This window comes from Corynebacterium rouxii (assembly GCF_902702935.1).
Lineage (GTDB): Bacteria > Actinomycetota > Actinomycetes > Mycobacteriales > Mycobacteriaceae > Corynebacterium > Corynebacterium rouxii.
The window spans coordinates 169241-225767 of sequence record NZ_LR738855.1 but is presented as its reverse complement, the minus strand read 5'-3'; the positions used below and the strand labels follow the sequence as shown (position 1 = coordinate 225767).

General features: G+C 52.3%; 61 protein-coding genes, 5 tRNA genes and 1 pseudogene (2 of these 67 cut by a window edge). 17 read left to right on the top strand and 50 right to left on the bottom strand.

Annotated features, from left to right (window positions below; all coding sequences use genetic code 11):
* Positions 1 to 98: the end of an amino acid permease gene (locus CIP100161_RS01270; protein ID WP_155871287.1), read on the top strand. Its footprint begins 1135 nt before the window's first position; only the last 98 of its 1233 coding nucleotides appear in the window; the start codon falls outside the window, past its left edge; its stop codon occupies positions 96 to 98.
* A gap of 285 nt (positions 99 to 383) precedes the next feature.
* Here CIP100161_RS01270 and CIP100161_RS12410 read toward each other — a convergent pair.
* The 4 genes and pseudogenes from CIP100161_RS12410 to CIP100161_RS01240 form a co-directional block, all read right to left on the bottom strand.
* A pseudogene (locus tag CIP100161_RS12410) lies at positions 384 to 553 on the bottom strand (helix-turn-helix domain-containing protein); the annotation flags it as partial.
* Between the two features lie 185 nt (positions 554 to 738).
* Positions 739 to 829, bottom strand: a tRNA-Ser gene (locus CIP100161_RS01250).
* Positions 830 to 903: 74 nt separating this feature from the next.
* Positions 904 to 1389: a nucleoside deaminase gene (locus CIP100161_RS01245; protein WP_155871285.1), complete on the bottom strand. Its 486-nt coding sequence runs from the start codon at positions 1387 to 1389 to the stop codon at positions 904 to 906.
* A complete protein-coding gene (locus CIP100161_RS01240) occupies positions 1386 to 1838 on the bottom strand; it encodes a tRNA adenosine deaminase-associated protein (RefSeq protein WP_155871283.1) in 453 nt (150 codons plus the stop codon). The genes CIP100161_RS01245 and CIP100161_RS01240 overlap by 4 nt, the downstream gene beginning before the upstream one ends.
* Positions 1839 to 1875: 37 nt before the next feature.
* On the opposite strand from CIP100161_RS01240, the gene CIP100161_RS01235 reads away from it, so the two are divergent.
* The 3 genes from CIP100161_RS01235 to CIP100161_RS01225 all read left to right on the top strand — a co-directional run bounded on the left by CIP100161_RS01235 (position 1876) and on the right by CIP100161_RS01225 (position 3847).
* Positions 1876 to 2886, top strand: a complete 1011-nt coding sequence (locus tag CIP100161_RS01235) for a prephenate dehydrogenase (protein WP_155871281.1) — start codon at positions 1876 to 1878, stop codon at positions 2884 to 2886.
* Between the two features lie 231 nt (positions 2887 to 3117).
* A complete protein-coding gene (locus CIP100161_RS01230) occupies positions 3118 to 3282 on the top strand; it encodes a hypothetical protein (RefSeq protein ID WP_155871279.1) in 165 nt (54 codons plus the stop codon).
* Positions 3283 to 3616: 334 nt separating this feature from the next.
* Positions 3617 to 3847 (top strand): transposase, encoded by a 231-nt coding sequence (locus CIP100161_RS01225; RefSeq protein WP_232053039.1) that lies wholly within the window; start codon positions 3617 to 3619, stop codon positions 3845 to 3847.
* Positions 3848 to 4145: 298 nt separating this feature from the next.
* Here the strand turns inward: CIP100161_RS01225 and CIP100161_RS01220 are convergent, their stop codons facing one another.
* The 4 genes from CIP100161_RS01220 to CIP100161_RS01205 form a co-directional block, all read right to left on the bottom strand.
* Positions 4146 to 7286, bottom strand: coding sequence for a SpaA isopeptide-forming pilin-related protein (locus CIP100161_RS01220; protein WP_232053175.1), 3141 nt, complete (start codon positions 7284 to 7286; stop codon positions 4146 to 4148).
* Between the two features lie 77 nt (positions 7287 to 7363).
* The gene (locus CIP100161_RS01215) at positions 7364 to 8188 is read right to left on the bottom strand and encodes a prealbumin-like fold domain-containing protein (protein ID WP_155871274.1); all 825 of its coding nucleotides are present in this window, start codon (positions 8186 to 8188) and stop codon (positions 7364 to 7366) included.
* The gene (locus CIP100161_RS01210) at positions 8188 to 9126 is read right to left on the bottom strand and encodes a class C sortase (protein WP_166443134.1); all 939 of its coding nucleotides are present in this window, start codon (positions 9124 to 9126) and stop codon (positions 8188 to 8190) included. The genes CIP100161_RS01215 and CIP100161_RS01210 overlap by 1 nt, the downstream gene beginning before the upstream one ends.
* Positions 9127 to 9278: 152 nt before the next feature.
* Positions 9279 to 10817 carry a SpaH/EbpB family LPXTG-anchored major pilin gene (locus CIP100161_RS01205; RefSeq protein ID WP_155871272.1) on the bottom strand — a complete coding sequence of 513 codons (1539 nt, stop codon included), beginning with the start codon at positions 10815 to 10817 and terminating at the stop codon, positions 9279 to 9281.
* Positions 10818 to 11564: 747 nt separating this feature from the next.
* On the opposite strand from CIP100161_RS01205, the gene CIP100161_RS01200 reads away from it, so the two are divergent.
* The 3 genes from CIP100161_RS01200 (at position 11565) to CIP100161_RS01190 (ending at position 13442) form a co-directional block, all read left to right on the top strand.
* Positions 11565 to 12500 (top strand): class C sortase, encoded by a 936-nt coding sequence (locus CIP100161_RS01200; protein WP_155871269.1) that lies wholly within the window; start codon positions 11565 to 11567, stop codon positions 12498 to 12500.
* A 230-nt stretch (positions 12501 to 12730) separates the two neighbouring features.
* The gene (locus CIP100161_RS01195) at positions 12731 to 13030 is read left to right on the top strand and encodes a hypothetical protein (RefSeq protein ID WP_155871267.1); all 300 of its coding nucleotides are present in this window, start codon (positions 12731 to 12733) and stop codon (positions 13028 to 13030) included.
* Positions 13031 to 13073: 43 nt separating this feature from the next.
* Positions 13074 to 13442 carry a hypothetical protein gene (locus CIP100161_RS01190; protein WP_155871265.1) on the top strand — a complete coding sequence of 123 codons (369 nt, stop codon included), beginning with the start codon at positions 13074 to 13076 and terminating at the stop codon, positions 13440 to 13442.
* Between the two features lie 207 nt (positions 13443 to 13649).
* Here CIP100161_RS01190 and pdxT read toward each other — a convergent pair whose 3' ends face one another.
* Positions 13650 to 14222, bottom strand: a complete 573-nt coding sequence (gene pdxT, locus CIP100161_RS01185) for a pyridoxal 5'-phosphate synthase glutaminase subunit PdxT (RefSeq protein ID WP_155871263.1) — start codon at positions 14220 to 14222, stop codon at positions 13650 to 13652.
* On the bottom strand, positions 14216 to 15109 hold the full coding sequence (pdxS, locus tag CIP100161_RS01180) for a pyridoxal 5'-phosphate synthase lyase subunit PdxS (RefSeq protein ID WP_003850286.1): 894 nt from the start codon (positions 15107 to 15109) through the stop codon (positions 14216 to 14218). Before pdxS ends, pdxT begins: the two co-directional genes overlap by 7 nt.
* Positions 15110 to 15199: 90 nt before the next feature.
* On the opposite strand from pdxS, the gene pdxR reads away from it, so the two are divergent.
* Positions 15200 to 16579, top strand: coding sequence for a MocR-like pyridoxine biosynthesis transcription factor PdxR (gene pdxR, locus CIP100161_RS01175; RefSeq protein ID WP_155871261.1), 1380 nt, complete (start codon positions 15200 to 15202; stop codon positions 16577 to 16579).
* Here pdxR and CIP100161_RS01170 read toward each other — a convergent pair.
* The 13 genes from CIP100161_RS01170 to CIP100161_RS01095 all read right to left on the bottom strand — a co-directional run bounded on the left by CIP100161_RS01170 (position 16567) and on the right by CIP100161_RS01095 (position 33907).
* On the bottom strand, positions 16567 to 17952 hold the full coding sequence (locus CIP100161_RS01170; RefSeq protein WP_155871260.1) for a polysaccharide deacetylase family protein: 1386 nt from the start codon (positions 17950 to 17952) through the stop codon (positions 16567 to 16569). The genes pdxR and CIP100161_RS01170 overlap by 13 nt on opposite strands.
* Positions 17953 to 18396: 444 nt before the next feature.
* Positions 18397 to 18469: transfer RNA gene (locus CIP100161_RS01160), tRNA-Arg, on the bottom strand.
* Positions 18470 to 18545: 76 nt separating this feature from the next.
* Positions 18546 to 20120, bottom strand: a complete 1575-nt coding sequence (locus tag CIP100161_RS01155) for an SLC13 family permease (RefSeq protein ID WP_155871259.1) — start codon at positions 20118 to 20120, stop codon at positions 18546 to 18548.
* A 483-nt stretch (positions 20121 to 20603) separates the two neighbouring features.
* A tRNA-Arg gene (locus CIP100161_RS01150) sits at positions 20604 to 20684 on the bottom strand.
* Positions 20685 to 20910: 226 nt separating this feature from the next.
* Positions 20911 to 21264 (bottom strand): hypothetical protein, encoded by a 354-nt coding sequence (locus CIP100161_RS01145; RefSeq protein WP_155871258.1) that lies wholly within the window; start codon positions 21262 to 21264, stop codon positions 20911 to 20913.
* Positions 21261 to 21725, bottom strand: a complete 465-nt coding sequence (locus CIP100161_RS01140) for a hypothetical protein (RefSeq protein ID WP_155871257.1) — start codon at positions 21723 to 21725, stop codon at positions 21261 to 21263. The genes CIP100161_RS01145 and CIP100161_RS01140 overlap by 4 nt, the downstream gene beginning before the upstream one ends.
* Before the next feature lie 5 nt (positions 21726 to 21730).
* A complete protein-coding gene (locus CIP100161_RS01135) occupies positions 21731 to 21970 on the bottom strand; it encodes a holin (RefSeq protein ID WP_155871256.1) in 240 nt (79 codons plus the stop codon).
* Positions 21963 to 22790: a peptidoglycan recognition protein family protein gene (locus CIP100161_RS01130; RefSeq protein WP_155871255.1), complete on the bottom strand. Its 828-nt coding sequence runs from the start codon at positions 22788 to 22790 to the stop codon at positions 21963 to 21965. Before CIP100161_RS01130 ends, CIP100161_RS01135 begins: the two co-directional genes overlap by 8 nt.
* Positions 22791 to 23906: 1116 nt before the next feature.
* On the bottom strand, positions 23907 to 25085 hold the full coding sequence (locus CIP100161_RS01115; RefSeq protein WP_155871252.1) for a hypothetical protein: 1179 nt from the start codon (positions 25083 to 25085) through the stop codon (positions 23907 to 23909).
* A complete protein-coding gene (locus CIP100161_RS01110; RefSeq protein ID WP_166443133.1) occupies positions 25085 to 26209 on the bottom strand; it encodes a hypothetical protein in 1125 nt (374 codons plus the stop codon). Before CIP100161_RS01110 ends, CIP100161_RS01115 begins: the two co-directional genes overlap by 1 nt.
* Positions 26202 to 27098, bottom strand: a complete 897-nt coding sequence (locus tag CIP100161_RS01105) for a hypothetical protein (protein ID WP_155871251.1) — start codon at positions 27096 to 27098, stop codon at positions 26202 to 26204. Before CIP100161_RS01105 ends, CIP100161_RS01110 begins: the two co-directional genes overlap by 8 nt.
* Positions 27099 to 27854 (bottom strand): hypothetical protein, encoded by a 756-nt coding sequence (locus tag CIP100161_RS01100; RefSeq protein WP_232053036.1) that lies wholly within the window; start codon positions 27852 to 27854, stop codon positions 27099 to 27101.
* A gap of 44 nt (positions 27855 to 27898) precedes the next feature.
* The gene (locus tag CIP100161_RS01095) at positions 27899 to 33907 is read right to left on the bottom strand and encodes a phage tail tape measure protein (RefSeq protein WP_155871249.1); all 6009 of its coding nucleotides are present in this window, start codon (positions 33905 to 33907) and stop codon (positions 27899 to 27901) included.
* A 202-nt stretch (positions 33908 to 34109) separates the two neighbouring features.
* On the opposite strand from CIP100161_RS01095, the gene CIP100161_RS01090 reads away from it, so the two are divergent.
* Positions 34110 to 34331 carry a hypothetical protein gene (locus tag CIP100161_RS01090; protein WP_155871248.1) on the top strand — a complete coding sequence of 74 codons (222 nt, stop codon included), beginning with the start codon at positions 34110 to 34112 and terminating at the stop codon, positions 34329 to 34331.
* Between the two features lie 35 nt (positions 34332 to 34366).
* Here the strand turns inward: CIP100161_RS01090 and CIP100161_RS01085 are convergent, their stop codons facing one another.
* The 23 genes from CIP100161_RS01085 to CIP100161_RS00975 all read right to left on the bottom strand — a co-directional run bounded on the left by CIP100161_RS01085 (position 34367) and on the right by CIP100161_RS00975 (position 50216).
* A complete protein-coding gene (locus tag CIP100161_RS01085; protein WP_155871247.1) occupies positions 34367 to 34720 on the bottom strand; it encodes a hypothetical protein in 354 nt (117 codons plus the stop codon).
* 97 nt (positions 34721 to 34817) lie between these two features.
* Positions 34818 to 35660 carry a hypothetical protein gene (locus tag CIP100161_RS01080; protein ID WP_155871246.1) on the bottom strand — a complete coding sequence of 281 codons (843 nt, stop codon included), beginning with the start codon at positions 35658 to 35660 and terminating at the stop codon, positions 34818 to 34820.
* Between the two features lie 9 nt (positions 35661 to 35669).
* Positions 35670 to 36113: a hypothetical protein gene (locus CIP100161_RS01075; RefSeq protein ID WP_232053035.1), complete on the bottom strand. Its 444-nt coding sequence runs from the start codon at positions 36111 to 36113 to the stop codon at positions 35670 to 35672.
* An 8-nt stretch (positions 36114 to 36121) separates the two neighbouring features.
* The gene (locus CIP100161_RS01070) at positions 36122 to 36442 is read right to left on the bottom strand and encodes a hypothetical protein (RefSeq protein WP_155871244.1); all 321 of its coding nucleotides are present in this window, start codon (positions 36440 to 36442) and stop codon (positions 36122 to 36124) included.
* Positions 36439 to 36762 carry a hypothetical protein gene (locus CIP100161_RS01065; RefSeq protein ID WP_232053034.1) on the bottom strand — a complete coding sequence of 108 codons (324 nt, stop codon included), beginning with the start codon at positions 36760 to 36762 and terminating at the stop codon, positions 36439 to 36441. The genes CIP100161_RS01070 and CIP100161_RS01065 overlap by 4 nt, the downstream gene beginning before the upstream one ends.
* 41 nt (positions 36763 to 36803) lie before the next feature.
* Positions 36804 to 37214 carry a hypothetical protein gene (locus CIP100161_RS01060; protein WP_155871242.1) on the bottom strand — a complete coding sequence of 137 codons (411 nt, stop codon included), beginning with the start codon at positions 37212 to 37214 and terminating at the stop codon, positions 36804 to 36806.
* 10 nt (positions 37215 to 37224) lie between these two features.
* Positions 37225 to 37524 carry a hypothetical protein gene (locus CIP100161_RS01055; RefSeq protein WP_155871241.1) on the bottom strand — a complete coding sequence of 100 codons (300 nt, stop codon included), beginning with the start codon at positions 37522 to 37524 and terminating at the stop codon, positions 37225 to 37227.
* 8 nt (positions 37525 to 37532) lie between these two features.
* The gene (locus CIP100161_RS01050) at positions 37533 to 38522 is read right to left on the bottom strand and encodes a major capsid protein (RefSeq protein WP_155871240.1); all 990 of its coding nucleotides are present in this window, start codon (positions 38520 to 38522) and stop codon (positions 37533 to 37535) included.
* An 11-nt stretch (positions 38523 to 38533) separates the two neighbouring features.
* A complete protein-coding gene (locus CIP100161_RS01045; protein ID WP_155871239.1) occupies positions 38534 to 39154 on the bottom strand; it encodes a hypothetical protein in 621 nt (206 codons plus the stop codon).
* A 76-nt stretch (positions 39155 to 39230) separates the two neighbouring features.
* The gene (locus CIP100161_RS01040) at positions 39231 to 39542 is read right to left on the bottom strand and encodes a hypothetical protein (protein ID WP_155871238.1); all 312 of its coding nucleotides are present in this window, start codon (positions 39540 to 39542) and stop codon (positions 39231 to 39233) included.
* A complete protein-coding gene (locus CIP100161_RS01035) occupies positions 39539 to 41245 on the bottom strand; it encodes a hypothetical protein (RefSeq protein WP_155871237.1) in 1707 nt (568 codons plus the stop codon). Before CIP100161_RS01035 ends, CIP100161_RS01040 begins: the two co-directional genes overlap by 4 nt.
* Positions 41246 to 41261: 16 nt before the next feature.
* A complete protein-coding gene (locus CIP100161_RS01030; protein ID WP_155871236.1) occupies positions 41262 to 42590 on the bottom strand; it encodes a phage portal protein in 1329 nt (442 codons plus the stop codon).
* Positions 42587 to 43003 (bottom strand): terminase TerL endonuclease subunit, encoded by a 417-nt coding sequence (locus CIP100161_RS01025; protein WP_232053033.1) that lies wholly within the window; start codon positions 43001 to 43003, stop codon positions 42587 to 42589. Before CIP100161_RS01025 ends, CIP100161_RS01030 begins: the two co-directional genes overlap by 4 nt.
* Positions 43004 to 43172: 169 nt before the next feature.
* On the bottom strand, positions 43173 to 44240 hold the full coding sequence (locus CIP100161_RS01020) for a terminase (RefSeq protein ID WP_155871234.1): 1068 nt from the start codon (positions 44238 to 44240) through the stop codon (positions 43173 to 43175).
* Positions 44224 to 44697: a hypothetical protein gene (locus CIP100161_RS01015; RefSeq protein ID WP_044055061.1), complete on the bottom strand. Its 474-nt coding sequence runs from the start codon at positions 44695 to 44697 to the stop codon at positions 44224 to 44226. The genes CIP100161_RS01020 and CIP100161_RS01015 overlap by 17 nt, the downstream gene beginning before the upstream one ends.
* Before the next feature lie 620 nt (positions 44698 to 45317).
* A complete protein-coding gene (locus CIP100161_RS12000) occupies positions 45318 to 45620 on the bottom strand; it encodes a hypothetical protein (RefSeq protein WP_232053032.1) in 303 nt (100 codons plus the stop codon).
* Between the two features lie 277 nt (positions 45621 to 45897).
* Entirely contained in the window at positions 45898 to 47106 is a 1209-nt protein-coding gene (locus tag CIP100161_RS01005; protein ID WP_155871232.1) for an HNH endonuclease, read from the bottom strand.
* A 435-nt stretch (positions 47107 to 47541) separates the two neighbouring features.
* On the bottom strand, positions 47542 to 48243 hold the full coding sequence (locus CIP100161_RS01000; RefSeq protein ID WP_155871231.1) for a hypothetical protein: 702 nt from the start codon (positions 48241 to 48243) through the stop codon (positions 47542 to 47544).
* Positions 48244 to 48381: 138 nt separating this feature from the next.
* Entirely contained in the window at positions 48382 to 48669 is a 288-nt protein-coding gene (locus tag CIP100161_RS00995) for a hypothetical protein (protein WP_155871230.1), read from the bottom strand.
* Positions 48659 to 48805, bottom strand: coding sequence for a hypothetical protein (locus CIP100161_RS00990; RefSeq protein ID WP_166443132.1), 147 nt, complete (start codon positions 48803 to 48805; stop codon positions 48659 to 48661). The genes CIP100161_RS00995 and CIP100161_RS00990 overlap by 11 nt, the downstream gene beginning before the upstream one ends.
* The gene (locus tag CIP100161_RS00985) at positions 48802 to 48990 is read right to left on the bottom strand and encodes a hypothetical protein (protein ID WP_230625206.1); all 189 of its coding nucleotides are present in this window, start codon (positions 48988 to 48990) and stop codon (positions 48802 to 48804) included. Before CIP100161_RS00985 ends, CIP100161_RS00990 begins: the two co-directional genes overlap by 4 nt.
* Positions 48991 to 49177: 187 nt before the next feature.
* Entirely contained in the window at positions 49178 to 49378 is a 201-nt protein-coding gene (locus tag CIP100161_RS00980; RefSeq protein ID WP_155871229.1) for a helix-turn-helix domain-containing protein, read from the bottom strand.
* A 19-nt stretch (positions 49379 to 49397) separates the two neighbouring features.
* Entirely contained in the window at positions 49398 to 50216 is an 819-nt protein-coding gene (locus tag CIP100161_RS00975; RefSeq protein ID WP_155871228.1) for a phage antirepressor, read from the bottom strand.
* Between the two features lie 82 nt (positions 50217 to 50298).
* Here CIP100161_RS00975 and CIP100161_RS00970 point away from each other — a divergent pair, with 82 nt between their 5' ends.
* The gene (locus tag CIP100161_RS00970; RefSeq protein ID WP_044055149.1) at positions 50299 to 50679 is read left to right on the top strand and encodes a hypothetical protein; all 381 of its coding nucleotides are present in this window, start codon (positions 50299 to 50301) and stop codon (positions 50677 to 50679) included.
* A 32-nt stretch (positions 50680 to 50711) separates the two neighbouring features.
* A complete protein-coding gene (locus tag CIP100161_RS00965; RefSeq protein WP_232053031.1) occupies positions 50712 to 51062 on the top strand; it encodes a hypothetical protein in 351 nt (116 codons plus the stop codon).
* 163 nt (positions 51063 to 51225) lie between these two features.
* Here the strand turns inward: CIP100161_RS00965 and CIP100161_RS00960 are convergent, their stop codons facing one another.
* The gene (locus CIP100161_RS00960) at positions 51226 to 51465 is read right to left on the bottom strand and encodes a helix-turn-helix transcriptional regulator (RefSeq protein ID WP_155871227.1); all 240 of its coding nucleotides are present in this window, start codon (positions 51463 to 51465) and stop codon (positions 51226 to 51228) included.
* A gap of 119 nt (positions 51466 to 51584) precedes the next feature.
* Here CIP100161_RS00960 and CIP100161_RS00955 point away from each other — a divergent pair, with 119 nt between their 5' ends.
* From CIP100161_RS00955 to CIP100161_RS00935, 5 genes are all read left to right on the top strand, one after another.
* Entirely contained in the window at positions 51585 to 52085 is a 501-nt protein-coding gene (locus CIP100161_RS00955) for a hypothetical protein (protein WP_155871226.1), read from the top strand.
* A gap of 8 nt (positions 52086 to 52093) precedes the next feature.
* Positions 52094 to 52516, top strand: coding sequence for an ImmA/IrrE family metallo-endopeptidase (locus CIP100161_RS00950; protein WP_155871225.1), 423 nt, complete (start codon positions 52094 to 52096; stop codon positions 52514 to 52516).
* 28 nt (positions 52517 to 52544) lie between these two features.
* Complete coding sequence (locus CIP100161_RS00945) at positions 52545 to 53027, top strand: hypothetical protein (RefSeq protein WP_155871224.1); 483 nt, start codon at positions 52545 to 52547, stop codon at positions 53025 to 53027.
* A gap of 33 nt (positions 53028 to 53060) precedes the next feature.
* Complete coding sequence (locus CIP100161_RS00940; RefSeq protein ID WP_155871223.1) at positions 53061 to 53336, top strand: hypothetical protein; 276 nt, start codon at positions 53061 to 53063, stop codon at positions 53334 to 53336.
* 158 nt (positions 53337 to 53494) lie between these two features.
* Positions 53495 to 54721, top strand: coding sequence for a tyrosine-type recombinase/integrase (locus tag CIP100161_RS00935; protein WP_155874490.1), 1227 nt, complete (start codon positions 53495 to 53497; stop codon positions 54719 to 54721).
* Between the two features lie 453 nt (positions 54722 to 55174).
* Here the strand turns inward: CIP100161_RS00935 and CIP100161_RS00930 are convergent, their stop codons facing one another.
* The 3 genes from CIP100161_RS00930 to CIP100161_RS00920 form a co-directional block, all read right to left on the bottom strand.
* Positions 55175 to 55789, bottom strand: a complete 615-nt coding sequence (locus tag CIP100161_RS00930; protein WP_085666432.1) for a DUF433 domain-containing protein — start codon at positions 55787 to 55789, stop codon at positions 55175 to 55177.
* A gap of 214 nt (positions 55790 to 56003) precedes the next feature.
* Positions 56004 to 56076 (bottom strand) — tRNA-Arg (locus tag CIP100161_RS00925).
* 47 nt (positions 56077 to 56123) lie between these two features.
* Positions 56124 to 56212: transfer RNA gene (locus tag CIP100161_RS00920), tRNA-Ser, on the bottom strand.
* 107 nt (positions 56213 to 56319) lie between these two features.
* Between CIP100161_RS00920 and hisC the strand changes: the two genes are divergently transcribed.
* On the top strand, positions 56320 to 56527 hold the 5' end (the start) of the coding sequence (hisC, locus tag CIP100161_RS00915; RefSeq protein WP_155871222.1) for a histidinol-phosphate transaminase. It continues 827 nt past the right edge of the window; the window shows 208 of its 1035 coding nt (coding positions 1-208); its start codon is at positions 56320 to 56322; its stop codon lies beyond the right edge, outside the window.

Here is a 56527-nt window from a genome sequence, read left to right as displayed (position 1 = left end):
TAGACGCACTCGCACAATTCCGAGGCCGGCCCACCAACTACTTCGTATCCATCATGGGACTCATCGTCCTCGGCGCCACGATCTGGGGGATGGTGTAGGCGTTTCGGGGCGTTTCGGCTGGACTCGGGGCGGAATGAGTAGTTCGTGCCAAATTAAACCGTTTCTAATATCTCCGACCTGCGGAAACGCCGAGGAAGCCAAAAAGTTTTGGCACGAACTACTCACTTGGTTGCTAAGCCCCACCGTAATGCTGGGAGCCACAGGCTACACCGCGCTCACACGAGGCATCTCAGTGGTCTACGCCTTGCCCGAAGGATAGGCAACCTCGGCAACCTATGGAATCGGCCTAGTCTTCTTCGGAACGCTGATCATGGTGGCACGATTACTTTGGTGGCCTCTAGTTTTCCATCCTCAATGAGTTTCACAACTGTTGAACGCGATACCCCTAATCACTCAGCCGCTTGTTGAGCAGTAACCAGTGGATAGTCACTGCTTTTCCGCTAGCGAGAGCTTCAACGGTTCGCACAAGAATCTCGTAGAGTTCCTTGGGTATTCGTTCTGGGCGGCATTTCTCGGTCAAGTGAGTAGTTCGTGCCAAATTAAACCGTTTCTAATATCTCCGACCTGCGGAAACGCCGCAGAGGCCAAAAAGTTTTGGCACGAACTACTCACTTGACCCATCGCCCGCCCCTAAGCGCAACAAAACCCCAGCTCAATCAAGAACCGGGGTTTTGCACTTGGCGGTAGCGGCGGGATTTGAACCCGCGGTTGGGGGTTACCCAACATTCGCTTTCGAGGCGAACACCTTCGGCCGCTCGGACACGCTACCGCGAATCAGAATAGCGAATATCGCAGCAGCAAAGCAAACCACGGTACAAACCAGCCTCATTAAACCAGCCTCGCTTACGCTTCGGTGCGCAGTTCTTCGAAGAAGTTTGTCATGAGTGCGGCACATTCGGTTTCGAGGATGCCGCCGCGGACTTGCACGGTGTGGAGGACGGCGGGGTCGCGGACTACGTCGAAGGCAGAGCCGCAGGCGCCGGTTTTGGGTTCGTAGGCTCCGAAGATGATGTGTCCGATTCGGGAGCCGACGAGGGCTCCGGCGCACATGGTGCAGGGTTCGAGGGTGACTGCGAGGGTGCAGTCGGTGAGGCGCCAGCCGTCGCCACGCTTGGTGCAGGCTTGGGTGATGGCCATGATTTCGGCGTGGCCGAGGGGGTTGTGGTCGGTTTCGCGGCGGTTGGTGCCGCGGCCGAGGATGGTGCCGTCGGGGCCGTAGATGATGGCTCCGACGGGGATGTCGGCAGGTGGTGTGGTGCGTGCGAGGGTGATGGCTTCGCGCATCATGGCTTCGGCGCGCACCACGTTGTGCTGCGGGGGCAGTGTCATAGGGCTTGTTCGAGTTCGTCGTCGAATCCGAGTTCTTCGGCGATGCGTTGGAGTTGTTCGGAGGCCCACCAGTCGGTTTCGTCGGTGATGATGCTCATGACTTGTTCGCTGAGGCCGAGGTCGGCGAGGATGTCGAAGTCTCCCTCCGCATAGGGGGTGTCTTCGGGGTCGGGTTGGTCGGCGTCGAGTTCGTCGAGGATTTCGGCGGCGAAGTCATCTTCGGTGGCGGCGGTGGCGTCGGAGATGAGTAGTTTCACACCTTGGGGTGTGGGGCGGACGAGGACGAAGTAGTCGTCTTCTATGCTGAGCATGGCAAATGCTGCGCCTTCGGTTCTGAGTGTTCGTACGGCGTTAATGGAGCGCTTCAATGAGGAGTAATCGTCCTTGAAGGTGCGCACTTGCCATGTGGCGTTGACGCGGGCAACCGTCACAGCGAAATCTGACTTCATACCGCATAACCGTAGTCGGGTATGTAAGACTTGTCAGGTGACCATCAATGAAGTTTCTCGTCCTGTCTGTGTCCTTGGCCTCGGTTTGATCGGGGGTTCGCTGTTACGTGCATTGCGGCAAAATAATGTTCCGGCGTTTGGTTTTAATCGTTCGCCTTCTGCTGCGCGCACTGCGGCGAAGGAGGGCTTTGATGTGAGTTCGGATCTTGTTCAGACTTTGGAGCGTGCTGAGGCGAATAATGCGTTGATTGTGTTGGCTACGCCGATGCCTGCGATTGCTTCGCTGTTGGATGCGTTGCAGGAGCATGCGCCGAATTGTGGGTTTACGGATGTGGTGAGTGTGAAGGGGGCGGTGTATGACCTTGTGAAGTCGCGGGGTTTGCAGTCGCGTTATGTGGGTGGTCATCCGATGGCGGGGACGGCAAATAGTGGTTGGGAGGCCTCGTACCCTGAGTTGTTTGTGCGCGCCCCGTGGGTGGTCACGTATGACTATGCCCCAGAGGCGGATGCCCAGTGGGTGAGTTTGTGGACTGATGTAGTGAATATGGCGGGCACGGTGGGCGCTGAGGTGATCCCCGCGCGTGTGGAGACCCATGATGCGGCGGTGGCCCGTATTTCACATTTGCCGCATGTGTTTTCGGAGGCTTTGGCGATTGTGGGCGATAATGGTGGCGCGTTGGCGCTTTCGTTGGCGGCGGGTAGTTTTCGCGATTCGACGAGGGTGGCGGGTTCTGCCCCGTCACTGGTGCGGGCTATGTGTGAGACGAACGCCCAGGCGTTGCTCGGGGCTCTTGATGAGGCACTCACCTTGCTTATCAACGCCCGCGCGCATCTCACCGAGGCACACCCCAACCTCGAAGAGCTTATCGACGCCGGCTACCGCTCCCGTGTGCGCTTCGAAGCGCGTTCTGGTGGTAATGCTTCTGAGTCTGTTGGTCCTACTAAGATTTCCAATCGACCCGTTTTCCGTTTCCATCCCGGTTCGGATGGTTGGATTGCCCAGCTTAAGCAGGCTGAGGGGTTGGGGGCGCGGATCGAAATATTCTAAATTTATGTGACCTCCATTACAAAATTGCAGGCTACATACAACCGCAACATCCAGCACTGCCTTACTGCCACAACGACAGCATTTGCCCTTTTCCCGTTTGCCATCGCCCCGCGAACGCACAACCTAGTGGTACTACAGCGGTAATCCGCTAGTCCGTAGGTATCGTTTGCGACGCATCGTTCGGAGTATGCCACGTTGCCCCAGCGAGGAAATGAGAGCCAATAACCTACTGTGGCACGAGATCTTTACATTTTTAATGATCTGCTCGCACTGATAGGAATTTTGGTGACCCCATATCACCGTGATGGTAGTTCTAATATTGTTGCCACCGCTGTTGTTCCGACATCACTGGCAACAGAAAACACGTACTCGATCCTGCGCGAATACCACACCTAATGTGGAGTACAAAAAGTTCATCAATGCGCATAATTTAATGTACATCTCCTATGAAAATGATGATGTTATTGTGACGGCAACATTTTTAAGATTTCCTGCTAACACTTCAGTGGTTGGTAGACTTTGATACTCAAATCACGCTGTTGAAAGATAGTGTTCCGACAGGAAAGCCGAGCTTAAAGGCGATAGTCTAAAACTTATTCAGGCACACTTTTCCGCGCTTTTGAAAGGAAAGTAGACCGCAATTCTAGAGGGCAATCTGCACACTACGAAGTGGTGGCGAGAAACCCTTGATCCGCGACATCACAAACGTACTTAGGCCTCAAACAAGGGGGTGATAGTCCGCTGCTTTTTATTCAAAAAAGAACATCTTTGTTCGCGTTGGGCTTCTACTGTTGCCACAAGTAAAGAGGTTGGCGTTTCACCTAATTCGATTTGGAATTGGTTTAAAAAGGGAGCCTTGGAAGCCGAAGAGGTGCATGAATTTGCTGTGACGTATTACAAGGAACAGATCGAGCGTTTAGAGGCAAAAGTGAAGCACTTAGAAAAGACGTTCAGCTTTTAAGAACGACTATTGCGATCATTTCTAGCGATATTTAATCAGAAAGATTTAAACATAAACGTCAGGTTAAATATACGTTGTGCACCCGCCCTTTACAGCTTTGTTTTCTGCCAGCAGTCGACTGCGGCTAACTCTTGCGACCGCAAAGGTTGGCTCGCTCATTAACTAACTCCAGAATTTAAAGCACTCGATAAATCTAATCACTGTGATCTACTCAAAGTAGATCGAAGCAGTGCTATACGGATGTACCCGCTGGTGATTCACCAGCGGGTACATCCGCACGCAATTTTAATTTGGTGCGCTAGTAATGCTTCTTTCTCCGGGCTAAAAGAATCCCGATGCAGATAAGGAGAGCTCCAAACGCTGCAAAGAGGCCTACACCAACGCCACCAGTCTTAGGAAGCTGCCCAAGGTGAACATCCGCAACCTTTATCATTGCTGTGTTACTCTCAGCAACAGTTACTTGGGGGTGGTTATGCTCGTTAAGTATGGTGATATGCGTCTTCCCAGATTGCAGCTCAACATGGAAAGGCACAGGCTGCGGCAGTAGCTCGTATTGTCCTTTTTCTCCCACTGGGGCTTTGGTTTCCACCAAGAGGTACGTACCCACTGGTATGGTTCCGGTTAATGCGCCTTCTGCTGAAGATTGAGGGCCCAAGGTAAGAACACTCTCACCGACTTGTGGTGTATCTACGGTTCCGCTGTTTCTAAAAATAGTAAACTCGGCGCCTTCTAGAACAACACTATTATCGTGGGAATCAACCTTGATTAGACTAATTTCTGCCCTTTGAATTTCTGGATCGACACACGCCTGATTATTAACTTGGGGATTTGGTGGTTCATGCTCTCCCTCTAATGTTACCGAGTTAAACATCGAGCGCGGGTTGTCAGGAGAGATTGGTCGGGGCGATTCGCACCATTGGTAATCACCGTTTTTCTCCTTAGCGATTTCGATCTGCGTGGGCTTGTCCACCTTGGCAGTAACACGAACCTCTACCGTCTTTGATTCGTTTCCTTTGAAGGTTCCAAAAAGTGCTGGTTTCATTTCATACGTCAACGGTGGGCGACCAGCAGTATTCTGTGCAGCAATGTAACTGGTATCATCGATTTTGCGATTTTCATAGTAAAAATCGACTTCCGTGACGCTCATTCCAGCAGGAAATGCAATTGTGTCAATTACTGGCGCGGATAGTTCACTACTGTTGATGGAATTGTTGGTCACTTTTACGTCGTAGTAAGCCACTACATTTCCCGAAGAATCTATTGGAGCACGTGACTGTTTTTCTTCTAAAGCTGGATTCTGGTCTTCGGCGAGAGTCTTTTCTACTTTGAATGTGGGCTTAAACTTATTTTGCACCACACAGCTCACTATTCGATCGGTGGATATATCCACGCGGAAACCTAGCTCGCCATCATCCTTATATTGCCCGGAGCTGAGGGGTACGCCATCAACAAAACACTTAGCGTTATGTCCGTCTTGCTGATGCAGAACAAACCCTTCCTGCTGTGTTTCTGTAATCCGAACGGAACCAGACTTATGTGGTGAAGCGGTTTTAAATCGATATTGAGTAATACCGTCAATGTCAGTCTTGCTTACTTGTTTCTCCACACGGGCTTCTTTATTGTCAGTTAACCAAACGGCATCAGTCTTAGATTGCACCTCATCAGCGGTAAACTCCCAGCCTTCTACAGCGCTTCGGGGGATTACCTCCCCTTTATCATCAACAATTTGTTTTTGAACAATAACCGCTCCTTCACAGCTTTCCACGGCCATTTTACGTAATTTACCTGGAAGATCTCCGTAGTTCTCTAACATTGTCACTGCGTCAGAGCCGCCAAGTTTATCGACGATATCCCTAGGTTTGGCCCACGAAGCATCAAACTTATTAAAGTAATAACGCTGAGGTGTACGTTGCCCCCGACCTTGATACCAATCATAGTTTCCACGTTCTAACCATTCCCAATAGCCACTTCGCTGGTACACAGAAATATACCTTTTAGGCGAAGGCGGGTAATATCCGTTTGTGCGAAGATCAATCGTCACATCATCATTAAGAACGGGAACGTTATATTCCCTTGGAAGATTAACGGCAAGAGTTTCGAGTCGCGCTCCTGTGCGTTTGACAGCATTTGCCGCGGTAATACCCCGAGTAATATCTACGTTGTGCGTGATGTTGCCAGCATCACCGACCCATCGCCCATCAAGTTCACCGTTGACATTCCGCGGCAGCAAATCTTCGTTCGTCGTAGGGACACCGTCAGTAATAAAGTAAACGATGTCGTACTTCGTGGTTGCTTCAGCCACACGCAGCAATGCCGCTTCCCAGTTCGTACCGCCGACGTCTCCACCTGTACGTAGAGTACCGATTTGTTCAATAGCTTGGCGATATCCAGATTCAGAGCTCAACTCCAAAGCTTCAACGTTAGCAATAGTGGGAGAGTGTCCATGTGTTCCAGGTGGCTGGAGCTCTCCTACGGGAGAACCAGTAGCAAAAGCATAAAGACCTAGCGTTGTTGGAGTTCCTCTTAAACTCTTGATTACTGCCTTAGCTGCGTTTTGACTGTTTCGCACACCATCCTGATAATTCAACGAGTTAGAAACATCGAATACGAGTGCAATATTTAGCCCACAACGTTTTGGCGCGGGAGGGTTAGGAATAGAAGTCTGGGTAGTCCACGATCCCTCATAGGGTCGATCAGGAATGTTTTCTGCCGAAGTCTCCGAAGCGCCATGCACGCTAACATTCATTGCACTATAAGGGCCTTCATAATAGGATCCGTTCCATACTGCCCCAGCTAACCGAATGTATATTCGGCCTTCTGGATTCACGGGCACACTAGCGAAATGCGCTGTCAACCGCCCATCTTCCACATCCCACTCCACATTGGGGACCTGCTGTTGGTTGATATAAAGCTTGAAATAACCCGCATAATTATTGAATGTTTGCTGGCTTAAGCGAAAATCACCAGAAAGACTAATTTGATTAGCTTTTCCTTTTTTATCTACCGAAACAGCGTACTCGTATAAATTAGGGTATTGATACGGGGATGGTTGGGAAGGCGTTACCACTTTTGAAACAAGTTGTTCTCCGCCAAGATTATTTGCACGGAATGCACGCGGGGCGATACCTTCAGTTGATATATCAGATAAATCACTTTTATCTGCATCAACTTCAGGTAACAGACTGTGGTTTTCTTCTTCTTTGGGTTTTTCCTGTTGTGATGGAGTAGCTTCTTCTTGAGTTTCGCGCTCCGAATCAGGAGCAGAGGTTGCTTCGATTTCAACCTCTTGTTTCCCATGGGGGACAGCAACAGCGCTTTGAGCACTACCGAGGGTGCTGCCGATCAAGAGTGAGGTACTAGCAGTAATTGCTAGCGCAAACCGAAATAATCGCGAGAAGTCGGATCGAATCAGTGCTGCATTGAGTGTATTTTTTGCCATCACTTTAGCTTAAGTTCCTTATAAAATGTTCTTGCTTATATGCGTATTAGGCGCTGTATGCCCAAGCGAGTCGGCTATTAGTCTTTTAAACTTTCACCTGTTTGTTTGCGTTTGCGAAAAGCAGCCATCAAGAGGGCGAAGCCTAAAGCGATAAGAACAGCTGCTAGTCCGACAATGCCAATCACTTGTACGCCAGTGACTGGTAGCGACTTAGGTTTTTTAGTTGGATTAGGAATCGACGGTGTTTCTGGCTGAGTTGGAGGAGGTGGTGTAATTGTTTTGGTTACTGTGGGAGGAGTAACTGGGGGTGCTGGTGGGGTAGTTGGTGTGTGTGGTTTAGGTTCAAATTTCACTGTCCGAGTGAAGTCATATTTCCACTGACCATCTTGACCAACAATTGGAATAACAATCACATCTGATTGTGGCTTGCTGCCGCCTGAGGTTGGTGGTTCTGCAGTCACCAAGTAAGCACCTGGTTTCAAACCATTGAATTCAGCTTGGCCTTCATCATCAGTGATTTTTTTGAATGTTTCTGATTTATTTACAAGCTTGCGCGCATCTAACACATTCAGTCGAGCTGCGCTTGTATAGCCTTGTGCTGTGTTTATGGGGTCAATATTTAAACGAGCAACTGTAACTGTGTATCCTGATGATCCTTTATTGGTAAGACCTGACTCCGAAGGAACTTTTACAACCATGCGTGCTAGATGATAAAGATCGATTGTTTCAGCAGGTGGAGCAGGAACATCAAATCCTGTGATTGCTGTTGCGTTCGCCTTTGCTACCATAATTTGGCTGGTTGTGATACTCGGTGCAGCTGTTAATGCGATAGCAAGTGCAATACCTACGGCTGTTGCAGTTTTTGTTGATGGACGCATTGACAATTTCATCTGTTTATTCATTACAGTTCGCCTTCGTTGTTATGGCGGGTTTCTTGATTAAGCTGTTGGTTCTTGGCACGTCGTGCTTGGCGGGCAAGCCACCATCCGAACAAGATCAGGCCGATAATGAATACTGCACTGAGGGCATACATCCACCATTGCCATATCACGCCTTGGATTTCACTCAGCATGGTCTTTTCTTCTTCGGTGATGGGCACTTGGTGGCCGCGCACGAGAAGTCGGTGGGTGTTGATGCCGTATGGGGTGCAGGTGACCAAGGTGATGAGGTCTTTGCCAGGCTCGGAGCGGAGAGATTCCACCTCGTCTGGGAGCACTACTCTGATTTGATCTACTTGGTATTTCAGCTTATGGCCGGCTATTTGGATGAAAAAAGAGTCGTTTTCTTTTACATCTTTGAGGTTGTCAAACAGTGTGGCGTTTGGCAGGCCAGTGTGTCCAGTAAGGACGGAATGCGTTCCCTCTCCGCCAACAGGGAGGTCGGAGCCAAAGAGGTGACCGACACCGCGTTGCAGAGTGTCTTCTTGGGTACCGTGGTAGATCGGCAAATCGACCTTCACACTAGGGATAATCAAGCGCCCCATCGCTTCGGTGGAGTTCAGAACTGCAAGGTAGTCTTGGTAGGCCTGATTATCAGGGGTGAAGCGGCTGATCCAAGGGTCGAGAATAGGGCCATGCACGCGCTCTTGATTGTAACGGTGGACATCTTCCCATTCTTTGTCACTAACTTTGGTGGGAACGCTTTTTTGAAGTTTTGCGTATTCCGCGGCTGCGCGGTTTTGTTGCCAGTTGTTCCACTGGGTGGACACAACGGGGTAAATAATAACGATTAGCCCAACAGCTACCAAAAGAGCCGGCAAAAGATTGCTCTTTTTTGCCCGCTTGCGGTGTTGTGGCTTTTCGACGATCTGCGTCGACGTTGGTGTCACTTTGTCTCCCATAAGACCAAGGTCTGGTGCGCAGACTCTTTGTGCGGAATACGTACAGATAAAAGAGGAATAACCGCGAGGTGAAGGAAGCCCACAAAACGAGCTTCCTTCACGCTTTCTCGCGGTGAGTTAGCCACCAAGGCGACTAACTAAGGGGTGCTGAATTAAGCTTCGGCGGAATTACGGCGTGCAAACCATGCACCAGCACCGATGATTGCTGCACCAATAGCTGCGAGAATACCAACACCAGCGCCACCGGTCATTGGGAGCTCTGGGGTGCGATCCTTGAGGTTCTCAATCTTACCAGTCGCGTTGATGTCAACGACTTGACCGTGCTTCTCTTTTAACACTTCAAACTTAACTGGCTCTGCCAACAGTTCGAAGCCCTTAGGGGATTTGGTTTCAACTAGGCAGTAAGAAGTGTAAAGATTCTTGACGCCTTCAGTTGCATTGGCATAATCATTAACGTGCAGACCATCAATTGTCACCAAACCAGTATTTGCTGCAGATTTGTAAGTCTTTGCTTCGCCATTGACCTTTACTTGATCGAGTTTATTCCCCTCAATGGAAGCTTTATCACAGGTCTGTTTATCTTTGACGCCGTAAACCTTAAACTCTGCATCCGCTAATTTATTCTCAGTTCCCGCCTCGACCTTAGTAAATTTTACACCACCGTAGTAAGTGTGAACCTCAGGAGTTTCCTTGGGCTTGTTTTCCTCGCCGATGTTTGGATTATTCTCAAAAACTTGGGCTTTGTTTTTAACATCACCATCACCCATTTCCTTCACAGCTGCAGGAATAGTGACATCGATCTTCTGACCATTCTGGATTTTCTTTAGACCAAGTTCAAGGAATTTAACAGTGACTTTCTGCCCCACAACTGTTACTTCATAATCTTTTCCGGCCTCAAAACCTTCAATTTTAACCTCGTTGACGCTCGGCGCTGTAAGCTTATCATCAAGGGTATCTTCAATACGCATCACGGTGCGCTTCTGGTTTGCAGCGATTCGCTGAGCGTACGCACTCACTGTATATTCAATCTTGTCGCCGACGTTCTTTCCGGAGTCAACGACCTTCTTCTCTGGTTTTTTCTCAGAATAGTTCTTTGGGTATGCATGAACATTATAGTTCCACTCAGTGCCACCCTGTTCCTTGTTGTTCTGTGTCATTGGAACATATGCAATGAATGGCGCTGCAGGGGTGTACCCATCCTTCGGACTAGTCTCTACAACAACGTAAGCACCTACTGCAAGATTTTGATGAACGATTTCACCTTTAGCATCAGTTTGTTTCTCTCCATCACCAATGAGCTCAACCTTATCCATGTTGGCTACACCATTCTTTAGATAATCTTCCACCTTTGCTGTGGCGGCAGCCGCCAACCCCTCATTGGTGGCCATATCGATGCCTTTAATCTTGTATATAGTAAATCCAACCCCCTGCAAATCAGCGCCTGGGGCAGTTGCATCGAAATTGCCAGTCGGTTCGGTAGTAACCTCAGGATCTGCCTTCTTATGAATAGTCAGAGCACCTTTTGCGTCCTTATTAACGAGTGGAGACTTGCCCGCAGCGTCGTTCACACTAGTTGTGAGAGGATTCTCAGACTTTTCTTGTGCAAACGCACCAGGAGCAGAAACACCAAGGGACAAACCGACAATTGCGGCGAAGGTGACGGAGCGAGCCGTACGAGAGAACTTGTTCACGTAAATTTCCTTAGATGAGTGAGGTTAAGCGCAGTTTAACTGCCCTTAAAACTTTGAATGCCCCAGTTCTCCTTACTCCCATTTAAAGCAAGAAGGCCCTCAGCACCCCCTTGACTGAAGGCGCAAACTTACGGAGGAGGCTCCGGACCACAGATGAAACTCTAGGCCGCAATTCCCAAATTATTCAACCGAAAACTCAGGTTTTGCACCGGTTTTCTAAGTATTCAAATTAACGCATGAAATGTTTGTGTATAAAATTTTCTACATCAACGCTGGTAGAACCATCTCTGTAGCCTCGGTTTTCTAAAAGGATTGGTGAAACATCACCTTTCTACCCGATTCATTGCAATACCACCATATGTTCAAAAATACCCCCCTTTAGGGGTGACATTCTTTTATCATGGCAGAGAAAAGACTTATTCAGTGAACGATCTACTTACATAAAGGCAAAATTATTAAAATTCACTATTATTAAATCGACATTTTTAACCTACCTGCCACCAATGGGGAACAAACACACCCAGGCAGCAAATCCAAAAAGCAAGATACCCATCTCTATGCCTTTTAGTCCTGTTCTTTTCTCATATTTGCGTAGATAGATGTCGCTTCAAGCTTGCGATACCATCTTCTTATTCACTACGCTTGCAGATTACCCGCACCACTCCATAACTCAAGTGGTAACGCAGTTAACACAAAAATTTCTAGCTTCGTCCTTTCGTCTCATTACGTGGAAAGTTCTTCAACTTTATGGCCCGCAATTGCGCGAATAGCGACACCCCCTCGCCAACTCACTCCAACTCCCAGACAATGAGTGCCCCACATAGGCAGAAGAAAAAGAAGGGAAATCCTCTTATAGCTGTGCTCATTATCTTGGTTGGCGTGGGTGTACTGCTCTATCCAGTGGTAGCAACCCAGTGGAATAACTTTGGCCAGCAGCGCGCTGCGGACGAGTACGCCAAACTAGAGAAGTCCGCGCCCCCAGAGGTTCTCGACACCGCATGGGAGGACGCACACCGCTATAACGAGTCACGTCCCGTCAGCGCACAGGTGATGGACGCGTGGAACGATCACGCCGATGAGTCCTCACCGGAATACCAACAGTATCTGCAGTATTTGTCACAACTGGCAGAAACTGATGCCATGGGGCAGATCATGATTCCGTCGATAAGCTCTAAGCTGCCTATCTACCATGGCACCGGCCCCTCGGCTCTTGACCGCGGCGTGGGCCACCTCTACGGCACCGACCTGCCCGTCGGCGGTGGCAACCGCCACGCAGTACTCTCCGCACACACCGGTATTCAAACCGCTACTTTGTGGGACAACTTGGTAAAAGTAAAAGAAGGCGATGCCTTCTACGTGGCAGTCTCTGGCCACAAACTTAAATACGAAGTAGATCAGATCAAAGTGGTCACCCCAGACCACACCGACGATCTTGGCCGTGAACCCGGCAAAGACTACATCACGCTTATTACTTGCACCCCCTATGGCATCAATACCCACCGCCTACTGGTCCGCGGACACCAAGTGCCCATGGACCCCTCAGAAGAAAAGGTCTTCGAAGAATCCACAGTGGTATGGCAATGGTGGATGTGGGCCATCGTCGCCGCAGCCGCGCTCGTGCTGATCCTGCTCGTTTGGTGGTTACGCAAGAACTTCCGCAACAAAGAAACCCTTACCCAATAAACTTGAGCCCCTTTTCTTCCCAACACATGCCTAAAAGCTATGTCAGCTAAGTTCTAACCCACCAGCTTTCCCATTAGAAAGCACAAGATTGTGAACTATCACATCTACCCATAGGTGTAGGTGATAGCACTGCACCATGAGATATTGACAACCAACTCAAACCTATAAATAATGAGAATTACTTATTTTTTATCAGCAAAATCATCCTCGTAGAGTAGAAAGATATTTCTATGCGCTACAAACGTCTATTACGCACTACCGTTGCAGGTTTACTGAGCACTGCAATTATCAGCGGTTCAACCACACCTGATGCACACGCTCAACCAACAAATAGCTATGAAACAATAGCAGCACTGCCGCAATGCAACGGATTTGAAAGCGCCATCACAAAACTAACCATCCTCCACGATGGTAAACCGCTTGAAGCATCGGCCACACCGATCGCAGGCGATCAAGCTATCTACGAAATGACTTTTAACAATAAGGTTTTTATGAGTCCGGATACCCAAACACTCATGAGGTATATCTAGCTTCTAGCCCCTACGTGTATGTCAATGGCATAGAAGATAAATCTTGGAGGAAAGATTCAGCGATTCCTCAGACAAAACCGAGTATTCCACCACCAAGAATTTCACATTCTTTTGGCCAGGGCCAAGAAACGAATACGGTAAAACAGGTCGCGGGCAAACAGCAAGGTTTATTTACCAAACAAAGATAACCGAGAAAGACATAGCTAAAAATAGCCTATCTCAAGAATTTATTGTTCCAGCTCGTACCAATCCCTCCGGAACACCTTTATGCACTATCAAACTCACGCATAAGCAATCTATAAAATCCACCTTAAATGTCGATTCGATCATTGGAATTGTTCTTGGTGTACTTGGGGCTTTGGGAGTAATCGGCGGGATTATCTCCGCTCTTACCGGAATAATAAAATTTTAAAACTTTTATGCACTGAAAGTGCCACATCTTATTACCACATGCAGCCTCAACAGAGAAACTCGCTGCGGTGGACTAACAGCAACCGTTGTCTGTGAACCTCTCAGACAACGGTTGCATCGGCACACCCAGCTCCCAGTACTGCTAAAAACTCATCAAAGGCATAGAACGCCGCCCTCTGGAGCATTTGGCCGCCCCATCTAGGCAACTTTAATCAGTATCCTCGACTAAGCCAGCCAGCCACGCCTGATGCAAGCGGACCTCACCAGCGGATTCTGGGTGGAACGCATAGGCGTGGATCTTGCCTTGGCGCACGCCCACCACATGGTCGCCCACGCGTGCGGTCACCGTCACCCCCACCCCGCAGGAAATAACCTCGGGGGCGCGGATAAAGGCCACATTCGCGTCGATTCCTTCCACGTCAACTACGGCGTCAAAAGAATCCACCTGGCGGCCAAAGGCATTGCGGCGCACTACAACATCCAAGCAATCCAACGTCTGCTGGCCCTTCGCCGGATTTTCCACCGTTCCCAAGTAAATCAACCCGGCACAGGTAGCAAACACCGGCAGCCCGTTGTTAATAGCCGCACGCAGGGGCTCCGCAAGGTCGAAAGCACGCGCCAGCTTATCCATTACGGTGGACTCGCCACCTGGGATAATCAGGCCGTCGAGCCCCAGCAGGTCATTGGGCACGCGCACCCGACGGTGCTCCACACCCAAGGACTCTAGGATCGCAATGTGTTCTGCAAACCCACCCTGGAGGGTGAGTACTCCGATTACCATCCGCGCTCAGCCAAGCGGTGAGGTGCAGGAACATCGGCAACGTTAATGCCCACCATTGCCTCGCCCAGGCCACGAGACACCTCTGCGATAGCAGCAGGATCGTCATACATAGTGGTGGCCTTCACGATCGCAGCAGCGCGCGCAGCAGGGTTACCGGACTTGAAAATACCCGAACCCACAAACACGCCCTCGGCGCCCATCTGCATCACCAAGGCGGCGTCGGCAGGCGTGGCCACCCCACCAGCAACAAAGAGGGTGACAGGCAGCTTGCCGGTTGCGGCAACCTCACGGACAAGATCATAAGGAGCCTGAATCTCCTTAGCAGCAACATAGAGCTGATCCTCATCCATGCTGCGCAGACGGTTGATCTCACCACGGATGGTGCGCAAGTGCTTCACAGCCTCAGAAACATCACCAGTGCCGGCCTCACCCTTAGAGCGAATCATGGCAGCCCCCTCGGTGATGCGTCGCAACGCCTCGCCCAAGTTGGTAGCACCGCACACAAAAGGCACATCAAAGTTCCACTTATCAATGTGGTTCACATAATCAGCAGGCGACAGCACCTCGGACTCGTCGATAAAATCCACACCCAAAGACTCCAAAATCTGAGCCTCCACAAAATGGCCGATACGAGCCTTAGCCATCACAGGGATCGACACAGCATTAACAATGCCCTCGATCAAATCAGGATCAGACATACGAGCCACGCCACCTTGCGCACGAATATCCGCAGGTACGCGCTCCAGCGCCATCACAGCAGAAGCGCCGGCATCCTCAGCAATGCGAGCCTGTTCTGGGGTGACCACATCCATGATCACACCGCCCTTGAGCATGTCAGCCAGACCGCGCTTCACGCGGGTTGTTGCAGTAAAAGTTTCTTGAGTCATGGTGACTATCCAAGCCCACAAAAGTGGACTAATGCTAGATCCAAATTCCGCGTGTTGCAATAGACCACTTTGGGGCATGACAATACCTCTATGCGCCCCGACCTGGTCACCAACCTCCCCATACGGCTCAACCGCGCCAGCACCGACCCCATCCCCGCCCAAATCGCCGACCACATCCGCACCCTCGTAGGCCGTGGCCTGCTCAAACCCGGCGACCACGTCCCCAGCACCCGCACACTGAGCACCCAACTAGACATCTCCCGCGGCAGCGTAGTCACCGCCTACGAACAACTCCTCGCCGAAGGCTTCCTCATCGCCGCCCGCGGCTCCGGCACCTGCATCAACCCCGACCTCACCCCCCCCCACACCGGCTCGCATACTCCCCCCCCCACGCCACCGTCAGAACCACCAGCCATCGACCTCACCCCAGGGCTTCCCGACACCGCCACCCTCGCCAACTCCTCCTGGCGAGCAGCATGGCGCACCGCCTGCACCCAACCGCCCGCGCACACCCCACCCCAAGGGCTACTTCACCTGCGCGAACAAGTAGCAGACCACCTGCGCCGCATGCGCGCCGTAGTAGCCAGCCCCGACCACATCATCATCACCGCCGGCGCCCGCGAAGGCTTCTCACTCATCCTCCAAGCCCTCGGCCCCGACCTATGCGTCGGCGTGGAATCGCCAGGCTACCCCAGCTTGCGGCGCGTACCCGCAGCGCTCGGCTCCACCACCGTGGCGCTTCCCACCGACGACCACGGCCTGATCACCCACAACCTCCCCGACCTCGACGCGGTCCTAGTCACCCCCAGCCACCAATACCCTCACGGCGGCTCCCTGCCCGCTTATCGACGCACCCAACTGACCACCTGGGCCACCCGCACTGCAGGGCTCATCATCGAAGACGACTTCGACTCCGAACTGCGCCACATAGGCCAACCACTACCCGCCCTTTTTGCCCTTGCCCCACAACGCACTGCACTACTCGGCACATTTTCTTCGGTTATCTCCCCACAAGTCTCCTGCGGATACGTAGTTGCACCTCCTAGTTTAGTACCACGTTTAATTGAATTGCGCACAATATTTGGCAATACCGCGAGTGGCATCACCCAAGAAGCACTCGCTCAATACCTCAGCACCGGTGCTTTACGCCGCCGCACCCAAAACCTCCGCCGCACCTACCGCCGCCGCCGCGACACCGTCATCGACATCCTCGGATCCATCCCCGGAACCACACTCTCCCCCATCGTCGGCGGCCTCCACGCAGTGCTCACCTGCACCCGACCCGAAGCAGACATCCTCCAGCGCTGCCGCCAACGCGGAATCATCGTCGAGGGGCTCTCCAACTACTGGAGCCAACACCCCGATTCCAACCTGAGCAACGGGATCGTCATAGGATTTGGATCCCACGACGATACCACCCTGACAGAAGCCCTCCATCACTTAGCCTGGGCAGTAAATTACCGACCGTAATACACCTCACCAGGAACAGTCTGCCCCAACAGCTGCGACACCGTCACCAGCGTGTAACCCTGTTCCTGCAAACGATCAATAATCCCCGGCAACGCCGCCGCCGTCGACGGATGAATATCATGCATCAACACAATCGACCCCGGGCGCACCTGAGCCATGATGTTATTCGTAGTCACCTGCGCATCCCGATTCTTCCAATCCTCAGAATCCACATTCCACAAAATCAACGAATAACCCAAACGCTTCGTATCCTGATTCCACGCACCATACGGCGGACGCATCATCACCGGCCGCGGCGCACCCGCCTCCACCAACCGATCACTAGCACCATCCGCCTCTTGCTGCTGCTCTGCCAACGGCAACAACGGCAACTGACGATGCGTCACCGTATGACTACCGACTTCCATGCCCGAGGCCACCTGCCGACGCACCACCTCAGGGAACCGCGGAATCGCCGTCGCAATCTCAAAAAACGTCGCCTTTACCCCACGCGAATCCAACGTATCCAAAATCTGCGACGTATAAGGACCAGGGCCATCATCAAACGTCAACGCAACACATTTTAAAACTGAACAATCCACTGGCTCTGCCCCTCTAGATTGCACTTGCGGCAACTGTGGCATCGGGGGCGGAACCGGCGCCGGCGGCAACAACCGACGACCATCCTCCGACAACAACCCCGCCGACGGAATATCAACCTCCACAATCCCCTCCGACGACGCCAACACACTCGCCTGCGGCAACCGCACATGCACCACATCCCCCTCAACCAGCACATCCCCAAACAAATGAGGAATCCCCGCAACCTCATCCGCCGACACACCAGACGCCACCCGGTCACCCAACTGGTGAAGAACCGCGCGGGCAGCGTCGACACGCCTATCCTGCGCAATCACATCAGGACCCTGCCAAACCCGATCCCCCGAACTAAAAAACATACGACTCATCGACGCCGCATTAGCCCCACCAAACTCCTCCAGCGTCAACCGCAACGCAACCACATCACCATCACGCACTTGCTCCCCCGAACCATTCAACTCCGAAGGATTCACCTCACGTGGCCCATACTCCCCAATAAACTCGCGAGCCTCCCCCTCAGCCCACACCGCAATTGCCTCCGAGAGCTTCTCATGCCCCTCCAACACCGGCCACTGCACGTGAATAGGCAACTGCGGACTATTCGTAGACACCATTCCCGACGCAGCATCCACCGTCAGCTCAACATCTTGGGAACTCTGCGAACTAGAAGTGCTGGAGTCGCTTTCCGAGACCGGAGTGTTCTGCGTGCTAATGGTGCATCCCGTGATGCATCCCGTGGCGAGTAGGCACGCAGCAAGAAAAGTACTGATACGGCTAAAGTGAACGCTGTTCATAAGGAAAACTTAGCGCATCCACATCAGTTGAGCGAGGAATTCTTTCGGGGTGAGACGCTTTTGAGGGCAAGTGAGTAGTTCGTGCCAAATTAAACCATTTCTTATATCTCCGACCTGCGGAAATGCCGAAGCGGCCAAAAAGTTTTGGCACAAACTACTCACTTTGGGTCTTATCTTCAGTTCTCCCACCGATAGTGTTGTCAGCGGGGCGCCTCATCCCGTACCCGATTAGCCTCCAAAATCCGCGAACTCGAACTCAAGAACACGAAAACCCAAGGTCGGCACTTTCAGGAGATTTTCGCGTCCTGCGGTTTTCGTGTTCTTGAGTTCGAGGAGGCGGAAAATGGGCAGGCGGAAAAGGGGCGGGCGGAAAAGGGGCGCCAGCACGCAGAAAAAACACAAGAAACCCCAGCCCACACATTCTGTGAGCTGGGGTTTTGGTTGTGCGCCCGGAGGGATTCGAACCCCCAACCTTCTGATCCGTAGTCAGATGCTCTATCCGTTGAGCTACGGGCGCAGCTTGTTGTTGCGGTGCAACGTGTTAGAACAATACACTGCCACAACAAGAACTGGCAAATCGTGAGGTCAGCGCACTAGAGGACGATGTTGAATACTGGAATGGCAAGGAAGTATGTCGCAAGGGTTACGAGCACCACACCGATCAAGTTGAGCCACACGCCGCCCTTGACCATGTCGCCAATGCGCACGTGGCCGGAGCCGTAAGCGATCGCATTCGGAGGCGTCGCAACCGGCAGCATGAACGCACAGGTAGCCGACAGCGCCACTGGGATGGTCAGCAACAAGATGTTCTGGTCACCATTAGCGTTCAGACCGATACCCACAGCCACACCGGCCATGATCGGCAGGAACGTCGCAGCCGTCGCAGTATTCGACGTGAACTCCGTGAGCAGCAAAACCAGCGCCGCAATCGCAGCGATCAACAGAATCAGCGGCAGCGAACCCAGACCCTTGGCAATCTCACCAATCCACAACGACAAACCAGAATCAGAGAACATCTTAGACAATGCCAAACCGCCGCCGAACAGCAACAGCACATCCCACGGCAACTCATTCGCGGTCTTCCAATCCATCAAACGCACACCAGTCTTACGATCCGCAGGGATCATAAACAGCAGCATCGAAGCAATCAGACCAATCGCCGCATCCGCAATCTCAATCTTCCACTGGAAAACGTCGATAAGCAACGGAACAAACACCCACGACAACGCCGCACCCGTAAAAATCACCGCAGTAGCAGCCTCGCCAAACTTCATCGACCCCATCTTGGTCAACTCCGCCTTAATCATTTCGCGACCACCAGGAATCGAATCCACCTCAGGCTTAAACACAGACACCAGCACCAACCAAGCAATCGCCATATAAACAATCGCCAACGGCACACCAACCAGCATCCACGTACCAAAACCAATATGGATGTCATGGTTCTCCGCCATATACGCCACCATCAACGCATTCGGAGGCGTACCAATAATCGTGCCCAAAGAACCAATCGACGCCGAATACGCAATCGCCAACATCAACGCAGTAGCAAACTTCTTCTGCGCCTTCATGCCGCCCACCGACTCAGCAGTCAACTGCAACACTGAAATACCAATCGGAAGCATCACAACAGCCGTCGCAGTATTAGACACCCACATCGACAAAAAGCCCGTAGCCAGCATAAACCCAGCAATCAACTGCTTAGGCTTCGTACCAACCAACAGCACCACACTCAACGCCAACCGACGATGCAAATTCCAACGCTGCATACCCAACGCCAAAATAAAGCCACCCATAAAAAGGAAAATCGTCGGCGACGCATACGGCGCAGAAATCTTCGCAAACGGAATCACCTGAAGAACAGGAAACGCCACCAACGGCACCAACGCCGTCGCAGCCAACGGAATAGCCTCCGTCATCCACCACACACCCATCAACACCGCAATAGCAGCAGTAATACGCAACGCGTTATAGCTATACTCCCCATCCGGATCCACACCCTGAACCATGTCCACAGACGACTCAGGGAACACCAAATAAATCAAAACGGCAAGAATCAAACCAGCGAACAAACCCGTAAACTGCCGGCGGTTCTCATTCTTCCCATGGACCTCTGCATCCTCAGCAAGAGCATGAGACGAAGACTCATGTGTAATCGGTGTACTCACAAAAGAAATCCTTCAATAGAAAAAAAGAGGGGCGCGCAAACTTCTAAAGTTCGCCTACACGAACAAAATACAACCATCACCCCCGAAACGTGCGATCATTGCCGACGACTACCCCTTTATGAATGCGACCACCATCACCAAAAAGGCGATTACTAGGCACTTTGCGCGCAAAGATTCGCCCACGGATACCCCATAAACGGGAAGGATCGGTGACATAAGCCGACGTTTACCCACCCGCAATGTTGGAGTGCGGGGTGGGGCGTGCACCAGCTCGAATCCAAGAACACGAATCCAAGAACTTGAGTTCAAGACTTCGAAAACCCAAGGTCGGCATTTCGGCGAAAAAATCGCGTCCTGCGGTTTTCGTGTTCTTGAGTTCGAAGAGGCGGAAAATGGGCGGGGCGGGCGGGAAATTGGGCGCCAGCACGCGACAAACACGAAGAAACCCCAGCCCACATATCCTGTGAGCTGGGGTTTTACTTGTGCGCCCGGAGGGATTCGAACCCCCAACCTTCTGATCCGTAGTCAGATTCTTTATACCTCTGACCAGTGGAAAAAGATCGCTCGTTCGGTATATGTTCGGCTTTCGAGCATCACCACTGATTGAGCCCATTCCTACGTGCCTCAATAAATAATAAGTTTCCCGCGTTTCCTCAAAGAGACCTATCTAGGATCAAAAACAGGAGACGAAGTCTGCACTACATGCGGGCATGCGCGACCGCGACAATGAAATCACTAGCCATATAACAAGAAGTGTCCTACTAGCGGTTACACTAGTAGGGAGATTCTTTTATATAAGAGCTTTTGCTTCAGTCAGATCCGGAGTCGTTGGCGGTGGCGGCTTAGCCCCACCCATCATCCACTTTTGCATCGCCTCCACATGATCGATCAGCGTGATAGTCACCAACCGCAGCCGGTGAACAGTGGTCTCAGCTTCAACGCGTTTGTCACGCTCTTCTTCACGAAGACGCCGCTCATTCTCATAGTCAGCTTGAACTTTGTCTATACGCTCTTCCAGCTTGTCCATACGTGACCCCTTAGCCGCCTGGACATCAGATCGTGCCTTCATGTAGCCAATCCACAGAGACCCTATCGCAGTAATCAGTGAGCCTACAGCACCTATTACAACAGCAATCGCACTCATAACTCACCCCTATCCTCCATGATCGGAATGTCCCCACGTTTACCGCGCCACACAGCCCACATAATTGCACCAGTCAGAGAAAAAATGAGAGTCCCTACAAGCCACAATATCGACTGCCCGGTCTCCGCGGCTCCCGCCAACAGCCCGAAGGCCCAAGAAATGTTGAGCCCCGTAGCTACCGCCAACGCAATCACGTCAACCCGCCAGCGATCCGTAAACGCAGCAACGGCGCATAGCCCACCGACCCCAAGATGGACCCATGCCCAGACAATAATCGGCATGATCGACTCCACAGGCCGCTGCCACCGCAAAGGATCACCCAAAACACCAGGCAGATAATACAACCCCACCGCCAACTGCACCACAGCCAGCAGCAGCAAAGCAGTGGAATCAGTCATCAAAAAAGCCCGCACACGGCGGGCAGTCGGCTGGACACGAGGAGGCAAATGCTCAATAGGCATCAGCACTACTCCTTACGGTGGCGCGCAGGAGACGACACCACACTAGCAGTCCCCTGAGTACCGACACTGATCGAGGCAATCGATGTCAAAACACTCATCACTGTGGCCGTAGCAGCAATGCCAAAAGCACCTGACCAGTCCAGCTCCCATATCGGCACCCCGACAGCCAGCACAGCAAGCAGTGCCTGCGCAAAAGTCTTGATCGCACGCTCGGCCAAATCTTTCCAAAACTCCTTACTAAGCATGATCATGCACCTCTTCTGCTGGATCATGCTTCGCTGATTCCTCGGCAAGCGCATCGAGAGCTTTCTGAACCGCAGATGCTTGACCTGCATAAGCAACATGTAGCTCTTCGACCTTTCGGTCTGTTTGCATAATGTACTCCGTTAGTGGAGCCTCATATATGGACCCCTCCACCCGGGAAGGCTCAGGAGCGCGCAAAGCGTTCCAGATGTCTCGGGTTTTCGCGAGTAATTCGCGCTGCTCGTCAGATGATAGTGCCATGAAAATATTCTCCTCAATGTGTGATGGTGATGCGGGCTTCGTCATGTGGTCGTACCAGAACTGCGCCCGCGCAATGTAGTGATCGTGGTACCTGTGCCCTGGCCGCAGGTGATACGGGCAAGATGTAAGCCCACCACTTTCAATGTGGTGGAATCTCACATTCCTGCCCGATACGGGCCGGCCTAGGTTATAGAACCGGCAAAGGGCTGCAACTAGGTGCGCACCAGCTTCCAGGGTTTGTTCTCCGATTGGCCAGTCTTGGGATGGGCCGCCACTGTTGGAATGCTCAATGATGATTGTTTCCTGGTTGGAAATGAGATTGGCATTTCCCCAAGCGGTGTCTCGATCCCAAACAAGCTGGCCAACTGATCCATCAGGGCCAACGGCATAATGCCCACTCGCTGGCCTGGACTGCCAGACGTTCCAGCATTCGTTGATGCCGCCGATCATGGCCATGTGATGGATGGTGACGTGCTTGATGTTCCGACCACCACGGCCAGGCGTGTAGTGCTTGGCCAGCAAACGGACGTTGTCGGGTAGTACTTGTGCCCAGTCTTTCATTTATTCCCTCCTTTTCTATGCAATAGCCCCCACTAAAGGGGGCACAATATTTACTTTGGTATCTCCCAAGAAAATATGACGACGAGCCCACCCGGTTTCCCCTGGTAGCCGCGTTCCCTTACGTCTCCAGCGCCGCCCCCCACGCCAATATCGCCGCGATAGGGTAACCGTGTACTCCCCTCAATCGGGGATGAATACCCGTCAAGGGTCGTAGGCTCCCCGTCTTACCTTTGCGAAGGTTCCAATGAGTACTCCAGTCGCCACCAGCACCGCCGGACCCCACCGTGAGATAACCACTGCTCACCCCGCTTGGGAGCTTAAGGAAAGCACCATCACTACCCGAGCTGCCGCTATTCTCGCTGGTACCTCCCGCACCACCCTGCCCCCCCCCCACTGATGATATAAACATCCATATTGGCAGTAGGGTACTCCGGCTCCGCACGCCAATGCCCTGTTACCTGCACCGTACTCACAGACGCATTATTCTCAAAGCAATAATCCTGCGATAAATCCCTGGCCATCCCCAATTGCCCACACGAAATGCGTAGAAATGGCATCCACGATACTCGACATTGACAGCACCTTGGGTAAAAGCGGTCTCACCTTTTGTGAACCCGCCGCCGTTGGACTGCTGCGCGGGTCCATTTTTTTTTTATTACCGGGGTGGATAATTTCGATCCAGATTTTATACCCGTACCAGTCTTTCGATATTGTGGCGTAGACCATACCCGTTTTGTGGAGTCCACACGAGCCAGCAAAAAACGCCCTTCTCCGATACTGAGGTGACCTCATAGCCGGTGGAATCACGCGAAATTTTAAAAACCTCCCGTGCCCCCTGCTTCAAAGTGACGTCCCCACCAACCTCTAAAATCGCCCAAATACCAGCATCGTTCCACCACGCCTCCGTAATATTATAAGGCGCCCCCACCCCATAGGGGCTAGCGGGGACTAAAACACTCCCACTAGAAAGGTTCTTCTTAAGTTCACACACGGGGCCTTCAAACCCCCTAATCAGCTCAGAATACGTCGGCCAGATTATTTTCCCTTCGTACCAGATCCGTTTCACCCGCTTATCGCCCACCCACACTCTTTTAATATCACTGATTCTTGGCATTCCTACACCTCAAAATAAATCGTATTAGGGTCACTACCAGTACCCGTTTTGATCCGCAGGCTGCCCATCCGATCACCGATAGCCGACGCCACGACACGCCCAGCGGCAGCAGTAAAATCCACCACCTCCCTAGTCGAATGCGTATGTTTTTTATCAGCCTTGCTGCTCATCGCAGAATCCAAATCGGTAATGTCACGCACCCTATGCTGGTGGTACACGTTCGCTTTCCCCGCGAGCGCCTGCGATAACCCAGACACCCCCGAGATCGCTAGTGATTCCACCCGTAGGCGTAGCGCCGCAAGATCAGAATCTTGGGCTTTCTCGGAAATTTGCCTCATTAACGCCGCCGCCGCGCTCTTCTGAGCCGAGAGCTCGTCCGCGACCTCTTTCAGCGTGTCGTAGGCTTGAGGCGCACCATCGAGGAGTTTTTTCACCGCAGTATCCACAGCGCTTTGCGCCGCCGACTCCACGGATTTAGCAGCTGCCTGCGCCTTGAGTGAGTGTTGCCCAGCAGTAGCCGCGTCACGCTTCGCAGACTCCGCGTCACCACGCACCTGCGCAATGAGCGCATCAGTAGCCTGCGTGATCTTCTCCTGCACCACTGCGAAAGACTTCTCCGCGTGTTCTTTTAACCACTCGTACTGTGGCTGCCATTTCTCCAGCTGCTGTGCCCGGGGCTCCCATTCCAGAAGGCGGGCTTTCATCTGTTCCCATGCTGATAATGCTTGCTTCTCCGATGACGCAGCAGCTACCTGAGACGCCTTTGCGGTTTGCGCAGCAGTTTCTGCACGTCCACGATCAGTACTCGCAGCTGAGGCGCTATCATCCGTGGCTTTTATACCACGCGCTACCTCATCTGCTAGTTCAGCAAGGCGGTCGTGCACATCAGGGGTGAAATCCTTAGCCGCTTCCATCGCCTCCGCGATTGTGGTCATCCCCTCAGCAACCAGCAGAGGTAATGACTCACGGGCCATAAAATCCGCACCGACGAGTACTAGCACCGCAGCTCCCGGCGCGAGTGTTTCTGTGAAGTCGCCTGATTCGGAGACTTTTACGCGTACGGGTTCGGAGGTGGTGATGGTTTTCCCATTGGTGCGGGTGTGTGTGGCGCGGAGTAGGACTTCTCGGATGGTGCTTGGTTTGTCTGTGATGTTTTTTAGCGAGCCTTTTAGCTTTGGCATTATTGGTGTAGTCCTCTCTTTCTGCGTTCTTCGGACAAAATTGCTGCGAAATCGACGATGGGATGCACCGTGACAGAGACCTGATGAAACGCCTCAAATCCGCCGACTCGGGGGTTTATTGTCTCGCCGGCTTTAATTTCAGCTGTGAATGAGAATGAATAGCTGCTGAGGGCACTGACTCGTGCTACGCCTAGTACTGATGCTCCTACGATGTAGCTGGATGGTCCTAGGTAGAGCTGGATTTTGTTTCCTGATGGGTAGGTAATTCGTACTGGTCCTGCCCATACTGGGTCCCATGTTTCGGCAGTCGCTGTGCCGGGTTTGCACAGTTCCACGTATCTTTTCATTGCTGTTTGCTGAGCTTCTAGCTCTTGCAGACTGCGATCTTGGATTCGGTTCCACTGTGTATTTTTTTCAATCAGATCTGACTGGACTTTGTCCAGTTGGTCTTTTTGCTGCCGCCATTTCGCCAGTGCATCATCAGCGGTTTCCTGCGCGACTACTGCTTTGTCATCGGCTGTAGCGGCAGCCGCGCCAGCCGCCTCTGCGCGTAGAGACACCGCGCCGATTGATTTAGCCATCTGGCGTTTTTCCTGTGCTATTTGCTGCAGTAGCTGGTCATTATGGTTTCTTAGTGCTTCGGCGTCTTCGATCATTGCGCCGCCTACGTGCCATCGCCACCCCACTGAAGTGGTGTCATCGGAGATCATCTCCCACCGTGTGATTGGAAGTGGCAGGATCCGACCCCAGATCAGCACGTCGACGATGTCTCCGTGTTTGATGTCGATACCTGGTCTGTATCTTCCGGTTCCTGAGTCTGTGATGTCTCGTTCGAAGAAGATGTCGCCTTCGGTGCGACGCTGTGCTGCTTCTATTTGTGTTTCGAGATCCGAGGTTTGAGCAGTCAGGTCTACTGTGGCATCAGCTCTGACGAATGCTACGTCGAATCTGCCTCGCGCAGGCTTATCTGGGCGGTAGATGTACCCGTTTTGTAGCCGCTTTTCAACATCTGCCTGTTCTTTCCCCTCTGGAAGCCGAACCTCAAATGAGCCGTAAACGTAGGTTGCTTGTCGACGTCCGACGGTCATTGTTCCACCGTCTGCTACGAGCAAAGGCTTACCCATGAGTCACCGCCTTTTCACGTTGTTCTACTTTGATAACGATCGTGGGGCTTTTCAGGTTTAGCCCGCTAATAGGAGCATCTGTTGGCCACCACATTGCAGCGGAGATACTGACTCCTGCCGCAGCGGCCAGCGGTGCCAGTTCCTCCCAAATCGAACGATCGGTTGGGCGTATCAAGATGTTCTTTGATTTTCGCCCGCTTGGATTGGGATCTACCTGCACGGGTGGATCCGCTATGAGTTCCTTTTGGCCGATGGCACGCCACGTAGCGGCCAGTGAATCTGAAATGATCTTCCTGATCAGTGGTTCTGCTGCCCCTTGTTCAGTTGCACCATCTGCGACTGTGACCATTTTGATGTCTTGCAGATCCCGAGGTTTCTCAAACTTCACCCCGACGTTCTCAGGTCCGGCCCAATCCCTCGTGAACTTTGTCCATTTCCCTGTCCATGTCGTCGGTCCTGACATCGCAGGAAACCGCGCCAAGGTCTTCAGCATGTCCGTGCCATGAACTTCCAGCGTTGACGGGGCACCAGCGCCACCCTCGGCCACGGCAAACTCTACACGAAAGACACTTCTAATCCCGGCGCGTTCGATTGCAATAAATCGTGTCGCCTCACTCAGTGGGACAAGCCGCCCTACCTCGTCGGTTTTTCCGAGGCCATCAGCAATGAGCTGATGAATAACCGGATGTACAATCCCACTTGCAGATTGGACTCGCAGTTTCACCATGCCAGAAGCTGGATCGTTGGTTGCTTCCGGCATTCTCATTTCCATGACCGGTGGAAGGTCCATCATTGGGGTGGCGTTTTCATCCAGTAGACCCAGCCATTGGCCGTGGTCTGCGATCACCTGGTCGCGGTGCTTCTTGTGGTTTTTCCAGTCGAATGCCAATTAGATCACCTTCCATGGGTCTGTCAGTGCGATTCTCCACATGGCGGATGCGCCTGCTGGGAGGATGAATGTTCGTGTTTGATTCGGCGGGACTAGCTCTGGAGTCACAGCGATCTTTGCTGGCCAAATCTCGTAGTCTGGGAGCCCGTCATCTTTAATCACGACGCAGGATTCCTCAGAATCCAAGATGAGTGTTCTCCAGTCAGACACTGGTGGCAGATCAAACACCGCTCCCGATGGCAAGGTGACCGCCCCGCCTTTCCCCTTCCACCTGATCCGGATGGGGATTGAAACTTCACCATCATTGGTGACAAGCACGGTTCCTTCTCCATGCACCCATTCTGTCCACCACACTCCCTCATCTGAGATGAGACTGATCTCCACTGAATCAACCACCTGCTCGCCGAGCAGGTCAGATTTAGGAGCAGGTATTGGCGCTGCCGCTTTTACCTGGGTGTAGATCGTGCCGTGAAGACTCGTCTCCACAGACAGCGTCCCGACGAGGGTTTGAGAAAATGCTGCGCAGATCTGCCGGTAAACCGCATCAACCGGCCCGCCATTTTCCCCTGCGAGCGCAAGGGTAATAGCGCCCTCCATTGCCTGAATCTGCGTCGACTCTGTGATCTGCCCCGACTGGCCAATTGCCTGCAGGGTCTTTGCCTGAACCTTCGACTTCATCCCTGAAAGGCCTGCATATCTCAGGCCGGCAGTCCACTCAGATTCCGACAAATCGAACTGAATTCCCCAAGGAGACATATACGAGATTCTGGTAATCCCATTCATAGGAGACTTTTCCCTTTCTATCCAATCTTGGAGTCAACAAAACGATTCGCATCAACCTGAGTCAAAGCTGCAATGCGCCGCTCATACTCATCTCTGACCTCACGCAGCATCGCCTCTGTCTGCCCTCGGGTGAATGCATCACCTTCCGGCAACGTGAATTCCACTGGGCTAGTATTAATCCCCGCTTTTTTCGCAGCTGCCCGCTGGGCCTCCACAAGCAACGCAAGTTGTCTGTTCGTCTCGTCTTGCTGCGCGGTTTGACGCTGAGCCAAAACCAGCATTGCTTCACGACGCTGCGCTGCAACCTCTGCAGCCTTAGCGAGAGCTTCCGCTTCCCGCTTCGTCGACGCCTCTGCGAGCTGTTTCTGTAGTTGCGCGTAATCCAGCTGTGCTTTCAGCGCATCTGCCTTTGCGGCATGCTCTGTTTGAGCAGAGAGCTTTTTCGCCTCTAGCTGGAGCTTTTGCGCCTCAATCGCAGTGGATAAAGCAGATTGTTTGTCCGCTTGGCGACGCTGCATGGCCGCGATCTTTGATTCGACGCTATAGGCCATCGAACCAATTGTCGCATCCATCCACTGATCAGCGAGCTTCGCTCCACCGACAGCAGCGTCAGGGCCAAGTTGGCCGGCTAGAGCACCACCACCAATCGACAGAGCAGCGCCACCTGCAGACCCTGCAATAAGGGCCACCCTGTCGCCGACCGACATGCCCTTCCACGCGTCAGAGAGTTCACCCTTGTTGTTTCTGATATCGATGCTGCCACGAGCAATATCAGAAATACCGCCCACGGCCATCCCTGCACCAGCTAAAGCACCGACGGGGCCGCCAACAGCAAATCCAGCAAGGCCACTGAGAATTCCACCAAGAACTTTTCCTAACCCACCGACGACGCGCCCAATACCACCAAACCCGGCTGCAGCACCGCGCGCCTGATTCGCCGTCATTCCATAAAGCTCACGTGCCTGCTCAGTGAGAGCAGCAGTATTAAGCCTGAGCATTTCTGCTGCAGCATTCTGCGCCAATGTCGCCTCAGCCACCTGCAGCTGAGCTTCCGCCTGTGCATGTGTAGCCTCCAGCTCATCAATCGCCGCCTGTGCTCTGGCAGCCTCGACTTGCCACTGCGCGGCCCTGACAGCAGAGGAATTCTCAATCACAGACGCTGTGACTTCCTCAATCGAAAAGATTCCCGTGCGTCGGAATCTGTCCATCGCACCGCTCATCGCCTCGATCGACGTTGCCCCTAGCTTCGCCTGCTGACGACGCGCCTTGTCCAACTCCGCCTCAGCCTGCGCGACAGACACCGCGCCCACAGCACGAGCTCTGTACAGATCCCACTCTTTTACCTGGAGATCTTGTACCGACTTAATCAACTGCAGGCGATTCGTTGTCTGCTGCATCTGCAGCTTTGAGACTTCTTGGCGGGTCTTCTCGACCATCTCCGCGAGGTCTCCCATCACAGAAAAATACTTCTGGATGTGACCAATACCAGCCTGTAGCGCCTCACTCACACCTGTGACCATGTCCGCAGCTGCCTTAAATCGTGCCGCGACGACAGTCCGTTCAGCTGCCTCTAGCCGCTTTGCAGCATCCGTCGATTTATCACGCAGATCATTGAAATCCTTCTCGGCCTTTGTCAGCCCCTTTCTCACGTCGGCGACGGCTTCTTCCTTCTTCCGAAGATCCACCGTTTCCTCTGCGATACTCTTTCGAGTTTCAGCAAGCCCTTTCTCCGCATCAATGACAAGCTGAGAATGAGAGAGGAATCCTAACCCTCCGCTGCCTTGCTGCACTACCTTGCCCATCAGGCCGAGAAGCTGGTCCATTTTTGACCACTGCCCCGCAGTAAAAACCGGCTCAGGCTTTCCTGAGAGATTTAGAGCCAGTCCACCATGCGGGAGGTAGCCTCCCTGGTCATAAAGACCCACATACCTTTCAGCCAGAGAATGCAACTCATGTGCAGATCCCCAGTTAGCATCACCACGACTGCTCGATCCAATGGTGCTTGTTCGATCTGATTCACTGACTTCCCCATTGCCTTTGAAATGACGCCAATCGGTAAAACCTCTTCCTTCTAGCGGGCCTGCAGTCTTGCCGACGGTGAAACCACCGCCGGTGTTACCGCCTGATTCGACGAAGGTTCCATCCTGCAACTGCAGTGCAGTATGTCCGGAAGCTCCACCGCCTTGATCCCACCAACCGATCGTGATGTCACCTAGGCCGCCTCGGCCCGGCAATGCTCCCTTCGCATCGAGCCATTTCCCTTCAGTAACTGTTGACATACGGGAATCGAAAAAATCGAGCCCCATGCCGACATTTACCGTTCCGGAGACACCGCCAGAACAGTCAACACCCCCTTCATCCCATCCGCCCATTTTGTAGCGGGTGCTATCCATGAATGCGATTCCACGTTTGATCTCATCTGCTGATTTGATCACACCACCAGTGGCAAAAACAGGAAAAGTACCAGCGTTGATTTGAGCCAAAACATCGTGATATTTCTCAGACGACCTACGATTGATCACCCATTCGCCAGCATCAACGCGAGCGACCGGCATCCCATCAGACCCGACCCCAAGAATTCCATCTACACGATCAGTACCTGGACCATAAACCGGAAGTCGTCCGCCAGTTGCAAAACCAGCAATACCGCCGTCAGCATGTCCAGTAAGCCAGCTGCCCGCTTTGATTGCTTTCAGCGTTATCGTTCTCACGAGTGGGATCTGATTGATGAGATTCATCGCTTCCCCGACTCTTGACTTCAGTTCACTTGTATTAGCTCCGATTTTCGGAGTCGGGTTTTGCTGAGCGACCTCATTGAGATGACCCAACGCTGCTGTTTTATCTGCGATGAGCTGATCAATGACCATCTTCGCTTTCGGGTCAGCCACTTCTGCAGATAGAGCACGCAGCTCTTCCACCGACGTTTCCTTACCTGCGATAAGATCATCAATCTTTAGTTGAGCAGAAGCTGATACCTCTAGCCCGTCGAGCTCAGATGTCAGAGTCTTCACATCTTCCGCGCCAAGCCGGAACTTCTGATCATCAATATCAATCTTCACACCAGCTTGAAGCTGATCAACGCTGGCAGTTGACGTCACCACCATATCGAGATTCTGCAGCGCCTGCTCAGTATCAGCAGTCACCTTAATCTGGCCAGTCTGTGCGTTGATGACATCAACTTTCAGACCCAGCGCAGAGAGATCATTAATCGCCTTCTCTACATCTGCAACACGCATTTCTACTGGCTGGCCAAGTTTTTCACGCAATTGGTCAGCCTGCGCCCATACCGTGGCCAGATCCGCCTTTGCCGGATCCGCTTCGATATTGACCGCCGTTTCAATAACCGACGGCACAAGCCCCATCGATGCAGCAAGATCCTGCACCTGCTCAGAAGTTAGCCCATACTTTTCTGCGAGCTGATCCAGCGCACCCTGTGTCTGGGACCATGCCTCGGTCATATCCCCGCCTGTGGCAGCTACATTCGCCAGCTCGTCGCGGAAGCCAATAAGTTCTTGCCGCAAGCCACGCGCATTCTTCTGAGTGAGATCGAGCTTCCCATCTGCTTTCAGCAGAGCGTTGCCAAATCCATCGGCTGAATCCACTGCATTAGCGGCAGCATCGCTGACCTTGTCGATATGCTCAGCAAGGGCTGCTGCAGCGTCATCTTTCGACTGCTCTTGCCCAAACATATGGTCGAGCACGGCGTTAAGGGCTTTAACTTTATCCGCAGCTGATGTCGACGATTCTGCAATCTTCGAGAATGCGTCTGATACCTCCAACGCTCCCGGCGCGAGGTTTTTTGTTTCCTCGTTGATGCGTTGCCATTCGGTGCGTTGGTGTTTGAGTTGTGCGACTGCGGTGCGGCCGCCTTCGGTGGTTTGGTCGAAGCGGTTGATGAGTGCTGAGAATTTTTCGTCGCTGCCTGAGATGGCTGTTGACATTTCGGTAGAGGAAATGCCGACTTTTTTAAATGCTTCGGATACTCGTTCGGCGTTTTCTGCGATTACCGTGTTACCGGCTGTTTTTCCAGCACTGCTTACTATGTCGCCGCCGTTTTTGGCTGCTTCCCATAGTGTGCTCATAACTCCGCTAATTTTGCCCGGTTTCGTTTCGGCAAGCTGTTGTTGTCTTTCGATGAATTCATCGAGGGCGGTTGTCATGGATTTGATCGCACCAGCGGTGTCCCCTGAGACGATCGCTGTTGCCATCTCTCGTTGAGAGTCGGCGGTGCGAAGTGTTGCTTCTCTGAGGAGTTCTTGCTGTTTTCGGGCTTTTGCTAGCTCGCTAGATACTTCACCGACTGCCCAGCCAGCCGCAAGAAACGCCGCACCCCAGGGGCCACCAAGCATGCTGATGAGGCCACCTGCGGCGGACTTCACCCCAGAAATTGCGGCGGCCACGCTTCCCTTCATTGTTCCTGCGAAAGACGCTGCCTTGGCTGCAGCCCCATGCCCCATTGATGCACCCAGACGATCAACGGCGGTGAAGAGGTCTTTTTCTGCGATCCACTGGGCGCGTGCTGCTGTGGCTGCTTCGCGGTGTGCTGCTGCAACGGTTTTCAGCTTGGATGATGCCCCATGATAAGCATCCCCCATTTTGCCGATGGCAGGGACACGCTCACCAAGGACGAGCATTGCTGCTGATGTTTTTGAAATCGAGCCGCCGAGTTCCTGAAATGCCCCTCGTGTTGAGGCGATGTCAGTTCGGAATCCAGCAATTCCGCTTTTGGCGGATTTAACTTTTGAGCTGAATGCACCAATGGCTCCGGTGTGCTTGGCGATGGCTAGTCCACCGAGTGCTAGACCGAGGTGCTGGACCTCGGATGGGAGCTGGGTAAACGCTCCTCCTAGTGCTGCTGCTGATCCTGCTAGATCTGCGAAAGCTCCTACAGCGGTTGCTGAGAAATCAGCAATTGTGGGGGCAAGTCCTGTGATCCCTTCGGCTAGGCCTTTCAGGCCGCTAGTTAAAGGTCCTTCGATCGAGGTGTAGATACCAAGGGCAGTTTCCTCCCACGCGTTACCGACCATTTCGATTGCACCTGGCAGACCTTGGGTTTGCGCGGCAGCTAGTTCTGCTGCTTGGCCGGCCCTAGTCACCGCTGAGCGAGTGCGGTTGAATCCCTCAGCGCCCTGCTGCGCTGCAATGCCTGCAAGACGCATAGCGTCTGATCCGAAAAGGGTTGCTGTTGCGGCTTGGTATTGCTCATCTGTCATTCGTGACGCAGCGAGATTGAGCTGGTCAAAAAGGTCAGACATTCCCACGAATTTTCCGTGAGCATCATAGACCGTCAATCCCAGCTCTTCGATGGCCGCTTGCGCAGGTTTGCCTTGATCAGTCAACGCCAGCAACGCCGATTTCATCAGCGTACCGGCATCAGAGCCTTGGATGCCCGCATTCGCAAAGACCGCCAACGTCGTCGCCGTGTCTTCCATCGAAACACCGAATTGATGGGCAACCGTTCCTGCCTGCTGCAGGCCATGGGCGATTCCGGTGATCTCAGCAGAAGACGCATTCGCGGCACCTGATAGAACATCTGCCGCTGTTGAGGCATAGTCTGCTGTCAGTCCGAATGCCTGAAGAGCCTGCGATTGGATAGTCGCGGCGGAGGCTGCATCAATTTGAGCAGCTGCAGCCAACTGAAGCGTACCCTTCGCAGCCTCCATCGACTCTTGGAGGGTGAAACCGCCTTTAGCCAGTTCCGTCATCGCAGCAGCAGCATCACCAGCAGATGTCGCCGGCAAATCCATGTCATTGCCGAGGGCACGCGCCTTGGCAGCAGCAGCCTCCATTGCCGCACCAGATGCCTGCGTGACCGCTTGCAGGGAGTTCATCTCCGTGCGATAGGTATTACCAACGTCGATGATCTCCTTACCGAGCCCAGCAATACCAGCACCTGCAAAAGCGAGTCCTAGTGCACCGCCAAGTTTGCCGGCAACGCCGAGCGCAGGGCGCAGCCCCGCCTCCATCTTTGGGCCAAAGCCCTTCACATCTGGTTCAACCAGAATATCGATTTTGCCGCCAGCCATAGCGTGCTCCTCTCAGCTATCTCCCCATGCCCTCCCGAAGCTGACGAATACTGATACGCTTCTTCGCCGGCTTTTTCTCTACCTCAGCCACCTGAGCTAAAAGCTCCTGTGCCCGGTGCGCTGCTGCGTGCTGTGGGCGTTTCGCGATGGGGTAGATGATTGGCTTGGGTGGGGGTTTGGTCCCTGATCTTTTTCGTTCTTCGTGGGCTTTTTTGACTTCTGGGTCTTCTGGGTCTGTTGTCCACGATTGGTATTCGGCGTTGAGCCAGTAGTCTTCGCGGTCGATGAGGGATGCGATGTTTTCATCGGTGTATCCCCACTCGTAGTCATCGAGTTTGAGTATGAGGACGACGAGGTCGACCCACCAGAGTGTTTGGCGTTGTTTTCGCCAGTTAAGGCTGTAGAAACGCTGAAAGCCCGCTAGGCAGCGGGCGTGTTCTTGAGGGTCTTCTAGGGATGTTAGGAGTCTTTCGACCCCGTCAAAAAATTTCCGTCTTCGCCACGGATACCTGCAATCTGGGTGAGCAGGCTCTGCACCTTGTTGAATTCTGGAAATGAAAGCTGCATTAAATCATTCACGAAATCAGCCTTCGCTTTCTCCTCCGATGTGGAAATAAGATCAATGAGCTCGCGGGTGACCTCTTGTAGCGGCTGCTCTGCGACCTCTGGGCCGTAGAGGCGGATGATTTTGTGGACTTCGTCGGCGGTGAAGTTTCGGCGGATGGTGAGATCGTTGCCTCGGAGTGTGATTTCCTGTGGTTCTCCTGCGTCAATAGAGCAGGCTTTTTCAAAAATATCGATTTTTTCCGACATGGGTTTTCCCTTCTTGGTGGGTGGTGGAATAAAAAAAGGGCGGATCCTTTTCTTCAAAAAGAAGAGGCGATCCGCTTTTCCTCAATGCAGGCGCTGATTATGCGACGGTGACCTCTTGCGAGCTGGAGCCGGTGAGGTTGGTGCCGTCTGCGGTCAGTGCGCCGGTTACCCCCTTGACGGTGAAGGGGCCTCCTGCGCGGCCTGTGACAGAGGCTTTCTCCCCGCCTTTGACTTTGCGCAGAATCACCTGGACGGCGGTGCCGTTGGAATTCTGCGCAATATCAGCGGATTTCTGCCCATCGATGGAGAGGGTAAAGGTGCCTCCAGAAGCCCCAGAGGGAAGGGTCACGGTTTTTTCACCGGCCCCGTCTTCCTCATCCTGACCGCTATCGTCATCGATGTTCATTCCGTCTGGAAGCCCAGGAAGAATTTCAACGGCTGGCACGAGGAATTCCACGGAGAATTCATAGCCATCAAGGCTCTTGCCATCGATTGCAGCGCGAGTAGCAGGGCCAGAAAGGGTGCATCGCTCACACCAAATAGCCATTTGCTCCTCACCATCATCGAGGCGGATCAGCAAGGAGAATTCCTCACCAATGCCCTTTTCGACAGCATAGTGGTCGCCAATCTTTTTGATTTTCCCACCCTGGGCACGCGTGCGAACAGTTGCCTCCGAGTTATCGACTGCCCGGAACTTACACCCCTCGGTTAGCGGGTCACGAGCAACCTTGTAGGCAGCCTTGCGGTAATTAAACACCTGCAGCTTATTAACAGCCTGCTCCGAGGTCAGCTCAAAGCCAGCTTCGACACCGCCATATGGCAGAAATCCCTCAAGCGATTCAGCGAAAAGATCGCTAGGCATATCTGCGCCAGCGGCCCCTCGGAATGCATCACCGTCAAGCCACACATAGGCCTTCTCCGGATTTGCGTAATTGGACATTTTCTCCTCCTAAATAATCTGCGCCCGGCGGCGCAGATGGATCTGAAACCGCACAGGCGCGTAATACAAAATTTTGTCTGCTCCACGATTGGTGTCGTAAAGCTGAATTGGTCCGTCAACCCACGTCGCAGACCACGCATGCAGATCATCGATGATGATGTTCTTCGCTCTTCCCAACAGCTCCCCTGCCGTCGCGGCAAGGTTCCATGCTGTGACATCAGGATCTTCATCGATCTTCGAAATATCACACCCAGGCACCCACGGGGTGACTTGGATCATCAACCGGCGCAGCATCGGATCATCACCAACATGACCGACAGCGGCGACTGTCACATGCGGCCTTGCCAAGGGATCCGGCACCTCACGTGTCGTTACCTTCCCGCCGTGCAAAAGATCGGTGAACACCTCCTGCTGAAGCAAAAACTTTCGGATCTCACCCGGCGCGTAGGGCATCGGTACTCTCATCGTCTACCTTTACCTTTCCTTGGTCGCATTCCGGAGTACTTGCCGTAACCCATCGCCGCATTGGTAAGTGATGCATGAGCAGGTGTTTTACTTGTCCCGTACTCCTTGTGGATTGCGGTTTCGTCAGTGTCAACGACCATGATCTGGGTTCCGGATTCTTTGACCTCAATCCCCGTTGCATAAGCACCGGTGCGATACGGTGCATCAGCGCGGGCGGCGTCTGCGATTTGACGGGCTATTTTCCTTCGACCTGACCTCGATTGCAACCTGACTTGTTGTGGGATCTGGGACTTGAAGACCGTCAGCCGCGCTTTCATCTCTTCCCCTTGGCCCGGCGAACCCGCGTTGCAATGTACTCAGGTTTTTTACCTGGGATACCGCGCTCGTGTCCATCAGTGATGCACTGCCAGACTCTTCCGCGATCATCGACAAATTCATCTGCAGCACATATCTCAATATCGGTGATCGGGATATGCGTTGGGCAAAAGAGGATGAGGCGTTCATCCTTCACAGATGTTGACCCCACTTCTTTTTCACTTGACCATAGTGGTTCTTGGACTAGCCCACGTCCAGCAATTTCAGTGATGGTAGGACTACCAGGTTCTCCAGTGATGGGGTCTTCACGACCTTCTATCACTTTTCGGAGAATGAACTTTGGTTGAAAAAGAACTATTGCGCTCACCACCGATTGCTCCCTTCCGAAAAAGTTGGCGTGGGAGCTTTTCGAATGCTGAAGACCCCGCGTGGCTGCGGTGGGGAGAGCAAAACGATTTCATCCGTTGTAAGCCAGAGGAGATTTCCAGACCCGAGGCCGCCATCAGAAGACCATTCCATCTGAACTTCTGGGTACGCGAGCTTATCCATACCGCCACGGCTAGTTTTATCAAGGGCCCTAGTGACCATATCTTCGACTACGCCTGCGACCACACTGGCTGAAATTGATCCATCGCGGGTTCTTTTCTCCAGTGTGGGAAAACGCTGCATGATGATAGCCTCAGCACGCCCGATGAGCCTCTCAGCGTAGGATTCGCGAGAACCGTCTAGGTCAGGCCAGATCTCCACAATCGGTATTTTTAGGAAGATCGCCATGTGCTACCTCCTAGTGTTCTGTGTGAGCCTCAATTGCTTCGCGAAGACCTGCAACATCTAGTCCGTCGGTATTAATACCTAGCTTGGTGGCATAGGCAACAAGCTCAGCTTTCTTTGCTTTTGCACCTGGTATTCCTAATGCTTCGGCTTCAGTCCCTTCCTGCCCAGAGAGTTCTTCAGCATCGATGATGTACCCATGGCGCTTGTAGTACGCGAGTTTGTGGTCTGGGACTTTGCAGACTCCGTCGACGAAATAATCATCGCCAACAGGTCCTGTGTATCCGTGTACTGGTGTTTTTACGATTGCCATGTCATCTCCTAGTTATCAGCTAGCTTGATGTTGCGCATCACGGCAGCAGCCTTGGTCGACTTCAGTGCAACTGCGATAGGACCAAGCTCGACTTCGCCGCGCTTGACGGCACCAGCTGTAGAGAAGTCTGGGAGCCATGTCTTGATCATGCGTCCATCTGTGGTGGTGACACCATGGAAGCCGTCAAGGCCAAAGCGCACTGCATAGAGGCTCGTCTTTCCCAGAGTCACAGGAATGATCGGGTCATTGGTGCCAGCTTTTGTACCAGGATCAACGATGATCACATTTCCGATCTGCTCGCGCATAATCTGATGACCATTAGACCCCAGCAGGCCTTCCACTGGCTCTCGCGAGTACATGTTTGCCCGGCGCGCTGCTGCGCGAATCTTCGCCAAGGCGCGTTTGTTGCCGAAGAGCATGGTTGGCGGACCATCAAGTGCATCCAAAAGTTCGTCGAGATCATCGAGCACCGACATCGCTTCATCCGCGGATGTGAACTTAGACCAATCGCGCTCGGTTCCTTCTTCTTCCTTGTTCAATTCGGTAGAAGAATCTTTCAGAGCCTTATCAAGGCCATCAAAACCGTTTGCGTCCTTTGCGGTGTCTCCGTTGATGACAGCATCGCAGAATTTAGTATTGGTCGCTTTGATCAGCTGCGACATCTGCAACGCGATTTCATCTGATGCGGCTGGCCCGAGGTGCGCGAGCACACGGTCGACCTTAAAGGATCCACCCAGGGGTTTCAGCTCGACGCTAATTTTCTTGGTGGTGACTTCCTTATCGGTGTACTCCGTTCCGATTTCGCGGAATGCTGCATCACGCTGCGTAGCTAGGCGGCGGTAGCCGTACGAAAGGGTTGCGCCTCCTCCAGCTGGATTCACTGCTGTGTCGAATGCCAGGTTGTCGAGAATTACCGATTCTTTGCGGAATTCATCGATGACGGTTGGCTCATAATCTTCTAGGGTATTGAGCTTTGCTTGTTCTAGGGTGATCGCCATTTCTTCCTCCTTTAGACGTTAAAGTGGGCGCGCAAAGCGCTTGAGAGTGAGTTCGCTTGCGACTTTCCAGCTGCGTTCTGACCCTGTGAAGGATCAAAGGCAGAGCGGTCGAAGCCGATTGTCTTTGCAAGCGCTTTTGCGTCTTCCATGATTTCTTCTGCGGTTTCTCCCCGCAGCCTGTCCGCCATCTCGGCGGGTAATTTCGTTGCGGACAATGCTTGTGAGACGGCTTCACGCCGCTTTGATGCAGCTTCTCCGTCAGCGATTTGCTTTTCCAGCTCCGCAATTCTTGCTAATGCCTGATCACGATCTGCTACTGCTTTTTCGTGATCGCTCATTTTTGACCGCTCGATCTCATCGAGCTTCGCTTTAAATTCGTCGCGTTGCTGCTCTGCTTCTTGGCGTTTATCGCGCTCACGAGCAAGATCCTTAAGCACCATCGTCTTTGATCCACGGGCTTCTGGATCTTCATTACTGTCAGAATCTTCGGCAGCCTTATCTCCTTCGGCTTTCCCGTCTTGCGAAGTAGTTTTAGGGCTGTTTTGGTCATCTACTCCCGCACTAGATCCACTATGAGCGGTGTCGGAGTCGTTGATGATCGCTCGGACCCATGGGGCTCGTTTCTTGTGCATTGCTTACAATCCTTCCGATTTTGGGTATAGAAAAACCCGCTACCGATTGCGGTAACGGGTGAGATAGTTGATGTAGTTATGCGGCTTTATGGAGGAATGGGGATATATCTACACGAGGCTCCATGCCCGCATATTTCAGCAGCATCTTATACGTCAGATCCTGCACATAATCGAGTGCTTCCAGATCCTCATACTCATCATCAGTCAACCACAGTTCCAAGAACTCTTTTTTCAAATCGACGTCTAAATAACCGTAGTTCAGTAGTGCTTCTACGTAGTAAGCGTCAATAGTTATATTGTCCTGATTGTCAGGTCCAGCATCGACACCGTAGAAAACTTTCCCACCCGTTTCACGCTCGATTTTTTTATACACACTCTCAGCCATCATTCCTCCTTCCTATATCGCGTCATAATTCTACCATCCGATAGGACTTCGGTGACTCCGTCTCCGCCACGAAGCGGAAAGGCAGAATTGACTTTGAACGTTCGAGTATCATTACCACGTGTTTTACCTGTTACCACTCGCAAAGTAATGCAATGCTTATCTGGAGTGAGCACTTCTTTTTTTAATCGATACGTTCCCCACTGATCTACCTCGATTTCTTCAGGATCTGATAACACATCTCGAATAATTCCTTGTTGCTCATCACCCAACCAGTTCCTAAGTGCTGCTGTTCTTCCTTTGAGCAACGGAAAAAATGTTTTCACCTCACTAGGAAGATCTACACCACTTTTTACTTGCTCCACGACCCATGAACGTCTGGAATGATCATGGGCACCTTGGATAACGTTCTTATGCACCTTCCCGGTAACGATGTGTTCAATTGGCACGCGTTTATCCGCTGTACGCAAATCCTCGAAATACCGCCTCCGGATCTCATCATCACCACCGCCATTTTTCGACCATCGTGGCGGTTTGCTCGGAGGATCACCACTACCAGCCTCGACCGTTATACGCTTTAGCTCTTTTTCATGTCGCGCTTTCAGCTTCACACGAGCTCGCTCTGTAGCTTCTTTTACGGCTTTGTCCCGCGTAAAAAAGTTGAGTTTAGAATCCAATGTGGGCGATGCATCCAAGAAGAAACCGTTCTTGTGCAGCAATGAGACCGCAATATCACGGTCGCCACCTGCAATCTTGTAGATTTCTTCCGGCATCAATCGCGGCCGATCAGTCCGCATGTATCTGCCTTGCTTCGACATCTTCGCGTCATACTGCTGACGCAAATACATCGAAGCCCAACCGCGTTTCGTCGTCCCCTCAGATGTCATAACAGTGCGAGTGCCAAAACGATCTGCAGCAACCTTCATTCCCCGGCGCGCATTGATGACCTGTGATGGGTCTGCTCCGTCTCGGATTGCTTGGGCGCCTGCGATGGTGAAGATTTTGTTTTGGTCTTTTTCGGATAGTTGTGCGAAATATTTATCCACATCAAATATCCACAGCTTGTGCATGTCCGATGTTTCTTCGGATACGGGGATTGCGTCGCAGTCACAGCCTGGGTGTCGTTGGAATCCAAGTCCTGCTCCGCCGCGTTTTCCTGCAAGGATTGCGCAGCGAGCGCAGCACGGTGGGCGGACGATTCTCACCCACGTAGTTCGTGGGCGGGCGATGAGGTTGGTGAGTTTAGCGATTCTCGATGCGTCTGAGATTGCCGTTTGCGTTGCCATTTGGAGGACTTGCCCGCTGTATTTCCACAGCTTTGCTCTTTCAACTTCGGTTGCTCCGTTGTCGATTGCCTCTGTAATGCGCAATCCTTGTGCATAGGCAAGGCCCATGATTGGCTGCCCAGAGCCGGTGATTCCGGTGAAGGCTTCTGGTGAGGCGTGTCCTAGCGGGGTGCCGTCATAGCCTTGGAGTGCTAGTGCTGTGTCGACAGATCCGATAGCGATACTTGCTGCTTCGAGCTGTGCTTCTGCGACTCTCTTGGTGAATTCTTCAGCGTAGATCTCGAACCAAACTGATGGATCCATTGGGCGGTTCGTATTCCATGCGGCAGCTACCCATTTGACAGCCTCTCCAATGATCTCAGATCTGGTTCCAGCGGCGGCGCGTAGTTCTGGTGGTAAGCGGCTGAACTGGTCGTCGTGCATTTACCACCTCTTCCTGTCACGTTTCTGCGTCACGTTCCAGTTTCTGCAGAAGCGTTCCTGCTTCTTCTTGGCTGAACCATTCGATTTCACGGTCAATCCGTGCTTGAGGCCAACCCATCTCATTCATCGCTCCTCGAACGGACAAGATGGGACGTCCACCGGTTAGCTTCTGCATTGCATCTGCTTGCTGAGCTTCGGTCGGTGTACCTGGATTGCGCCAGAGAATCTGAATTTTCCCGTCTGCAGACCATTCCCTAGTGCGAATGCGCTCGGCGATTCCAAGCGCCCACGCCCAGCCTGCGCCGGCAACCGAATTGATTCTTTCTACCTGCTTTACAAGGCGTGATTCATCAGCTCTGATCGCGCCTTCAGCGGCCGGATTGGCAGTGTTTTGCCCCATCATCCGAACGGGAAGTCCTGTGATTGTTGATGCCTGCTCGGCCAGCATTTTGATGGTGTCATGGAAACCTGTCAGGCTTGCACCTGCAAGCTGTTCCACCTTGGCATCTTTCTTAGAGAGCGCCCAAACAGCCCCTAGGTATGTGTCCCAGGGGTCGAGTTGTTCACCGTTTTCATCGACAAAGTCTTCCTCGCTGACACCGAGAGCAATTTTCTGTGGTGTTGCCACTGTCTCCATAGCGAGCTGGAGCTGAAGCATGACTCGCCCAGCCATATCAACGATGGGCTTGAGATCCGAGAGTTGAGTTTCCCCTTCGAATGATCCTGACTGTTGTCTGTTGATCATCATGACGATTGGTACACGCCCAAGGTTGTGTTCGATCCGTGTCTTTGCTTTCCACATCCCCATTTCTTTGCCCATGATCACTGTGGAATCCGGCAAATACAGCGTCATATGCTCTGCAATGCCTACAGAATCCCTGTAAATTCGCAGCGCTGCTGTCATTGACCTTGTCAACGGATCCACGATTGCCGCCATATCTCGTGGTGACTCCGCTCGAATGCGCGGGCGCCCGCCATCTGGATCAGCAGCAACGGAGACGAATGCACGACCATAAATCGTTAAATCCTTGTGCACCAGATGGCTTTGCACATCAAGATCATTGGCTTCCCAATCGAGGCGTAATTCCTTGTCTTCGGTAATCTCACCAGATCGGATCAACAGTCTGACGTCTTGCCGCTCTTCAAGCACATCAATGTAAGTCCTGCACCAATTGAGCGGAAAAGCGAAAGGCTGTACATCAGGGGGAACGGAAATGCCTAGGTTGCCGATCTGTTGCAAGCCTCTGTAATAGCGCTCATTGATTTTGTCCTGATTCCGCTGCTTTTGAATCTTCATAAACAGCTTCTTGACGAGCTCTTCTTCCGATTTCGTTAGCTCCATCATCTCCGCCTCCTTCCTAAGACGACTACGCGAGATTTTTCTGATTCCCATTGCTTCGCATGCGCATCCATAGCTGCCTCATGCGCGAGGATGGTGGCCATTGCCGCATCTATTTTTTGATGCTCTGAGGGCTTCCCCAGAACATACTGTTGCCCAGGCTTTGCGACTTTCTTTGCATTTGCCATTGCAAGCGCTGTCAGCGGGCATCCATCATGGGTGATCCGCCCATTGGCTAAATCGATTTCAAACCGAGAGATCGCCGCATACATACGCTTGATTGCGTTCGTCGGCCATTCAAAAACGCGTTCTTGTCCAATCTGGAGTGCCCACTCACCAATTTCAGAGCGCCAATCCTGCGGATCCGCATAAAACCTCTGAATTTGATACCTAGTTCTGATCTCATCGACTGCGGCCATGACCTCCGATCGCGGAGTTTTCCCACCCCACTCTGCAGGATTCCAGATAGTAGGTCTACGATCTGGCCCATACCGCGGTGTGAAAATGAATCCACTACGTGTTTCAGCCCGTAAAGCTGTGAAATCGTTGTTTTCTGAGCCGTCGAAACCAACGCAGATTGATTCACCATCAGGCGGGTTCTCTATCCAATGCAAAGCAGTCCTCCCACAGGTTCGTCGGCAGCCACGTGCCTGATGAATACGTAATCCGGTTCCCGAAAAACCTCTCTGCTTGCTCTGGATCGCGCTCTGAAATCTCATTGGCTTCTGCTAGAACGGAGTCAATATTGACCCATGGAGAACCCCTATAAACCGCCTCTAGAATCCTGCGGCGATCTTTAGGACGCTTCCATAGCAGTCCTTTAGGCGGCGGGATGTAGAAGCAAAACACGTCTTGTGCCGTCGACTCAAACGTCGTTTGTGCTACAGAACGCTCTGAAGAGTCATAAGCGTTTGTGGTTTCGATTGAACGTCCAGCCATACCTGCAAGGCCACGACGCTGTGCGTCAGCAACCTTTTCCATTTTATTCCGCTTATTCCACAAACCAGTCTCGTCTTGAAGCACGAAACTGACAGGGTTACCGACCCTAGAGTCAGCAGAAGCCGTCACAGCATCAATTCGATCAGCATCATCACCTCCAAGCCCTCCGAGAATGCGAATGAATTCGCCTCTGGTAGCGAGAAGATTCCGCAACGGACCCATCTTGACCATCGACTTCAATGGGCGCATCGTGTTATCGACTTGATCTTCCGAGGTCGCCGTGAGCTGAATCAGTGGCGATGGGTGCGGACGACCTTTCGGTTCTCCCTTCTGGTAAGGAAACTCGAAACCGCAATCACAGCCCCAGTCAGCACACCGATAGACATCCCCTTCTTCTGCCCACCCATCAAATTCTGCTGGCCCCACAGCCTGCACTAGCGTCATAGAACCAGCCCACGGACCTTTGCCAGTCTTCTGCGGTGCAATCACCTGCATACGACGATATTGGAATGCTTGGTTACCTAGCGGTTCGCCACTCCATTTCAGCCCGGCGCGAATTCTTCCAAATTGCGCGGCGCACCAGAATTGCCAGTCGCTCCATATGAATGGTTGGCCGCGTCGGTAGCCATCTGGGACGAGGCAATGTGCTTGCACCCATGCGTCCCAGAGATCTCCGAGTGTCGGGAAGTCGATTATCCAGTTATCCTGCGTCTCCATTTACTGCGCGGAGCCGACGGATAGGCTGTGGAGACTGTGGCGGGGTGTTTGTCGGCGCCGCGTCTCCTTCCATCTCGGATGTGGAGATCACCCAGCCATTTTCACGAAGGCCTGCAGGAGAAAGCCCAATCGAGTCTGCAAGGCGTAGGACCTGTGTCATAGTCGATGGTGATGCGTCTGCGGCTTCTGATTTCACTACCCATCTGACGTAGTGGCCGATTGTGAGCCATCGCCATGGCTCATTGATCCAGGCTGCGGCTTGTGGATATTTCCAGATTTTCTTCCACAATGAGCGCTCTCGTGGGGTTCCTTTTGGTAGTGGCCATTCTGGCAGTTTCCCGTTGAATCCGCTTGCTGGCAATGGTCGGAGCTTTTCGTCGAGTTTTCGACGGTCCGACCGTCCAGATGCTGGGTCTGGTGCTGGACCAGATCTTGTTCTTGCTCCGCCTCGTGGCATTATTTTCGTCTCCTTCCTCGCCCCCTTTGGGCATATTTTTAACATGTCGGGTTCAAAAAAACAGCTGGTCAGGAAACTTTTTGAACCCTTCGCACCTCTGAGAGACCTCACCCACGGCTGGGGTTCATAGCCTCCGAGGGGCCCTCCCCTGGGGTCTTCCATAGGTGGATGCCAGGGCCCTTCTTACGTCCGCTGCATGACGGGAGTTACACCGCCGGCACAGCACCGTCAGATGCTGCTCCGATCCGCCTCCGAGCGCTAGAGCCTGCGTATGTTGCGCGGTCAAATCATGGGCTTTATGCCCGTAGCACTTATAGCCTGGGCACCAGTCTCCATAGATTTCCCGCCATCTAGCAACCGCTTCACGCCTGATCGCTGCTGTTCGCTGTCCGTCGATCTTCGTCGCAACTGTTTTTCGCTCGTGTGTCTCGTGGTCACGAGCATGCCGAGCGCATCTTCCTCGGTATGTCGCTTGCTCTGGGCACCCAGCTTCGCAGCAAATTGATCCTGCTCTCGCCATGTCACCTCCTGAGCATGCAAAAAGGCCCAGTCACATGCTTGTGATCTGGACCCAGAAGATTCGAGCGTTAGCTTACTATATTGGGTGTCCCACGCGGTAACTACATTGCATTATTGCAGGTAGCCAGCTTGTCTAGCACCTCTTGTAGGTCCACTATGACACGGCCATCTTCCATTGTTTGTGAGGCTATCGCCCCCTCGTGTGCCCACCGATGAATTGTTGTCTTTGATGTTCCGTAGCCGAGCCCTTTGCAGATCGCGGCGATCTCTCTACATGTCCCCTGCTTAGGCGCTGTGATTGCTCCATCATCATCAGAAGCGAACATCTCACTTAGCAGCTCCGACTGGCTGATCACCTGCTCCGCAATAGCATCAGCTTCATCAAGATCTCCGATATCAATCAAGTGACACTGAAGCCATGCAGCAACGCTATGCACGGACCTTGAACAAGGCGGGACCACATTCAGCTTCACAGCGCAGCCCCATGCCCAATGAGTCAGCAGACGCTCCGTCTCCCACTTCACATCCAGAATTGGAATCCTCAATGGAGGGCGCGACCCTTGCCCAGAACCTCCCCTTCCTTCAGAAAAACCACACTGAGAAGGGAGCAAAAGATCATCAAGCAAAGGGCCTAACTTCTCCAACTCATACAGAGCTTTACCTAAAGAATGTAACTTCCAACTATCCATGAGCTTTATTCCTTCCAGTTCCACGTCCACCTCTACGCCTACGGCGTCGACGCCTTGCCGTCCCTACCTGTCCATTCCCGTCCCGTCCCGTCCCGAGAGATCCAGATTCGTCACCCCACCGATCTGTGATTTGTTCTAGATCCGTGCTAGGTTTTACCGTTTCGTTATCAACGTGGTGTTGCGATGGCGCTTCAACATCAGGCGCTGCTCGATGGGTCCGCGCTGCTGCCTCCAAGGGCGCTGCTGCTTGACCCACCTGCTGCTGCTCCAACGGCGCTGCCGGTGCATGATCATGTTCACGCGGCGCTGCTGCCATTAAAGGCGCTGCTGCCTGTCCGTGATCGTTGAAAAGAGATTGTTTGACCCAGTCTGGAGCCTCATCAAGCGGATCACTAACGAATGGCGCTTCAACATCAGGCGCTGCTCGATAGGCCCGCGCTGCTGCCTCCAAGGGCGCTGCTGCTTGACCCACCTGCTGCTGCTCCGATGGCGCTGCCGGTGTTGTGATCTGCTGTCCGATGTCCAGGTGTGTTTGGCGTGGCTCGAGATGAATGCCCTCATGCTGAGCCCACTCGGAACGATTAATCCAGTCGATTGTGTGGTCTGTGTAATGTACCTTCTCTCTCGTAGGGGTTGGCAATAATTGAAGTTCTTCACCTGCGCCACGTTTTGAATTGCAGCTCTTGCAGGCGACAACCAGCGTATCCACGGTTGATTCCCGATGCTCATTAAGTGAGTCAATCGTCGCTGCACGCCAGCTTTTCCGATCTCGCCAGTCGACTGTCTTTCCACACCAACGACATTGGTCGCCGTCGCGGTAGCGAACTGCTGGGATTAAAGCCGGGTTGCGCTTATCAGCGGCGCGACGGCGGTCGATCTCGACTTCATCCCGGCTGCGATTGTGAAGGAGCTCATTGTCATCGACGATTCGTAGAACCTTGCGCCCGTCAACTTCATCGCGAAAAAGCATTCCTGCATCTACAAGAACGTCGATCAGTTGCTTTTCACGTCCAGGTGCGATCTGCGCCATGAGCCCATACTCAATGATGTAGTCAGTGAGATGCGCGGCCGACACAGTTGTGAGCTGGACGAGCGCACCAAACGCCTCATTTTTGAGCGAGTGGTCGAATTCGCATGAGGTAAGGAGCCTCGACATGAGCGGATGTGTGGCGATGTTGTCGCCGACTCTGCTCCATGCCATGGTCTATTTCCTTTGCTAGTCATTGTGTTTAGCGTTGTTTTCTTGAGAAGAGGGGATAGCAAACCGCACAGAGCCCTTCTCCCCGGTGTTTTCGAGCCCCGCTGGGTTCTTTTCCCCGTGGGCCACCCTGCGGTATCAATCGGACATTGCAGTGCTTGCAATGTCGCAAGACATCGATACTCGAGCCGTTTCTGTGCGAGACATCGCAGTATCTCCCTGCTACAACTCCGTCGACTCTGAGTTCTTCTTTTTCAAAATCGGAAAGCATCTTCTCACAATCAGTCAGAAGCGTGCAGGTCATGCACTTTTTTCTAGCTATTTTGTGACGTTCCAGCATTGCTACAGTTGATTCTCGCGGGCCTTGGGAATCCCAGTAGTTAGGCTCCGCGGTTTTGCCGTCTGCCTTTCGGCGACAGATCGCTGCGTCAATATGTTTCATGAGATCCCTTCGATTGGTGCTGCGTCGACGATATTGGCTGTATCTTTTTTGTTTTCGAGCAATACTGCTGGGACGTTGAGTACTGACAAGGTCCAAAATGTCGCCTCAGCTACAAGCCGATGCGATTCAGTACCCTCGTGCATATACGAGCGCATACTCAGCTTGGACTTGCCTCCTAGGTAGCGCGTTGCCCGAGCCAGTTCTGTTATCTGAGCTGGCGATGGCGTCACATCGCAAGGCGATGTTTCAGCAAGCTGTTGTTTTACTCTGATGATTGTGCGGACAGGATCTCCGATTTCTGCAGAATCGTTCCGATGAATCGTCGTAAGATCGACTCCGCGCCCAGCCCCATTTTCGTCGGTGAAATCAACTTCTTTCCCTCGAATGCAGATCCCTGCCATAGGCCGCGAGTCTTCCGACTTCTTCCCGGTCTCAGCAGTCGCGAGAATCAATGCTGGGACTTTTGCCTTATCTATCGTGATGATCTCATCTTCTTCACTACTGATATTCGCAACGAGAAGCTCCACTTTGGCGACCAGCGTTGCTTTGGCATTAACTGCGCAGATATACAGATAATCGCGGTCTGGTGAGACTCTCATCTGAACAACGTCATATGGGCTCTTCCCAGCAATTGCTTTTGCCGCTTTCAGCCCCCAGTTCAATTGGGTTTTGTCGCACACTAGCTGTGTTTTAGTCATTGTTCTGTTCCTTCTATTAGCGCAATCTGACCGGGCAGTTCCTGGATGGTGATTTGTCTAGGCGATACGATCCAGTGATGGATTTGTATTTTTCTTCGATCTGGTAGGTTCTCCCACCATTCGTCTGCGATTGATGCATCATCCATATCTCCGCTTCTCCTGCAGAATTTTTGCGCGGGGGTTCGCAGGGCATGTTTGGAAGTGCGGGCGGAAAAGCGGCTCTCCCATGAGGCGTGCTCGGCGCAATTTCGACTCCGCTAAGCGCGTCACTGTCGTTTTTTCTGCCGCGACATTGGCCGCCCATCGTGACCGGATTCTCCATTCGCCTTCTTCCGACGGCTTTGCATCAAAAACGTGCCATCGGTCGTCTTTAACGAAGAGCACGGCTGCTCCACAGTGCTTGCACATTCCTTCGTTATTCGCCATGAGAGTCGATCGCCTCCCGTAGCTGATGTGCATACGCATCTACGATGCCGGCACCTAGGAAATACTCACCAGTGCGCATTGCTTCTGCCTCCGATATCAGAGCCTGGTGCAGTTCTTCTAAAGCTATCCGGTTCATCTCCGCACCTCTGTGAAGATTCGAGACGCTGCCTCTTCATCTGGCATTGGTGGAATCTGCGCGATCCCATAGAGATCAAGGATTTTCACGCTCTGCACGTCGACATCTTCATTGAGCATGTCTAGGCGCTTCGTCGCGTCCTCAATCTTTCGATTTGCATCAGTCAGGTTGAAAAGCAGGAGCATTGAAAAGACGATGTTTATAAGCACTAAAAGAATCATTTTTCCTCTAATCGTGGGAATGGTAGGCAAAAACTGTGATGAATGCGGCACAAGTAAGCCAGATGTTTTGCCACTCGCTGACGGCAATGGTCGAAGCGGATTTCGACAGCATCTTCGCTGTCTGGGTAAGGGTTTTTGTAAGTGCGCATTGTCATGCTGCTGCTCCTTGCTGGATGAAATTGACAAGGTCTGACTGCTTGATCATGATTCGGTTCTGCTTTGATCCAGGTCGTTTGGAGTGCGGCAGGATCCCCTGTCGACAGAACTTCCGGATTTGCCATGCGGAATATGGAATGATTTCCGCAGCTTGCGATGGCGACAGCCATCGGTCGATGGTGGTAATGTTTCCCATAGATGCTTTTCCTTGAGTGTCATTTCCGACCTGGTGCAACAGGTCGGTTTTTATTTGTCTTGATATCGTCGATGTCGAATCTCCCATCAAGGAATCTTTCGACGAAGTACCGTTGCCCTTTTCCCGTAACCTTCGGTGTTACGGTGATCGATGATCTTCCGTTGGATCTGGTCACGACGGTTTCTTTGATTTTGAACAGCCCGAGTTCCATCGCTTTTTGTGTTGGTGTGTGCTTAATGTGGCTTGGCCCGTCCATGAGGTATTTGTGCTTTCGAAGCCACGCGAAAAGACGATTTCCGCCGACCTCAATGCCATTGCCGCGTAAGATCTTCGCTAAGTCACGTACCAGGATGTCAGTGTTAGCTTCCGCGACAGCATCAGCGAACATGACCTTTGGTTTATCAATCGCAGCTTGCACCTCGAGCGCCCGGCGCTGGTCACGCTCTTGCTTAATCTGTTCCAGAAGTTTGATTGCCGTTACTGGATCAGCGAGCATTTGCTCTACCGTTGCCGTTGTTGCGTACATGCCGTGGCGACGGATTTCTGGCAGGACTTCTCCGGTTACCCACCGGCGGAATTCTTTTGCCTGAGGGACGCGAGACTGGAAAAGGAGTTCGTATAGTCCTGATTCATTTACGACTTTGAGTTTTTGTATACCTCCTGGTGTAAGGGTGTCGGCAATGCCGACCCCCTCTGGATCGATCCGTGAGAGTGCATCCCTAGAGTTCTTGATCTCTAAAACTGCACATACATCTCGTCCTACCCACAGCGGCTCCCCGTTCTCTGCAACTAAGACTCGTACATTGTGTCCACGGAAATTAAATGGTTTTAATTCCATTTTGCTTCCTCCTTTCAGGAAGATGCTTCATTTTTCGGTGGAATCTGCTGCCGTGTTTGATCCTGCGGATTACTCTTTTCGTATGAGCGATAAAACTTTCACGCTGAATATCAATGGTTACGAATACGAGATGCCGTACTGGTCTTTCCCTTGGATCTCCTACGCTGTGAATACCCTCAACGAGGGCGGTGTACCGCTTAACCTTCGGACGTCCAGTTTCCCGAGCCTGTGGATCAAGCCTGATTACGACGTCCAGTTCGTCTTTCCCGATCCTGCTGACCCCGAGATTCCTGAGCGTTTGACGGAAAAGGAGCGTCATCAAGTTATGGATCTCTTCGATGGTGACCGCATGTACGGTTACAGGGTCCTTGACGTCAGCATGGACGATGGTGAACCTATCTTTTTCGAATGGGACGACCCGAAGTTCAACAAGCGGGGTACCTTTGACTCGGAGCCTGAATAAACTCTGCATTTTCTTTCCTTTATGCTGCTGATATGTCCAACGTTGTTCTTGTTTACGGTGGTCAGCGCTACACGCTGGCGACCTCAGATATTGTTTCCGTCCACTTCCGTATCACCGAGCGTTTGAATCATTCCGCGCACTATCGCGACCGAATCGACCGGCGCCCATTCGGACAAGAGCAAGGCAGTCTCCAAGATTTCCCCGGCGGTCCGTTGCTGGAGCAGTTCGACCCCTTTGAGGTTTTCGAGCTGGCGGACGGCGGCGAAGTCTGGGTCGCTTGCTACGACGGCGTTGACCTCGCGCTGGAATCGGCATCACTCCGGTTAGATCGATTACTTTTCGACGACCATGCAGATCTTTGTTGTCCCTTACCCCAGGCATGAATAGTTCCTTCCTTTTGCTTTCGGCGTAGCATCGAATCCCGACTCAGTAGCGAGTAACGCACGCTTCAGGATCTTGTCCTGTCGCTCATAAAACTCACTGTCGTCTGGTATTGACGTCTCTACGTTCGGTGTGCCCACGGTGATCCTTTCTTCCCTAGCGTGTTTAGGCTGCTGCGGTTTCGGTGCTTTCCCAGACGACGATTTCTGATAGTCCTAACCCGAATGCTTGAGCTATGCCGACTGCGAAAGCTAGGGATGGTTCACGTTCTCCGCTTTTGACATCCACGAGTGTGCTTCTGCTAGTTCCGATTGTTCGGGCGAAAGCCTCATCGCTAGTAATTCCGCTCATGTTCCGGAGGCGTTCGATGAGACCATCACGAATTCTGATTTTTACATTTGCCATGCTCAACCCCTCTATTGAAGTTCTTTCAACTCACATTGAAGCAAAAGTAACTCATCATGTCAACCTCCAATAGCTCAAATTGTGTTGATTTTGCTACACTTCCGTGTCATTATTAACTCATGGAACGCATTGAACTTTGGATTCGAAGAACTGTTGGCAATGCTTCAGATCGGGAGATCGGCAAGCTTGCACAAATCGGTCAATCCACTTTGAGCCGCCAACGCCGTGATGGCACGGTTACCGTTGAGACTGCAGTTAAGATCGCACGCGCTTATCAGGTCAGTGTTATCCCAGCGCTTATCGCTTTAGACGTTGTGACAGAAGATGATCTCAAAGAATTTGCCATGGATGCGGCTATAGAAGATGCCGATGATGAAACTTTGGGACGCGAAGTCATCAAAAGAATGAAACAGGGATCTGCACTCATGTCCATGCCCATCGGTGAAGTTGAAAACCAACTCGAAGCACGTCGTAATGCAAAGCTCAGCAGAAACTCCCCCGCTACACCCCCGCATGTCACAACCCCCGATTATGATTCCATCCTCGATGGCATCAACGCTGGGACTGAAAAGATCGCAGCGCAAAAAGCAACCGATCCATTGGAAGAGAACTACACCTAGGAGACCAAATGAGTCCTGTGGAAGCAGCCCTCGAATCACTCTCCCACGAAATGGGCATCACAGTGATCGAGACGAGCAAGCTGGGAAGCACCCTCAACGCTTGCTTTCACCCCGCCAGCCAAACAATCTTTATCAAAATTGGCTTAGACCCAGTCACGAGACGCTGCGCCATCGCTCACGAGCTCGGACATGCGCACTACGGTCATACATGCTCATCACCCGGAGCTGAGCGGCAAGCTGACGAATGGGCAGCACAGCAGCTCTTGGATGCGAATGATGTTGCGGCTGTGGGACTTGAGTGTGAGGGATCACCTGCAGCTATGGCCGCTGAGCTTGGTGTAACTCCTCACTTGCTTGCTTTGTGGATGCGTCTTTACAACCAAGGAAGAATTCAACGCCACTGTCTATCTACTGTGACATGTCGCAGGTGAAGATAGTTTCCGTAGAAAGGAAAATATTATGACTGCACCATCTGCAGCAGCATCTCCCCGTCATAAGTCAGTTTTAGAGAGATGGTGGTTCTGGGTGATTGTCACGGTCTCGTGCATTTCACTGATCGGTGGCCTGATTTTTGTTGTTGCATCAGTTTTTAACGCTGATGAAGAGTTCTCTAGTTCCTCTGAAAAATATGATGCGTTTCAATCTTATGTATGCAAAACGTACTGGGATATGGATCAAAAAGGATTGGCTGCATCTGTGGCTACTGGCGTGTTGGCAGATAGGACAGCTACCGCAGCAGATAAGCAAAAAGCATTAAAGATAACTCTTGATACCAAGTTTGAAACGGAGTCATCCGTGCCGAAGACGATTAAGCCGGATGGAGAGCATTGCTCCGGATGGGTTTATTCCAAGCTCGTGGAACAAGAAAGCGCCAAGCATTTTGACACGTTCACTAAAAAAACAGGCAAAAGAAGCCGGTCTCTACAACTAATCACACTCTAGATTTTAGTAATCCCTCTTTTGAAAGGTTTTCTTATGACTACACCAGAGCAATCGCCTCAACAATCTAAGCCCCCTATCCAGCGGAAGCCCTATCGCAGGCTTTATTCTGGGATGGAAACCGTCGCTACGATTTTTAATGTTATTGGATGGCTTTCGTTTATCGCTGGCTTTCTCCTCATATTTGAGGATGGCATGAGCGGGTCCATGCTCATCGGATCCGGGATGCTCACCATCACCGTCTCAGGCATTTGGATGCTCCTCTGCGACCTTGGCCAGCGTTTACAAGCACGCGGTTTTATAACCAATTAGATATTTTAAGATCCTCGGATGCGGGGATTGTTCGGTAACTCCGAAAAATAAAGAACTCCCTTCCACGGTCATCTTGCCGGAATACGTGAAAGGGAGCACCACAGGTGAACTCTTTCCTAATGAGACGAGTTCGCCCTGACAAGGAAGAAGTGTACCTCATGGCATACGTCCGTGATCTCTGGATGAAGAAAAACCCCGACAAAACCTCACGCATTAAAAAGGTACGATCAGCACGATGGGGTAAGGGGAAACGCTGGCAAGCAGTCTGGGTTGAGAATGGAAATGAAATAACAAAAACCTTCCATAACCATGACGAAGCCGAACTATATGCAGCCCGCGCTGAAGTTGGACAAGCTGACGGTACGTGGATTACCAAAGATAAAGTAGATGTCACACTCTCCGACCTCTGGGAACCGTGGCTAGCGTCTAAAGGAAATATCTCAGACAAAAGCAGACGAGACTACCTCAGCTATTGGAACGTCCATATCCGACCACAATGGGGCCAAACCCCTTGCGCGCACATCCAACGCTCAGTAATCAACGCCTGGATCCCCACACTCTCCACAATGAAAGGCGTGCCAGCCAGCCAACCACCACGAGCACTCAGCGAATCCGCCATGCGCAAAGTCGGCCTCATCATCCACGGAATCCTCGACCTCGCAGTGGAGCTAGGCGTCATCCACCAAAACCCCATCAGAACTGGCGACCTCCCAAAACAAAAGAAATCAGAACGCCGATACCTCAAAATCACAGAAGTCGACGAACTCATCAGACAAGCACCAACCGAACAAGCAAAACTCCTCCTACGCGTCCTCATCATGACCGGTCTACGACCAGGAGAAGCAAAAGGACTCAAAGTCAAAGACCTAGACCCAGTACGCGGGCGTCTCATGATCCGCCGTGACGTCGACGACTTAGGGCGTGAAGACTCGACGAAAACACGAAACCATAGAGACGTACCTATTGGTGGCGAAATCCTGTTACTCCTCGATCGCTACGCTCAAGGAAAAGATCCTGATGCCTGGCTTATCCCAGATGAACGAGGCAAAGTATGGACCACCTCACGCTGGCGTGTTGTATGGAAAAACCTGTGTATTTGGACTGGTATTGGTGACCTCGACACCTACGAGCTACGACACACAGCCGCATCCATCGCTATCGCAGCCGGTGCTGATGTAAAAACTGTTCAACTCATGCTCGGACACTCCAGCGCCGCAATGACGCTAGACATCTACGCACACCTATGGGAAGAAGGACTTGACGCTATACCCAGCGCGATGGAAGCCCACATGGAAAGCGAAAGGAAACGCGCCGGAGAACTGTCCTCGATGCGTGAAGCATCAGAGGCGGAACGTCGACGCGCTGGTTTTAGGGTGATTGGGTAGCCCAGCTCGTATGTTACAAATACGCCGAATTCAGATTGGGAACTTCTCTGCTATTGGCTCGCCACTGTCCTTAACGCCTCTCTTTAGCTCGATTGCAAGCGGTATCTGTGCTGCTTCCAATTGGGCTCGAACATGATGAATTACTGAGAGTAGATTTGCGGCCTGGACAAAAGGGCGAGCACGCCCTTTAACGTAACTCTGTGGCACTCCGATCCAATGAATGCCACTGTTACGGTATTGATCGCGTTCCAACGTACGATCTGGTGATCGCATTTGTTTGATATCGCTAGTGATTACCGCATCAACATCCAGTTCTTCTAGGCGCTGAATAAGAGAGATGTCATCGAGCCCATGCGGAATGCTCGGCCCTGATCGCAGGAACTCGTCTTTTTTTAAGCCATTCTTTTAGTGGCCCGTCAACTTTAGCGTTCATGCATTCATCAAGGAAGAACCTCATGCGACATTCTCCAGCACCATCGTGTGAAATTCCACAGCGTCCCTTGCAGCTGCATCAGAAACCTGTGGGTAGAATTCTTCGATTTCACCTGGTTCTAGTTCGCCTGATCTGTACAGCTCAGCTATGTCGAGATATGGAATCCTTGATCCCTTGATGGTGGGATAGCCACCAATGCAACGCGGATTTACTTCGAGATGTGGCTTTGGGTTCCTAAAGTCAGGAACCAACTTGTCATTCATATTCATGAACGGCTTATAAATATCCGCCAGCGTGTAAAACTCAAACTGCCCTTTGTGAGTGTCACTCAAATCCATGAACCCATCGTCGGTCCAGACCTTGACAGTCTTGCCATCGGTGGCGAATTGATACTTAGAAGGGTGATCCACCATGTCAAAATCGCTCAACGATGAAAATGCCTTGCGAATCTGCTGAAGCGATGTCTGAGCCCGCAGCTTGGCGATCGTACGCAAGGCGACTAAATCACGGAAAGAATATTCAACTGGTCGAGAAGCTGAGGCCTCAGGAACAAGTAGTCCCGTAGTACGCCAACGTTGAAGTTGGGCAACCGTTGCACCGGTTAGCGTTGCTGTAAGTGAGATATCGTAGCCCATGGTGAACTCACCTCCTTTCCCCACAGTGTATATGGGATCAAGATGCATTCCGCACTAATTTGATTAAGTTCTCACGTTCGCTATCTGTTCGGTTTCTGTTCGGCCTATGTTCGGTACGAACAGCGACAACCTGCAACAATAACCAACAACCAAACAACCCACACAGTATAAAGAAACCCCAGCTCAAATATGCCATGAGCTGGGGTTTTAGTTGTGCGCCCGGAGGGATTCGAACCCCCAACCTTCTGATCCGTAGTCAGATGCTCTATCCGTTGAGCTACGGGCGCAAGTTCCACCAGGCCCGGTGAAACGCTCCCACCGAAGTGGAAGTGAGCGGAGACGAGAGGATTTGAACCTCCGGACCTGCGCAAACAAGTCAACTCCTTAGCAGGGAGCCCCATTCGGCCGCTCTGGCACGTCTCCAGCGATCCCAAAAAAGAATCGTAGCTCATCTTATCCAACATCATCGGCTGGCACAAAACACGAGGCAGTGCCCCCTATCTACGACACGCGGGGCTACAATTGCCGGCATGATCCGCAAAGACCTTTCCCAGATCCCAACATACGTTCCTGGCAAACGCAACGACCACGCCCTCAAATTATCCAGTAACGAGGTCACTCATCGCCCCCTGCCGTCCGCAGCCCAGGCGATGGCGAAAGCCGCCGCCGGTGCGAATCGCTACCCAGACATGGGTGTTACTGAATTACGCGGTGCACTTTCGGAGCATCTCGGCGTCC

Coding starts and splice junctions, on each gene's coding strand:
- CIP100161_RS01245 (WP_155871285.1), bottom strand. CDS start 1,389: ATGACACTGCCCCCGCAGCACAACGTGGTGCGCGCCGAAGCCATGATG.
- CIP100161_RS01240 (WP_155871283.1), bottom strand. CDS start 1,838: ATGAAGTCAGATTTCGCTGTGACGGTTGCCCGCGTCAACGCCACATGG.
- CIP100161_RS01220 (WP_232053175.1), bottom strand. CDS start 7,286: ATGGCAAAAAATACACTCAATGCAGCACTGATTCGATCCGACTTCTCG.
- CIP100161_RS01215 (WP_155871274.1), bottom strand. CDS start 8,188: ATGAATAAACAGATGAAATTGTCAATGCGTCCATCAACAAAAACTGCA.
- CIP100161_RS01210 (WP_166443134.1), bottom strand. CDS start 9,126: ATGGGAGACAAAGTGACACCAACGTCGACGCAGATCGTCGAAAAGCCA.
- CIP100161_RS01200 (WP_155871269.1), top strand. CDS start 11,565: ATGGCCCGCAATTGCGCGAATAGCGACACCCCCTCGCCAACTCACTCC.
- CIP100161_RS01195 (WP_155871267.1), top strand. CDS start 12,731: ATGCGCTACAAACGTCTATTACGCACTACCGTTGCAGGTTTACTGAGC.
- pdxT (WP_155871263.1), bottom strand. CDS start 14,222: ATGGTAATCGGAGTACTCACCCTCCAGGGTGGGTTTGCAGAACACATT.
- pdxS (WP_003850286.1), bottom strand. CDS start 15,109: ATGACTCAAGAAACTTTTACTGCAACAACCCGCGTGAAGCGCGGTCTG.
- pdxR (WP_155871261.1), top strand. CDS start 15,200: ATGCGCCCCGACCTGGTCACCAACCTCCCCATACGGCTCAACCGCGCC.
- CIP100161_RS01170 (WP_155871260.1), bottom strand. CDS start 17,952: ATGAACAGCGTTCACTTTAGCCGTATCAGTACTTTTCTTGCTGCGTGC.
- CIP100161_RS01145 (WP_155871258.1), bottom strand. CDS start 21,264: ATGAGTGCGATTGCTGTTGTAATAGGTGCTGTAGGCTCACTGATTACT.
- CIP100161_RS01140 (WP_155871257.1), bottom strand. CDS start 21,725: ATGCCTATTGAGCATTTGCCTCCTCGTGTCCAGCCGACTGCCCGCCGT.
- CIP100161_RS01135 (WP_155871256.1), bottom strand. CDS start 21,970: ATGCTTAGTAAGGAGTTTTGGAAAGATTTGGCCGAGCGTGCGATCAAG.
- CIP100161_RS01130 (WP_155871255.1), bottom strand. CDS start 22,790: ATGAAAGACTGGGCACAAGTACTACCCGACAACGTCCGTTTGCTGGCC.
- CIP100161_RS01115 (WP_155871252.1), bottom strand. CDS start 25,085: ATGCCAAAGCTAAAAGGCTCGCTAAAAAACATCACAGACAAACCAAGC.
- CIP100161_RS01110 (WP_166443133.1), bottom strand. CDS start 26,209: ATGGGTAAGCCTTTGCTCGTAGCAGACGGTGGAACAATGACCGTCGGA.
- CIP100161_RS01100 (WP_232053036.1), bottom strand. CDS start 27,854: ATGTCTCCTTGGGGAATTCAGTTCGATTTGTCGGAATCTGAGTGGACT.
- CIP100161_RS01095 (WP_155871249.1), bottom strand. CDS start 33,907: ATGGCTGGCGGCAAAATCGATATTCTGGTTGAACCAGATGTGAAGGGC.
- CIP100161_RS01085 (WP_155871247.1), bottom strand. CDS start 34,720: ATGTCGGAAAAAATCGATATTTTTGAAAAAGCCTGCTCTATTGACGCA.
- CIP100161_RS01080 (WP_155871246.1), bottom strand. CDS start 35,660: ATGTCCAATTACGCAAATCCGGAGAAGGCCTATGTGTGGCTTGACGGT.
- CIP100161_RS01075 (WP_232053035.1), bottom strand. CDS start 36,113: ATGCCCTACGCGCCGGGTGAGATCCGAAAGTTTTTGCTTCAGCAGGAG.
- CIP100161_RS01070 (WP_155871244.1), bottom strand. CDS start 36,442: ATGAAAGCGCGGCTGACGGTCTTCAAGTCCCAGATCCCACAACAAGTC.
- CIP100161_RS01060 (WP_155871242.1), bottom strand. CDS start 37,214: ATGGCGATCTTCCTAAAAATACCGATTGTGGAGATCTGGCCTGACCTA.
- CIP100161_RS01055 (WP_155871241.1), bottom strand. CDS start 37,524: ATGGCAATCGTAAAAACACCAGTACACGGATACACAGGACCTGTTGGC.
- CIP100161_RS01050 (WP_155871240.1), bottom strand. CDS start 38,522: ATGGCGATCACCCTAGAACAAGCAAAGCTCAATACCCTAGAAGATTAT.
- CIP100161_RS01045 (WP_155871239.1), bottom strand. CDS start 39,154: ATGCACAAGAAACGAGCCCCATGGGTCCGAGCGATCATCAACGACTCC.
- CIP100161_RS01040 (WP_155871238.1), bottom strand. CDS start 39,542: ATGATGGCTGAGAGTGTGTATAAAAAAATCGAGCGTGAAACGGGTGGG.
- CIP100161_RS01035 (WP_155871237.1), bottom strand. CDS start 41,245: ATGCACGACGACCAGTTCAGCCGCTTACCACCAGAACTACGCGCCGCC.
- CIP100161_RS01030 (WP_155871236.1), bottom strand. CDS start 42,590: ATGATGGAGCTAACGAAATCGGAAGAAGAGCTCGTCAAGAAGCTGTTT.
- CIP100161_RS01025 (WP_232053033.1), bottom strand. CDS start 43,003: ATGGCCGCAGTCGATGAGATCAGAACTAGGTATCAAATTCAGAGGTTT.
- CIP100161_RS01020 (WP_155871234.1), bottom strand. CDS start 44,240: ATGGAGACGCAGGATAACTGGATAATCGACTTCCCGACACTCGGAGAT.
- CIP100161_RS01015 (WP_044055061.1), bottom strand. CDS start 44,697: ATGCCACGAGGCGGAGCAAGAACAAGATCTGGTCCAGCACCAGACCCA.
- CIP100161_RS01005 (WP_155871232.1), bottom strand. CDS start 47,106: ATGGCATGGAGCAGAGTCGGCGACAACATCGCCACACATCCGCTCATG.
- CIP100161_RS01000 (WP_155871231.1), bottom strand. CDS start 48,243: ATGACTAAAACACAGCTAGTGTGCGACAAAACCCAATTGAACTGGGGG.
- CIP100161_RS00995 (WP_155871230.1), bottom strand. CDS start 48,669: ATGGCGAATAACGAAGGAATGTGCAAGCACTGTGGAGCAGCCGTGCTC.
- CIP100161_RS00990 (WP_166443132.1), bottom strand. CDS start 48,805: ATGAACCGGATAGCTTTAGAAGAACTGCACCAGGCTCTGATATCGGAG.
- CIP100161_RS00985 (WP_230625206.1), bottom strand. CDS start 48,990: ATGCTCCTGCTTTTCAACCTGACTGATGCAAATCGAAAGATTGAGGAC.
- CIP100161_RS00980 (WP_155871229.1), bottom strand. CDS start 49,378: ATGGGAAACATTACCACCATCGACCGATGGCTGTCGCCATCGCAAGCT.
- CIP100161_RS00975 (WP_155871228.1), bottom strand. CDS start 50,216: ATGGAATTAAAACCATTTAATTTCCGTGGACACAATGTACGAGTCTTA.
- CIP100161_RS00970 (WP_044055149.1), top strand. CDS start 50,299: ATGAGCGATAAAACTTTCACGCTGAATATCAATGGTTACGAATACGAG.
- CIP100161_RS00965 (WP_232053031.1), top strand. CDS start 50,712: ATGTCCAACGTTGTTCTTGTTTACGGTGGTCAGCGCTACACGCTGGCG.
- CIP100161_RS00960 (WP_155871227.1), bottom strand. CDS start 51,465: ATGGCAAATGTAAAAATCAGAATTCGTGATGGTCTCATCGAACGCCTC.
- CIP100161_RS00955 (WP_155871226.1), top strand. CDS start 51,585: ATGGAACGCATTGAACTTTGGATTCGAAGAACTGTTGGCAATGCTTCA.
- CIP100161_RS00950 (WP_155871225.1), top strand. CDS start 52,094: ATGAGTCCTGTGGAAGCAGCCCTCGAATCACTCTCCCACGAAATGGGC.
- CIP100161_RS00945 (WP_155871224.1), top strand. CDS start 52,545: ATGACTGCACCATCTGCAGCAGCATCTCCCCGTCATAAGTCAGTTTTA.
- CIP100161_RS00940 (WP_155871223.1), top strand. CDS start 53,061: ATGACTACACCAGAGCAATCGCCTCAACAATCTAAGCCCCCTATCCAG.
- CIP100161_RS00935 (WP_155874490.1), top strand. CDS start 53,495: ATGGCATACGTCCGTGATCTCTGGATGAAGAAAAACCCCGACAAAACC.
- CIP100161_RS00930 (WP_085666432.1), bottom strand. CDS start 55,789: ATGGGCTACGATATCTCACTTACAGCAACGCTAACCGGTGCAACGGTT.